Source organism: Microlunatus antarcticus (assembly GCF_014193425.1).
GTDB classification, from domain to species: domain Bacteria; phylum Actinomycetota; class Actinomycetes; order Propionibacteriales; family Propionibacteriaceae; genus Microlunatus; species Microlunatus antarcticus.
In genome coordinates this window covers 1,710,736-1,768,406 of record NZ_JACHZG010000001.1, presented here as the reverse complement: position 1 = coordinate 1,768,406, position 57,671 = coordinate 1,710,736, and the positions used below count along the sequence as shown (strand labels likewise).

The window sequence follows — 57,671 nt, the reverse complement described above, 5'->3', positions numbered from 1 at the left end:
AGGCCGACCGCACGTCGGGTCCGCATCAGCGCCGCCCCCTGCTCGAGCCAGATCTCCGCCGCGGTGTCGACCACGTCGGGCCGCACCTGGCCCCGCAGCGTGGTGCGCACGGTGGCGAGCCCCTCCTGCACCGCGCGGCACTGGCCCTCGACGAACTGCTCGGCGAACTGGGCCAGCACGAGCGGGTGGTGGCGCAGCACCGCATAGCCGCGGAAGTCGGCCGGGCAGCAGTCGAAGAGGTACGCGACGGCCGTACGGTCCCAGTCCGGGGCGCCGGGCGGACGGACGTGGTCGGGCCAGCCGGGTGGGGCGACGGAGTCGGGCATGACCCGACCTTATCGAACACCTGTTCGACCCGGCAAGAGGCCCACCTGGTCGGTACTGTCCCGGTGTGAGCGAGGACGAGCACGACGACGTGGTGTGCCAGGTCGTCCGCGGGACGATCGACGCGGCGGTGGTGCTGCGCACCGACGAGGTGGTCGCGTTCCTCGACATCCACCCGGTGTTCAAGGGGCACGTGCTGGTCTCCCCCGTCCGGCACGTCGACACCCTCCTCGAGCTCGCGGAGGACCAGATGGTCCCGCTGCTCACCGCCGCCCAGCGCGTGGCCCGGGCGATCTCGACCGCTCTCGGCGCTCAGGGCACCTTCGTCGCGGTGAACAACGTGGTCAGCCAGTCGGTGCCCCACCTGCACGTCCACGTCGTCCCGCGGACCAAGGGCGACGGGCTGCGCGGCTTCTTCTGGCCGCGCCAGCGCTACGCCGAGGGCGATCGGGACGCGTACGCGGCCTTGCTCCGCGAGGCGCTGGCGGCGCAGGACGCTCCCTGAGCCGGTCTGAGGCCCACAAACAGCACGCCCCCTGAGGCCGTCGAAGGGCCTCAGAGAGGTTGGCTCTCTCGTCAGAGGCCAACCCGTTCCGGGCCCTTCGACAAGCTCAGGGAGCGTTTCCCTTCGACAGGCTCTTGCTGCGACGCCTACTTCAGCAGCGAGCGCAGCACGTACGGCATGATCCCGCCGTTGCGGTAGTAGTCCGCCTCGCCCGGGGTGTCGATCCGGACGACCGCGTCGAACTCCACGTCCCCGGCCGTGACGTGCACCGTCTTGGGGGTGGTGCCGTCGTTGAGCGCGGTCACGCCGGTGAAGGAGAACGTCTCCTCCCCGGTCAGACCGAGCGACGCCGCGCTCTGCCCCTCCGGGAACTGCAGCGGGAGGACGCCCATGCCGATCAGGTTGGAGCGGTGGATGCGCTCGTACGACTGAGCGATCACCGCCTTGACCCCGAGGAGCGCCGTGCCCTTGGCCGCCCAGTCGCGCGAGCTGCCCGAGCCGTACTCGACGCCGGCCAGGACGACCAGCGGCGTGCCCTGCTCGAGGTAGTGCTCCGACGCGGCGTACACCGTGGTCACGGGCGCGTCGGCCTGCGTGAAGTCACGCGTCACGCCGCCCTCGGTGCCCGGCGCGAGCTGGTTGCGCAGCCGGATGTTCGCGAACGTGCCCCGGATCATGACCTCGTGGTTGCCGCGGCGCGACCCGTACGAGTTGAAGTCGCGACGCTCGACGCCGTGGGCGGTGAGGTAGTCCCCCGCCGGGCTGTCGCCCTTGATCGACCCGGCCGGCGAGATGTGGTCGGTCGTGATCGAGTCGCCGAGCATCAGGAGGACGCGGGCGCCCTCGATGTCGGTCACGGGCTGCGGCTCCGCGGGCATGCCGTCGAAGTACGGGGGCTTGCGCACGTAGGTCGAGTCGGCGTCCCACTCGAACACCGCGCCCTCCGGCGTCGGCAGCGACTGCCACTGGGCGTCGCCGGCGAACACGTCGGCGTACGACTCGGCGAACATCTCCGCCCCGATCGAGGCGCTGACGACCTCGTCGATCTCGGCCTCGGTCGGCCAGATGTCGCGCAGGTAGACCGGCTGGCCCTGCTCGTCGAAGCCCAGCGGGTCGTTCACCAGGTCCGTGTCCATCGTCCCGGCGAGCGCGTACGCGACCACCAGCGGAGGCGAGGCCAGGTAGTTCATCTTGACGTCGGGGTTGATCCGGCCCTCGAAGTTCCGGTTGCCCGAGAGGACGGACACGACGGCGAGGTCAGAGGCCTGGACCGCTGCGCTCACCTCCGGGATCAGCGGGCCCGAGTTGCCGATGCAGGTGGTGCAGCCGTAGCCGACGAGGTTGAAGCCCAGCTTGTCGAGGTAGGGCGTCAGGCCGGAGCGCTCGTAGTAGTCGGTGACGACCTTCGAGCCCGGTGCCAGCGTCGTCTTGACCCAGGGCTTGCGGGACAGACCCCGCTCGACGGCCTTCTTGGCCACCAGGGCGGCGCCGATCATCACGCTCGGGTTGGACGTGTTGGTGCACGAGGTGATGGACGCGATCGTCACGGCCCCGTGGTCGAGCTCGAACGTCTGCCCGTCGAGCGTGACCTTCGTCTTGCGGCTGGGCCGGCCGATGTCGGCCGCGACGCCCTCGCCGAACTCGTGCGGCTCGCTCTCCCCGCTCTCGCTCGAGCTCACCGGGTCGGAGGCCGGGAAGGTCTCCGCGACCGACTCGTCGTAGCCGTTCAGCTTGCCCGCGTCGACGTTCGGCGCGGCCTGGTCGGCGGTGGCCGACGGCGCGGGGACGGGCTCGTCGTCCACGTACGCGGCGAGCGCCTCGCGGAAGCCCTGCTTGGCCTGGGTCAGGATCACGCGGTCCTGCGGGCGCTTCGGGCCGGCGATGCTCGGCACGATCGTGCCGAGGTCGAGCTCGAGGTACTCGGAGAAGCGCGGCTCGTGGTCGTCGTCGTGCCAGAGACCCTGCTCCTTCGCGTATGCCTCGACGAGCGCGATCTGGTGCTCGTCGCGGCCGGTGAGGCGCAGGTAGTCGGTCGTCTTGGAGTCGATCGGGAACACGGCGATGGTCGAGCCGTACTCCGGGCTCATGTTGCCGATCGTGGCGCGGTTGGCCAGCGGGACGGCGGAGACGCCGGGCCCGTAGAACTCGACGAACTTGCCCACCACCTTGTGCTGGCGCAGCATCTCGGTGATGGTCAGCACCAGGTCGGTCGCGGTGGCGCCCTCCGGCAGGCTGCCGCTGAGCTTGAAGCCGACGACGCGCGGGATGAGCATCGACACGGGCTGGCCGAGCATGGCCGCCTCGGCCTCGATGCCGCCGACGCCCCAGCCCACGACGCCCAGGCCGTTGACCATGGTCGTGTGCGAGTCGGTGCCGACGCAGGTGTCGGGGTAGGCCTGCAGCACGCCGTTCTTGGGGCGGGTGAAGATCACGCGGGCGAGGTGCTCGATGTTGACCTGGTGGACGATGCCGGTGCCGGGCGGGACGACCTTGAAGTCGTCGAACGCGGTCTGGCCCCAGCGCAGGAACTGGTAGCGCTCGCGGTTGCGGCCGTACTCGATCTCGACGTTGCGGCTGAACGCGTCGGCCGTGCCGAAGACGTCGGCGATCACCGAGTGGTCGATGACCAGCTCGGCCGGCGCGAGCGGGTTGATCTTGGTCGCGTCGCCACCGAGCTCGGCCATGGCCTCGCGCATGGTGGCCAGGTCGACCACGCAGGGCACGCCGGTGAAGTCCTGCATGATCACCCGGGCCGGGGTGAACTGGATCTCGTCCGCCGGCTGCCCGTCGGCGTCCCAGCCGGCCAGCGTCCGGATGTGGTCGGCGGTGATGTTCGCGCCGTCCTCGGTCCGGAGCAGGTTCTCCAGCAGGATCTTCAGGCTGTACGGGAGGGTCTCGGCGCCCTCGACCGCGTCCAGCCGGAAGATCTCGTACGACTGCTCACCCACCTGCAGCGTCGCCTTCGCGCCGAAGCTGTCCACACTCATCAGGCCTCCTTGCCAACCAAAAGTATCTTGACGTCAAGATATCACGCGTGGCGTGACGCCCGCGGAGGTCAAGCGTCCCTCAACGACGTTCCGGAGGGCCGGTAAGGGTTGCCTGACCGGGTGCCCGGCGGACAACGGGAAAGATCCGACCGCTACTGAGCGGCCGGAACTTCCCCGTTCTCGGCGTCGGGCTCCAGGACCACCACGCACTCGACGTGCTGGGTCATCGGGAACAGGTCGAAGCCGCGGATGCTCGTGGGGGCGTAGCCGTGCTGCGCCGCGCCGGCGAGGTCGCGGGCCAGGGCGGCCGGGTCGCAGGCGACGTACGCGATCGCGCGCGGCCGACGCCGGACGATCTCCCGCACGACCTTCGCACCCGCCCCGGACCGCGGCGGGTCCAGCACGACGAGGTCGACGTCCTCCGGCAGCCGCGGCAGCGCGCGCTCGACGTCGTCGGCGGTGAAGCGGGCGCGGGGACCGAGGTCGGCGAGGTTCCGGCGGGCGGCGGCCACCGCGGCCCGGCCCGACTCGAGCCCCCAGACCTGGCAGCCGGCGTCCGCCAGCGCGCCGGCAAAGAGTCCGACCCCGCAGTAGAGGTCGAACGCGCGCTCCCCCGCTGCGGGGGCGAGCCCGGCGAGCACGGCGTCGACGAGGACCGATGCCGCGGCCGGGTGCACCTGCCAGAAGCCGCCGGGCGGGACCGCGTACGCCCGCTCGTGCACGGTCTCGGTGAGCCCCCCGTCCGGGTCGGCGTCGCCGGTCGTCGCGACGACCCGCCGGTCGACGACCAGCGCGGAACCGGTCGGCGTCCCGCCCGCGACGACCTCGGCGCCGGGCCTCCAGCTCTGTCCGGTGACCGTCGGCGTCCGCGGCGAGGCGATCGGGCAGCCGCCCTCGGGGATCGCGACGAGGTCGTTGGAACGGTGCACCCGCAGCGCGGCCCGTCCGTCGTCGTCCGCGTGGTAGCGCATCCGGGTGCGCCAGCCGAGCCCGTCGTCGGTGGTCGAGCCCGGCACCGGCACGGCCTCGACCTCGCCCGTCCAGGTCAGGCCGGCGAGGCGCTGCAGCTGCTCGGCGACCACGGCGGTCTTGAGCCGGCGCTGCTCGACCCGGCTCGCGTGCTGCCAGTCGCACCCGCCGCACAGCCCCGGCCCGGCGACCCGGCAGGGCGGGGCGACGCGCTCGGGCGAGGCGTCTAGCACCTCGGTGGCGTCGGCGCGCCAGAAGCGGGCGTGGCTCGTGTCGGTCAGCGTCAGCAGGACCCGTTCGCCGGGTAGCGCGTGCCGGACGAAGACCACCCGCCCGGGACCGCCGTCGCCGACGTCGAGCCGGGCGACGCAGTGGCCGCCGTGCGCGACCGGGCCGACCTCGACCGGACCCACGACCTGCCCGGCTGCTCGCACGGAGCTCACTGGAGGTAGCTGCGCCGCTGCGCCTCCGCCTCGGTCTCGCGGTGGATCCGCTTGCGGGCGAGGTCGGAGGACCGCAGCAGGAACGGCACCGACGTGACCATCACACCCGGGGTGAAGAGCAGCCGGGTCTTCAGCCGGAACGCGCTCTGGTTGTGCAGGATCTGCTCCCACCAGTGCCCCACGACGTACTCGGGGATGTAGACGGTGACGATGTCGCGCGGGTTCTCGGTGCGCAGGCTCTTCACGTAGCGCAGGATCGGCGTCGTCACCTCCCGGTACGGCGACGCGATCACCTTGAGCGGCACGGTGATCCCGGCCTCGTCCCACTGCTCCACGAGGCGCTGCGTCTCCTCCTCGTCGACCGAGACCGTGACCGCCTCCAGCGAGCTCGGCCGCGACGCCTTGGCGAACGCGATCGCCCGCATGGTCGGCTTGTGCAGCTTGCTGACCAGGACGACGCCCCGGACCCGCGCCGGGAGCATCCGGTCCTCGCCCGGCACGAGCGCTGTCTCCTCGGCCACGTGTTCGTAGTGGCGGCGGATGCCCTTCATCAGCAGGAAGATCACGGCCATCGCGATGATGGCGATGTAGGCCCCCTGGGTGAACTTGCTCAGCAGCACGATCACCAGGACCGTGCCGGTCATCGTCAGGCCCACGCCGTTGATCACGCGGGACCGCTTCATGCGCGCGCGGGCGGCCGGGTCCCGCTCCGTCTTCAGGTGCCGGGTCCAGTGGCGCAGCATCCCGGTCTGGCTCACGGTGAAGGAGACGAACACCCCGACCACGTACAGCTGGATCAGGGCGGTGACGTCAGCCTTGAAGGCCACGATCAGCACGATCGCCAGGGCCGAGAGGACGACGATGCCGTTGCTGTACGCCAGCCGGTCGCCGCGCGTGTGCAGCTGGCGCGGCAGGTAGCCGTCCTTGGCCAGGATGGAGCCGAGCACCGGGAAGCCGTTGAAGGCGGTGTTCGCGGCCAGGAACAGGATGATGAACGTCGCCGCGATGACGAAGTAGAAGCCGGGGCGGAAGTCGTTGAAGACCACGTCGGCCAACTGCGCGATGCCGGTCTTCTCGATGACGTCGACGCGCTGGCCGTTCAGCAGGTAGTGCGAGCGGCCCTCGTCGATGAGCCGCAGGCCGGTGAGGTTGGCCAGCACGATCACGCCGATGACCATCGTCACCGCGACGGTGCCGAGCAGCAGGAGCGTGGTCGCCGCGTTCTTGCTCTTCGGCTTCTGGAACGCGGGCACGCCGTTCGAGATGGCCTCGACGCCGGTCAGCGCCGCGCAGCCGGACGAGAAGGTCCGGGCCAGCAGCGCGACCATGAGGAAGCCGGAGAACTGGGCGTAGCGCGGCTCCGCCTCGATCGTGTACTGCGCGCTCTCGGCCCGCAGCGGCTCGCCGAGGACCAGGATCCGGATGAGGCCCCAGCCGATCATCACGAGCATGCCGGCCATGAAGCAGTACGTGGGGACGGCGAAGAGCCCGCCCGACTCCCTCACCCCTCGCAGGTTGAGCGCGGCCAGGACGACCACCGCGATGCTGGCCGCCAGCGCCTCGTGCCCGTCGAGGAAGTGCAGCAGCGGGACCGACTTGGCGTTCTGGACGCCGGAGGAGATCGACACCGCGACCGTGAGGACGTAGTCGACGAGCAGGGCGCTGCCGACGGTCAGGCCGGCGTTCGGCCCGAGGTTGACGGTGGCGACCTCGTAGTCGCCTCCGCCGGAGGGGTAGGCGTGCACGTTCTGGCGGTAGGAGGCGACCACGACGAGCATCACGACCGCGACGAGGATCGCGATCTTCCACGAGAAGGCGTACGCGGCGAGCCCGGCCAGCGACAGCGTGATGAGGATCTCGTCGGGGGCGTACGCGACCGAGCTGAGCGCGTCCGAGGCGAAGACCGGGAGCGCGATGCGCTTGGGGAGCAGCGTCTCGCCGAGCTGAGTGCTCGAGAGCTTGCGGCCGATGAGCAAGCGCTTGCTGAGCTCCGAGAGTCGGACCACGAGCGATGACTCTAGCCAGGAAACCCGAGAAGCACGGCTCCCCTACACTCGCCAGCGTGCACATCGTGATCATGGGCTGTGGCCGCGTGGGCTCGACCCTGGCGCGCTCGCTGGAGAAGCGGGGCCACACGGTCGCGGTGATCGACGTCGACGTGGACGCGTTCCGACGACTCGGGCCCGACTTCGGCGGCCGTACGGTCAAGGGCGTCGGCTTCGACCGCGAGGTCCTGGTCGAGGCCGGGATCGAGAGCGCGGACGGCTTCGCCGCCGTGTCCTCCGGCGACAACTCCAACATCCTGGCCGCGCGCGTCGTCCGTGAGACGTTCGCCGTCGACAACGTGGTGGCCCGCATCTACGACCCGGGACGCGCCGAGGTCTACGAGCGGCTCGGCATCCCCACGGTCGCCACCGTCCGCTGGACGGCGGACCAGGTCCTCCGCCGTCTGCTGCCCGCCGGCTCGGAGCCCCTGTGGCGCGACCCGTCGGGCTCGGTCCGCATCATCGAGGTGCACGTCGACCGTTCCTGGGTCGGCCGCACCGTCCGCGACATCGAGGACGCCACGGGCGCCCGCGTCCCCTTCCTCTTCCGGATGGGGTCGGCGCTGGTCCCCAAGGACACCACGATCTTCCAGGACGGCGACCTGGTCTACGCCGCCGTCGAGGACGCGAGCCTCGCCCGCGTCGAGGACGTCCTCGCCGCCGCCCCCCAGGAAGTGTGAGCATGCGCGTCGTCATCGCCGGAGCCGGGAACGTCGGCCGCTCCATCGCCGCCGAGCTGGTCGAGAAGGGTCACGAGATCCTGCTGATCGACCGCGACCCGCGGGCGATCAAGTCCGACACGCTCCCCCAGGCCGAGTGGCTGCTGGCCGACGCCTGCGAGCTCTCCTCGCTGGAGGAGGCCGGCATCGACACCTGCGACGTGGCCATCGCCGCGACGGGTGACGACAAGGCCAACCTCGTCATCTCGCTGCTCTGCAAGACCGAGTTCGGCGTGCCGCGGACGGTCGGCCGGGTGAACCACCCGAAGAACGAGTGGCTGTTCAACGAGGTCTGGGGCGTCGACGTCTCCGTCTCCACGCCCCGGCTGATGTCCGCGCTGGTCGAGGAGGCGGTCACGGTCGGCGACCTCGTCCGCCTCATGACCTTCCACGAGGGCGAGTCGAGCCTGGTCGAGATGACCCTGCCCACCTCGAGCCCCGTGGCCGGCACGCGCATCGGCGACCAGACCTGGCCCGGCGACGCCGTGCTCGTCGCCATCATCCGCGACGGTCGTACGCAGGCGCCCGACCCGGACGGTTCCCTCGAGGCCGGCGACGAGCTGCTGTTCGTCACCGCTCAGGTCGACGAGCGCGAGCTGGCCGACGTCCTGTCCCCCCGCGAGGGCGGGGTCGTCGACGCCTCCCTCGCCGCCCCGGCCCGGATGACCCAGGGTCTGTAGTCCTCGCGGCGACAAAGTCGCGGGCGACAAGCAAAGGCGCAGCAACGAAGAGCGGGCGATCCACGAGTCCGCTCTCTGACCGCGAGCGGTACCCCATCCCGGGTTTCGGCGACTCCGGACCGGGAAGGCGTACCGCTCGAGAGGTTGTGTCACCGCTGGCGCCAGAAGTCACGCGCCGAGCTGATGGGCGTGACCTCCGGCGCCACAAGTCGTAGGACTTCGCGAGTGTGCGCTGACGCACCTCGACCGACCGCCCCTACGTGCGGGAGCGCACACTCGCCGGTCGCCCCGCTCCGCGTTGCTGCGTCTTTTGCCTGGAGCCCCAGCCCAACGGTGGCCGGGCTCTCGACAAGCAAAGGCGCAGCAACGAGGAGCGGGCGATCCACGAGTCCGCTCTCTGACCGCGAGCGGTACCCCATCCCGGGTTTCGGTGACTCGCGACCGGGAAGGCGTACCGCTCGAGAGGTTGTGTCACCGCTGGCGCCAGAAGTCACGCGCCGAGCTGATGGGCGTGACCTCCGGCGCCACAAGTCGTAGGACTTCGCGAGTGTGCGCTGACGCACCTCGACCGACCGCCCGTACGTGCGGGAGCGCACACTCGCCGGTCGCCCCGCTCCGCGTTGCTGCGTCTTTCGCCTGGAGCCCCAGCCCAACGGTGGCCGGGCTCTCGACAAGCAAAGGGGCAGCAACGAGGAGCGGGCGATCCACGAGTCCGCTCTCTGACCGCGAGCGGTACCCCATCCCGGGTTTCGGCGACTGCGGACCGGGAAGGCGTACCGCTCGAGAGGTTGTGTGACCGCTGGCGCCAGAAGTCACGCGCCGAGCTGATGGGCGTGACCTCCGGCGCCACAAGTCGCAGGACTTCGCGAGTGTGCGCTGACGCACCTCGAGCTGACGCCCGTACGTGCGGGAGCGCGCACTCGTCGGGCACTCCGCCCCCGTTGCTGCGTCTTTTTCAGTGACCTGAGGAGGCCAGCCTCCCGATCAGCTCGGGACCGACCACTTCTGGGCGGCGCTCCAGTTGCAGGGGTAGATCTGCAGCTGGATCCGGTCGACCGGCTTGCCGCCCGGCATGTCGAGGCACATGCCCGAGGCCGTGTTCACAAGGGCGGAGGCGGAGCCGCCGCGGTACGTCCAGGCCTGGCTCGCCCGGCCGTTGCACAGCCCGATCTGGACCTTGGCGTTCTTCGTCGTCGCGCTGCCGGCGATGTCGAGGCACCGGTTGATGCCCCGGATGGTGCCGTCGCCGGGGAAGGTCCAGTTCTGGGCCCGCGAGCCGTTGCAGGTGTAGAGCTGCACGACCGTGCCCTCGGCCTGCGAGGCCGACCGGATGTCGAGGCACTTGTTGCCGAGCCCGTTGATCGTGCCGACCTTGGGCGTGACCACCCCGTAGCCGGTGAAGTCGACCGTCTGCGCACCCTGGCCGTCGTTGCCCGTGATGACGTAGCTGCCGGTGAAGGCGCCGGCCTTCGTCGGGGCGAACGTGACCGACTGCGGGATGGTGTCGCCGGGCTCGATCGGCTGGCCCTCGGACACCGGGCTCGGCACCAGGAACGGGGCCGTCGGCGGTGCCGCCTTGCTCAGCGTCAGCAGCAGGTTGCCCGTGTTGCTCAGGTCGAACGACTCGCTCACCGACTTCCCGACCTCCACGTCGCCGAAGTCGACCTGCTGCGGTGACAGGGTCAGCTTCGGCGAGCCGGTGACGCCGTTCCCGACGACGGGGATGCGGACGTTCCCGGTCGAGGACGACACCACGACCTCCGACGTCGTCGGACCGGCCGCACCCGGGGCGTACGTGACCGGGACGGACACCGAGGCGCCCGGCTGGAGCGTCGTGCCGGTGACGGGGAGGCTCGTGGAGCTGAACGTGCCGGTCGGCGCCGTGGCGCCGGTGATCGTGGTCGCCGTCGCGCCGCTGTTGGAGACGCTGACGCTGGCCGTCACGCTGCCGCGGACCGGGACGTCGCCGAAGTCGAGGCTCCCGGGGTCGGACCGCAGTCCGTCCTGGGTGCCGTAGCCCGTGAGACCGAAGGCGAAGGTGCCCGACGACGTGACGAAGGTCAGCGCTCCCGCGACCGCGCCCGAGGAGGTCGCCCGGAACGTCACGGGCACCTTGAGCGTCGCCCCCGCCGCGAGCGTCACGGGCAGGGTGACCGCACCGGTGGCGAACGGGGTGGCCGTGCTGACGCCGGTCACGGTCACCGCCTTGGTGGCCGTGACCGTGACCTGCTTGGTGACGGGCGTGCCGACGGGGACCAGGCCGAAGTCGGTCGGCGTCCCGGCGACGGCGGTGGTGGTGGGCCGGCCGAAGCCGAACACCGTGCCGGTGCGGGTGCCCACGTACACGCGGCCGCTGTCGGTCGCCGGCACGGTGAACTTCGACGCCGTCCCGATCGGCACGGAGTAGCGCAGCGTCATCGTCCCCTTGGCGGGAACGGCGTCGTACGCCTGCAGCTGCGCGTTGGCGCCGTTGGAGCCCTTGCTGTAGACGACCCAGACCAGCGCCGAGCCGGCGGTCGTGCCCGTGGAGGTGACGACGGGCGAGCCCGAGCTGAAGCCGAAGGTGGTCGCCGACGTCCCGGTGCGGGTCAGCAGCGGCTTGCCGTCGCCCGAGGCACCGAGCTTGAACGCCGAGAGCGGACCCTCGCTGGGGACGAGGTAGACGTAGCCGCCGTTGCCGCCCCAGAACGCGGGGTGGCCCCAGGTGCCCTTGTACGGGCCGCTGGTCTGCAGCACCGCGTCGGTCCCGTTCGGACCCTGGCCCATGCCGCCCAGGTTGTCCCGGTCGAGCAGGAAGACCCGCCCGTCCTTGCCCCCCTGCACGAGCAGGTGCGGGTACGAGGCCGTGCCGTAGCCGTCCGGGACGGCCATCGGGCCGCCGGAGCCGAGGTCGGTGTCGTCGGTGTCGAGGAACGTGTTGTTGACCGGGGAGAAGAAGTCGACGCCCTTGAGCGTCTTGTCCGCCTGCACCTGCAGCCGGACGACCGACTCCGAGAGGTTGTTCGGGACGGCGGAGCCCGGGCCCTTGGCCGGCGAGACACCGTTGCCGGTGGCCAGGATGATGCGCCCCGGCCCGTCGGAGACGAGGCCGCCGCCCGCGTGCCAGATCCCGGCGCCGTTCGTGCCCCCGGTCTGGGCCGCCCACATCGCGGTCTTCTTGCCGCTCGTGGCGTCGAAGCCCATGACGTAGCCCGTGAACGGGTGGACGTCGCAGTGGCTGCCGAAGCCCAGGTAGACGACGCCGTCCATGAGCAGCAGGCCGGTGCGCTGGAGCTGCGTGCGCGGGGAGAAGGTGGTGCCCGGGTCGTTGTCCGGCGAGCCGGTGATGATCGTCGGGAAGCCCGAGCGCTCGACGCCGGTCGTGATGTCGATGCCGTGCAGCTCCCAGCGCGGGTGGTCGGGGTTGGCCGTGTCGTCCACCTTGGCGGTGAAGTAGGCCGTCCCCGTCGCGGGGTCGACCACCGGGGTCGACGTGATGCCGATGTTCGGGACGAGGTCGCCGCACCCGATCGGGGCGACGGACCAGGGCGTGCCGATGTTGCGGGTCCAGCGCACGGCACCCGACACGGGGTCGAGCCCGTACGCCTTGTCGTTCTCGGTGACGGCGAGCAGCGTGTTCTTCGCCACGACGGGCTGACCGTAGACCTGTCCGTCGAGCTGGGTCGCGAACAGCTGGCCGAAGTCCTGGGCCGTCACGTCCGACGGCGTGAGCTTGGGCTGGTTGGCGTCCCAGCCGGTGCGCAGCGTGTCCACGGAGACCGTGGTGAGGTCGGCCTGCGCCGGCGAGGCGACGGCGACGAACGCCGACACCAGCCCGATCAGCAGGCTCCCGACGAGCGCGCGTGAGTAGTGAGCCTTGGCAGGCATGAGTGTTCCCCGATCCCCCGAGCTCCGGTACCCCCTACCGGACGCTGCGGGACCATGGTGCCTGAGAAACTCCTACCTCGTTGCCAGTTCAAGAAAAGCGGCGGCGCACCGGGGAGACCCCGGTGCGCCGCCGTCAGGTCGAGCGGTGCAGGCGACTCAGCCGTCCAGCGACCAGCGCTGGGCGTCGGAGCCGTTGCAGTTGTAGATCCAGAGCTGGACCTTGTTCTTCGCCTTGCCGTCCGGCACGTCGAGGCAGCGGCCCGACTTGGTGTTGACCAACGAGCTGTCGTCGCCGACCTTCCAGTCCTGCGCGGCGCTGCCGTTGCAGCCCCACAGCTGGACCTTGGCCTTGTTCTTGGTCGAACCGCCCTTGACGTCCAGGCACTTGCCGAGGGACTTCAGCGTGCTGCCGTCCTGCACCCAGGTCTGCGAGTCGGTCTGGTTGCAGGTGTACAGCTGGACCGCCGTCCCGTTCTTCGTCTTGCCCTTGCGGACGTCGACGCACTTGCCCAGGCCGGTGATGGCGTGGGTGACGGGCTTCGTGACCGCGGTGCCGTGGACCGAGATCAGGTGCGCCCCCTGGCCGTCGTTCCCCGTGATCGAGTAGGTGCCGTCGAACGCACCGGTCTTGGTCGGGGTGAACGTGACCGACTGGTGGATGACGTCACCCGGCTCGATCTGCTGCCCCTCGGACACCGGGTCCGGCACCAGGAACGGCGCCGTCGGCGGTGCCGCCTTGGTGAGCGTCAGCAGCAGGTTGCCGGTGTTGGTGATGTCGAAGTTCTTCGTCACCGACTTCCCCACCTGCACCGAGCCGAACTGCAGCGTGCCGGGCGTGATGGTCAGCTGCGCGTTGCCCTTGATCGAGGTGCCCGTGATCGGGACGGTGACGTCGCCGGTCGAGGACTTGACCACCAGCGTGGTGCTGAACTTGCCCGCCGCCGTCGGCTCGAAGGAGATCGGCACCGACACGGAGTTGCCCGCGCCCAGCTTGGTGCCCGCGTCGGGCAGCGAGTCCGTGCTGAACGGGCCCTTCGGCCCGGTCGCGGCGTTGATCGTCGTGGTGGTGGACCCGCTGTTGGTGATGCTGGCGTCGAGCGTCACCTTGCCGCCGACCGGCACCTCGCCGAAGTCCAGCGTCGAGGGGTCGGACAGCAGCCCGTCCTCGGTTCCGGCACCGTGCAGGTCGAAGGCGAACGTTCCCGTCGTGGTCACGAACGAGATGGCGCCCGACTCCGACACGGGGCTCGTGGGCTTGTACGTCACGGGCACGGTGAGCGTGGCGCCGGCCTTCAGGGTCACGGGCAGCTTGACCTTGGCCGCGGTGAACGGGGCGTCGGTCCTGATCTTGGTGAGCTTGACCGTGCGCTTGGCCGTGACGGTGACCTGCTTGGTCACGGTCTTCTTGACCGCGACCATGCCGAAGTCGGTCGGCGTGCTGGCCAGGGCGATGGTGGTCGGCCGCCCGAACCCGTAGACCGACCCGGACCGGTTCGCGACGTACACGCGGCCGTTGTTGGTGGCGGGCACGGAGAACTTGGTGGCCGTCCCGATCGGCGCCGAGTAGCGCAACGTCATCTTGCCCTTGTTCGGCACGGCGTCGTAGGCCCGCAGCTGACCGCCGTCGCCGGCCGGGCCCTTGCTGTAGACGACCCAGACCAGCGCCGAGCCCGAGTTCTTGCCGTTCGAGGTGACCATCGGCGACCCGGAGGTGTAGCCGAAGTTCGAGGAGGTCGTCCCGGTCCGGCTGAGGGCCGGCTTGCCCGAGCCCGAGACGCCGATCTTGAAGGCCGAGAGCGGGCCGCGGTTGGTCGTCATGTAGACGTAGCCGCCGTCGCCCCCCCAGAACGCCGGGTAGCCCCAGACGCCCTTGTACGGGCCGCCGGTCTGCAGCACGTCGTCCTTCTTGCCGGCCTTCTGGCCGCTGCCGCCCAGGTCGTCGCGGTCGAGCAGGAACACGCGCCCGTCCTTGCCGACCTCGACGAGCAGGTGGGGGTGGTCCTTGGTGCCGTAGCCGTCCGGGATGGCCATCGGCCCGCCCGAGCCCAGGTCGGTGTCGTCGGTGTCGAGGTTGCTGTTGTTCACCGGCGAGAAGAAGTCGGTGGCCTTGAGCGTGCCGTTCGCCTGCACCTCCACGCGCACGACCGACTCCGCCAGCTGACCCGGCGGCTTGTTCCCGGCACGCGGCGACGGCGAGACGCCGTTGCCGGTGGCGAAGATGATCTGGCCCTTGCCGTCGGAGACGAGGCCGCCGCCCGACTGCCAGATGCCGGCGCCCGCCTTCGAGCTCCCGGTCTCGGTCGCGAACATCGCCGTCTGCTTGCCGGTCGTGGCGTTCACGCCGATGACGTAGCCGACGTACGGCCCGTGGTCGCAGTGGCTCGCGAAGCCCGCGTACACCACCCCGTCCAGGAGCAGCAGCCCGGGCCGCTGCATGGCGGTCTTGGGGTTGAAGTCGATGTCGTCGTCGTTGTCCGCGGAGCCCTTGATCGTGGTCGGGAAGCCCGCCCGCTCCTTGCCGCTGGTGACGTCGATCGCGTGCATGTACCAGTGCGGGTTGTCGCCGTTCTTGCCGTCGTCGACCTTCGCGGTGAAGTACGCCGTGCCCGTGTCCTGGTCGACCACCGGGGTGGCGGTGATGCCGATGTCCGGGACCAGGTCGCCGCAGCCGATGTTCGAGGCTGCCCACTCGGGCCCGACGTCACGGGTCCATTTGATGGCCCCTGTGACCGGGTCGAGGCCGTACGCCTTGTCCTGCTCCGTGACCGCGAGCAGGACGCCCTTGGCCAGGATCGGCTGGGCGTAGATCTGCCCGTCGAGCTTGGTCGCGAAGAGCTGGCCGAAGTCGGGAGCCGAGGCGTCGGACGGGGCCAGGCCGGACTCGTTCTGGTCCCAGCCCGTCCTGAAGTTGTTGACCGACACGGTCGTGACGTCGGCACCGGCCGTGCTCGCCGGGACCAGGCTGGCAGAGACCAGTCCGGCGATCGCCAGCGCGGCGACGGTGCGGAGGGGGCGGGGGAAAGGAATCAAGGCAAAGCTCCGTTCACGGCCGGGCCTGGTGGCCAGCGGCGCGCATTCATGCTGCCTCACGGCTGAGCCAGATCTGAGAAGATCGCGCGGACCAGACCGTGACCTTCGCCACTTCTGTCACATCTGTCACGCAGAAGCGGAACTCTTCCGGACGAGCGCCTAGGCGGTCGATCCCCGGGACAGCCCGGGGCCCTCCTCGACCGACGGGACGGCCGGCGAGCCCGCGCCCTCGATGGGCGTGCGGCCCCGGGAGAGCAGCAGACCGATGACGAACAGGGCCGCGAGCAGGAGCGGCCAGCCCAGCGCGACCTTGGCCACGGCCAGCCAGACGACCTTCCCGGAGAGGAAGAGCGGGAGCTGGACGACGAAGCGGAGCACGTACGGCACGGCGAGCACCAGCGTGAGGCGCGAGCTCATCCGCACGAGCGCGCGGTCCTTGATCCACCCGGTCGGGTCCTCGAGCGCGGCCCCCACGACGAAGCCGATGAGCGGCCGGCGGATCGCGACGGTGAGCAGCGAGACGACGGCCAGCGCGCCGTTGTAGAGGATGCCGGGCAGGAACACGTCCTCGGCCCGACCGGTCCGGGTGGCGATGATCGCGGCGATCGCGGTCGGCACGACGGCCTGGGCGACGAACTTCAGCGAGGACCGCTGCACGAGCCGGACGACGGCCAGCACCAGCGCGGTGCCGAGGGCGACGCCGAGCGACAGGTAGAGGTTCCGCGAGCTGACCCAGGCGACGGTGAAGCCGACGAACGGCAGCGCCGCCTCGACCATCCCCCGCACGCCCCCGAGGGTCCGGCTGAGCTCGTGCCGGACCAGCTCCTCGACGTAGCGGAACTGCGGTCGCTCCGCCGCGGCGGGCGTCACGTCGGCGGCGTCGGCCGCCGCGGCCCGAGGGGCCTCGGTCACGAAGCGGTCGGCGTCGGGAGCAGCTCGTACCGCGGGTTGTAGACCAGCCGGCGACCCTCGTGGCAGCTGATCCGACCCTGGATCTTGAGCGTGCGGCCCGCGTCGATGCCCGGGATCTGCCGCCGGCCGAGCCAGACCAGGGTCACGCCGCCCGAGCCGTCGCGCAGCTCGACCTCGAGCGCCGGGTGACCGGCGCGGGGGCTCAGCGTGATCGCGGAGACCGTCCCGGTGAGGCACACCTGCTCGCGGTCCTGGCAGGTGCCGATGGGGACGGCGCCCTCCTGACGGACGTTGCGCTGCAGGTCCTCGGACTCGAGCTCGGCGTTGGACGTCGCCAGACGTCGCAGCGCCCGCTGCAGCACGTTCTCCTTACCCATGAAGCATCCTCCGCACGGGGTCGTCGATCGCTCCAGCATCCCACCGTCCGCCAACCCGTGGTGCCGGCAGCCGAAGTCGGGCGGGCATCACTCGGCGGGCTGCAGGTCCGCGGGCATGGACATCGGCAGCAGGTCGCCGGGCGCCATGGCCTCGTCGCCCCGGCGGACGACGACCTCGCGGAACGCGGCCAGCACGGCAGCCACGGCCGGGTCGTCCTCGTCGCTCTCGATGGCGGCCTGGCCGTAGACGATGCCGCGCAGGAGCCAGCGCGGCCCCTCGGCCACCCACATGCGCGAGGGCTGGTAGCCCTGCTCGCCGTCGGGCGTGGTCACGGGGAGCAGCCGGCGCAGCTCGACGCCGAACGGTCCGGCGGCCAGCTCGGCCGACCCGCCCACCTCGGCCGCGGCCTCGGAGATCTCGTCGCGCAGCTCGGCCCACAGGCCTCCGCTGCGGGGAGCGGCGTACGCGCTCAGCTCCAGCGCGGAGCTGCCGACGACCTCGGGCTGCGCGCCGTTCGTCGCGGGCGCCGTCACCGGCAGCACGAGCATCGCCGAGACGATGTCCTGGGTCTCGTTGACCTGCAGCCGCAGCTCCGAGCCGGGCACCGGGGTCACGATGATGCTGCCGAGGTCGATGCGCGGCTGGTCGTCGCTGAGGTCGTCGTCCGTGCCGGCCAGCTCGGCGACCTCGAAGGGGCCGTCGGTCCGCCACTCGGTCGCGTCCAGCGCCTCCGTGTCGAGGCCGTCCGCGACCGACGTCTCCGTCGCGTCGTCGTCGCTGGGCTCGGGGGCGTCGCCGTCGACCGCGTCCTCGCGCTCGACCTCGTCCTCGGTGGTCTCCGCCTCGACGGACTCCACCTCGGTCTCGTCCTCGCCCGACCGGGCCTTCTTCTTGCGCCCGAAGATCACGCGACCACTCCTCGTCCCACGGCGTACGGCTGGGTGGTCCGGCGGACCGCCTCGTTGTCGCCGACGACCTTAGCCTGGATCCGCCCGCGTCCCGCCGCCCGCGCGAGCCCGGTCGGCTCAGCCCCCGGTGGAGCCGTGGCCGCCGGTGCCCCGGGCGGATCCGGGCAGCACGTCCGTCACCACGAACCGCGCGTGCGAGACCCGCTGGACCACGAGCTGGGCGATGCGGTCGCCGCGCGCGATGGAGACCGGCACCCGGGCGTCGGTGTTGAGCAGGTTGACGCAGACCTCGCCGCGGTAGCCGGCGTCGACCGTGCCGGGCGCGTTGACGACCGTCAGGCCGTGCCGGTGGGCGAGGCCCGAGCGGGGGTGGACGAAGCCCGCGTGGCCTTCGGGCAGCGCGAGCGCGACGCCCGTCCGGACCAGACGCCGCTCCCCCGGGCCGAGCACGAGGTCCTCGGCGCTGTGCAGGTCGGCCCCGGCGTCGTCGGGGTGCGCGTACGCGGGGACGGGCAGGTCCGGGTCGAGCCGCACCAGCGCGACCTCGACCTCGACCCCGATGTCGTCAGCCACGGCGCGAGCCCTGCGGCTTCGCGTCGGGATCGGGCACCCAGCCCAGCGCCGCGGCGAGCGCACCGGGCCGACGGGTGGCCACGAGCCAGTACGGGACGGGGTCGGCCGGGTCGTCGAGGGCGATCTCCACCGTGGTCGACACCCAGGGGCGCAGCACGAGGTGGGCGCGGGCGTCGGCGCCGGTCTCGGTCCGGGTACGGGTGGCGGCGACGTCCAGCGGGACGACCGCGCCGACCCAGTCGCGCCCGATCACGGCCCGGCCGACGCGGAGCTCGGTCTCGTCGACCTCGATGACGTACGAGGCGGCCAGGAAGCCCAGCCCGACGAACACGAACGCGGGCAGGCCGACGGCCAGGGCGAACCCGCGGCCGAGGTAGAAGCCGAAGGCGACGGCGAGCGTCGCCGCGAACAGCACGGCCAGCACCCACCAGCTCGGCGGGACCCGGACCCGCTCGCGGAAACGCACCGCTTCACCGTACCGGCCCGAAAACACGCGTCACCGCCCTCCGCGAGGGAGGACGGTGACGTGACGTGCGGGGCAGCCCGGCGTTGCCCAGGGGGCGCGACCGGGCGCGAGCAGGAAGAACTATCCGGCGCAGTCGAAGCAGTAGGCGTCGCCGTTCTTGCGCTCCTCGGCGATCTGGCTGCGGTGCCGGACCAGGAAGCACCCGGCACACGTGAACTCGTCGGACTGGCGCGGGAGGACCCGCACCGTCAGCTCCTCGTGGGACAGGTCGGCACCGGGCAGCTCGAAGGCCTCGGCCGCCTCTGTCTCGTCCTCGTCGACCTTGCCGGAGTTCTTGTCGTTCCGGCGGGTCTTCAGCTCCTCGATGCTGTCTTCGTTGAGCTCTTCCTCGGTCTTGCGCGGGGCGTCGTAGTCGGTCGCCATCAGGTCCTCTTGTCACCTTTCACAGGCATCACGTGCCCAGCTGCTGCAGCGCTGCGGCGGATGGGCAGCGCATGTGTACCACATGCGGCGCACCCGGCGGGCTGTCTTCACGACGCTGGCCCGGCCGTTGCTGCCGCGGACCCTCCAACGGATACCGGGGCAGAAAATTCCCGGAGGAGGGGGATGCGCTCAGGCGGGCTGCGGAACCTGCTGGCAGAGCGCCCTGCGCGTGGGGTCGCGCAGGTTGGTGCAGCAGTCCGGCTGGCAGTCGTACCAGCCCACCGCCCCGCCCTCGACGACCGGCCGCTCCGGCTCCTCGCCGCGGGCCGCGGCCGCGCGCTCGAGCACCAGGTCGACCAGCGCGCCCACGAAGGCGGGGTGCGTGCCGGCCGTCGCGGCCCGGGCGAGCGGCAGCCCGAGCTCGCGCGCGGTCTCCACCGCCTCGGTGTCGAGGTCGTAGATGACCTCCATGTGGTCGGACACGAAGCCGATGGGGACGAGCACGACCGCGCCGACGCCGGCCTGCTTCAGCTCGGCCAGGTGGTCGTTGACGTCGGGCTCCAGCCACGGCTGGCTGGGCGGGCCGGAGCGGGAGCAGAAGGCGAGGTCGAAGGCGTACGAGCGGCCCCGTCGCTGCTCGACGCCGCGGGTGACCGCCGCCGCCACGGCGAGGTGCCAGTCGACGTAGCCGCCGTCGGCGCTGCGCGGGGTTGGCCCGGAGGTGGTCGCCATCGCGGTCGGGATGGAGTGGGTCATGAAGACGAGGCGGGCGTCGTCGGCCAGGTCGCCGAGCTCGTTGAGCGCGGCGTCGGTCGCGTCGACCGAGGCGGCGACGAAGCCCGGGTGGTCGGAGTAGTGCCGGATCTTGTCGACCGTGACGCCGGCGGCGGCGTGCGGGTCGAACGCGTCGAAGAGGTTCTCCCGGTACTGCCGGCACGACGAGTACGACGGGTACGCGCTGGTCAGCACGGCGACCACGCGGCGGTGCCCGCCGGCGGCCAGGCGCTCGACCTCGGGACCCAGGAACGGGTCCCAGTTGCGGTTGCCCCAGTAGAGCGGCAGGTCGATCTCGCGGGCGTCGAGCTCGGCCCGCAGCGCGGCGAGCAGCTCGCGGCACTGGTCGTTGATCGGGCTGCGGCCGCCGAAGTCGTCGTAGTGGTGGGCCACGTCGGCGAGGCGCTCGCGCGGGATCCCGCGGCCGCGGGTCACGTTCTCGAGGAAGGGCATGACGTCGGCGGGCTGCTCGGGACCACCGAACGAGACCAGCAGCAGCGCGTCGTACGGGGCGGTGGCCGGGGATGCGGCAGGGTCGGGCACGCGCCGATCCTGCCACGCGGCTGGTTGTCGGGACGGCGTCCTATCGTGGCGGGCCGGACGAGGTGGAAGGGGGTCGGCGGGTGCATCGGGAGTCACGGTTCGCGGCGTACGCGACGGTCCTCGGCGACCCCGCGGCGCGGGCGTTCAGCCTCACCGGGTTCGTGGCCCGCCTGCCCCAGTCGATGACGGGCATCGGCATCGTGCTGCTCGTCTCGCTGACCAGCGGCTCGTTCGGCCGGGCCGGCATCGTGGCCGCCGCCGTCACGGTCGCCGGCGCCGTCGCCGCACCCCTGTGGGGGCGCGTCATGGACCGCGCCGGTCAGGCGCGGGTCCTCGTGGGGACCGCGCTGGGCTACGCCGCCGGCGTCTCGCTGGTGGTGGTCTCGGTGGACCGTCGCTGGCCGCTGGCCCTGACGCTCGCCGGCGCACTGGTCGCCGGGTTGTGCTTCACCCCGACCGGGAGCTCGGTGCGGGCCCGCTGGACCCACCGGCTGCGCGACTCGCCGCTGCTCGACACCGCCTTCGCCATCGAGGCCGTCATCGACGAGCTCACCTTCGTCGTGGGGCCCGTGCTGGTGACGTTCCTGGCGACCACGGTCGACCCCGCTGCCGGCCTCGTGGTCTGCGCGGTCGTCGGGGTGCTGGGGTCGCTCCTCCTGGCCGTCCAGCGGTCGACGGAGCCGCCGCGGCGGCCCCGGCTGCACGCGGCCGACCACACGACCCGGCTGCCGGTCCGCCTGCTCGTCATGGTGGTGCTCGCGTCCTGGGCCTGCGGCGGCGTCTTCGGCAGCATGGAGGTCGTCGTGGTCGCGTTCGCCCGCGAGCGCGACGTCCTCGGCGCCTCCGGCCTGCTCCTCATGTGCTGGGCCGCCGGCTCCCTCGTGGCCGGCTTCCTCGCCGGCCTGGTCGCCTGGCGTCGCGCTCCGCTCGTCCGCTACCGGATCGGCGCCGCCGTGCTGGCCGTCACGCTGCTCCCGATGCCCTTCGTCGGCCCGGCCTGGCTGCTCGCCGTGCTGCTGACGGTCAGCGGCTTCGCCATCGCCCCCACCCTGATCGCCTCGGTCAGTGTCGTCCAGACGTCCGTGCCGCCCGTACGGCTCACCGAGGCCCTGGGATGGACCGGCACCGGCATGTCGGCCGGCGTCGCCACCGGGGCCGCGCTGGGCGGCATGTCGGTCGACAACATGGCCTCGATGGGCGGCTTCTTCCTGGTCGCGACCTTCGGCGTCCTGCTGGTCGTCGGCGCCCTGCTCATCCGGACGCGGGCACCGGTCGCCCCGGAGCTGCTGGAGAGCGCGTCCTACCCGGCGACGTAGCGGCGCAGGGCGGCCGAGGCGTCCTCCGGCACGAAGCCCGTGGCCTCCAGCCGTGCGAGGTCGAGGGCGCTGTGGCGGGGCCGGGGCGCGAGCTGCTTCCCCGCCCCGTAGGCCTCGGTCGACACCGGCGTCACGTCCTCGGGGTCCCGCCCGCGGAGCACGAACACGGCGCGGGCGATGTCGGCCCACGTCTGCACGGGCCCGGCGTTCGTGACGTTGTACGTCCCCGAGGGGGCGTTCGTGTCCAGCAGGTGCCGGACCGCCCGGACCAGCTCGGAGGTGAAGGTCAGGCGCCCGTGCTGGTCGTCGACGACCGACGGCGAGACGCCGCGGTCGGCGAGGCCGGCCATCGTGGTGACGAAGTTGCGCCCCTCGCCCACCACCCAGCTCGTCCGCAGCAGCAGGTGACGCGGCAGCGTCGCCACGAGCCCGTCGCCCGCGGCCTTGGTCTGGCCGTAGACGCCGAGCGGCGACAGCGGCTCGTCCTCGGGGTGGAGCTCCCGGGTGCCGTCGAAGACGTAGTCGGAGCTGACGTGCACGAGCGTCGCGCGGCTCCGGCGGACCTTCTCGACGAGCGCGGCGAGACCGGTCACGTTCGTCGCCCACGCCGAGGTCCGGCCGTCGGGCGTCTCGGCCGCGTCGACGGCGGTGTACGCCGCCGCGTTGACGACGACCCCGTACGGCGCGAGGTCGAAGGCGGCCACCGAGGCCGGGTCCGCGAGGTCGAGGACGTCGCGGCCCACGGCCACGGCCCCCGGGAACGCGGCCGTCAGCGCCCGGCCGAGCTGGCCGTGGGCGCCGACGACCAGCATCGGCCGCGGCGGCATGGGCGTCACCTGGGCCAGGCGCGGGTGGTGCCGGTCGGCGTCGGACAGCTCGGCGTCGGCCAGCGGGATCGGCCACGCGATGTCGACCGTCTCGTCGGCCAGGTTGAGGAACGTGTACGAGTCCTTCGCCGCCGCGCTCCAGTGGTCGTTCACCAGGTACGAGTACGCCGTCGCGTCCTCCAGCGTCTGGAACGCGTTGCCCACGCCGCGCGGCACGAAGACGGCCCGGTCGGGACCGACCTCGAGGGTCACGGCGACGCCGAAGGTCGGGCCGGGACGCAGGTCGACCCAGGCCCCGAAGACCCGCCCGCTGGCCACGGTGACGTACTTGTCCCAGGGCTCGGCGTGGATGCCACGGGTGACGCCGGTGGCCGTGTTGAACGAGACGTTGTTCTGCACCGGACCGAAGTCGGGCAGGCCGTCGGCCACCATCTTCGTCCGCTGCCAGCTCTCCTTGAACCACCCGCGGTTGTCGCCGCGCACGGCGAGCTCGACCACGAGCAGCCCGGGGATCTCCGTCGCCGAGACGGTGCCCGTGGGCAGCCCCGGCGCGTCGGCCGGGCTCACTGGCCCTGCGCCGCGTACTGCGCCTCCGTGCGGGCCTTCTGCGGCCGCCACCAGGCCTCGTTCTCCCGGTACCAGCCGACGGTGGCCTCCAGGCCGGCGGTGAAGTCGCCGTACGTCGGCGACCAGCCCAGCTCGGTCCGCAGCCGGGTGGAGTCGATGGCGTAGCGCAGGTCGTGCCCGGCCCGGTCGGTGACCAGGTCGTACGCGTCCGTCGGCTGCCCCATCAGGCCGAGGATCGTCTCCACGACCTGGCGGTTGTCCCGCTCGCCGTCCGCGCCGACGAGGTAGGTCTCGCCGATCACGCCGGCGTCCAGGATGGTGAGCACCGCCGAGCTGTGGTCGTCGGCGTGGATCCAGTCGCGCACGTTCGTGCCCGCGCCGTAGAGCTTGGGGCGGGTGCCGTCGAGGACGTTCGTGATCTGGCGCGGGATGAACTTCTCCACGTGCTGGTAGGGCCCGTAGTTGTTCGAGCAGTTGCTGATCGTCGCCCGCACGCCGAACGAGCGGACCCAGGCGCGCACCAGGAGGTCGGAGCCGGCCTTGGTCGCGGAGTAGGGGCTCGACGGGTTGTACGGCGTGCGCTCGGTGAAGCGCTCCGGGTCGTCGAGCTCGAGGTCGCCGTACACCTCGTCGGTCGAGATGTGGTGGTAGCGCGTGCCGTGCTTCCGGACCGCCTCGAGCAGCGTGTAGGTGCCCATGATGTTGGTCGTCAGGAACGGCGAGGGGTCGCGGAGCGAGTTGTCGTTGTGCGACTCGGCCGCGAAGTGCACCACCGCGTCGGCCCCGGCCACCAGCGGGTCGACGGTCGCGGCGTCACGGATGTCCCCCACCACCAGCGAGAACCGCTCGGGCGGGAGCCCGTCGAGGGACGCCCGGTTCCCGGCGTAGGTGAGGAGGTCGAGGACGGTCACCGAGTGATCGGTGCGGTCGAGGACGTGGCGGACGAAGTTCGAGCCGATGAACCCCGCCCCGCCGGTGACGAGCAGTGCAGACACGGACGCATCTTAGGGAGACCGGGTGACACGGGCGTGACGCGTCAGAAGTTTGCTCCTGGCGCGGAGACCGTGGAGGCGTGCCACCATGCTCGGCATGCGCGGCATCATCCTGGCCGGGGGGTCGGGCACCCGGCTGCACCCCGTGACCCTGGGCATCAGCAAGCAGCTCGTCCCCGTCTACGACAAGCCGATGATCTACTACCCGCTCTCGACGTTGATCTTCGCCGGGATCCGCGACGTGCTGGTCATCACGACGCCGCACGACCGGCCGGGCTTCGAGCGACTCCTGGGTGACGGCTCGCTCTTCGGGATCTCGATCTCGTACGCCACCCAGGTCACGCCCGACGGGCTGGCGCAGGCCTTCGTGATCGGCGCCGACTTCATCGGCGAGGAGAAGGTCGCGCTCGTGCTCGGCGACAACATCTTCTACGGCGCCGGGCTGGGCACCCAGCTGCAGCGGTTCGTCGACGTCGACGGCGGCGCGGTGTTCGCCTACTGGGTGGCCGAGCCGTCGGCGTACGGGGTGGTCGAGTTCGACGCGGACGGGCGCGCGGTCTCGCTGGAGGAGAAGCCGGTCAAGCCGCGGTCGCACTACGCGGTCCCCGGGCTCTACTTCTACGACAACGACGTGGTCGAGATCGCCCGCGGGCTGAAGCCGTCGCCGCGCGGCGAGTACGAGATCACCGACGTCAACCGCACCTACCTCGACGCGGGCCGGCTGAGCGTGGGGATCCTGCCCCGCGGCACCGCGTGGCTCGACACCGGCACGTTCGACTCGCTGAACGACGCCGGCAACTTCGTGCGCACCCTGGAGTCGCGGCAGGGCCTCAAGGTCGGCTCGCCCGAGGAGGCGGCCTGGCGGCAGGGGTTCCTGAGCGACGCCGAGCTCGCCGACCGCGCGAACGCCCTGGCCAAGTCCGGCTACGGGATGTACCTGCTCGACCTGCTCGAGCGCACCCAGGAACCGCTCGGCGCGCACGGCTGAGCGGAACGTCTGACGCTGGACCGCCGCGCGGCTAACGTTCTCCGCGTCCCCTCCCCAGACAGGTTGGTTGTCCCATGCTGCGCAGGACCCTGCTTCCCGCCCTCGCCCTCGCCGCCCTGGCCCTGAGCGGCTGCGGCGCCTCCGGCGACTCCTCCGCCGCGCCCGCCTCCTCGGCCCCCGCGGCCAGTGCGCCGGCGAGCAGCGCCGCGGCCCCGTCGTCGGCCGCGAGCACGCCGGAGGCCTTCCCCAGCGCGACCTCGGCCGCGGCCGAGGTCAAGGACCCCTGCAAGGTGCTGAGCGCCAGCGACGTCTCGAAGACGACCGGGGTGAAGGTGAAGAAGGGCACGACGTCGACCGTCGCGACGTCCAAGCTCTGCTCCTGGCTGCCCGAGGACGGCACCACCAGCGACGCGGCCGTCTTCACCGCCCAGGAGGGGCCGCTGCCCGGTCCGCTGAGCCAGGTCGAGGGCCAGCTGAAGACGCAGTTCAACGGCAAGGTCACCACCATCAAGGTGGCGGGCGCCGACGACGCGCGCTACGTCACGGGCAAGAAGGACAAGCTCAACGTGATCGACGTCCTGGCCAAGAAGGACGACGTGTTCTTCCAGGTCCTGGTGGCGTCGCCGCGCGACGCCGACCAGCACAAGGACGCCACCATCGAGCTCGCCGAGGCGCTGCTGAAGGGCTGAGCCCCGCTCAGCGGCGGCCGCGCCGGGCCTGGAGGTAGTCGCTCACCACGTACTCCCCCAGCCGACCGATGTCGGGGGTGAACACCCGCCCGCCGGCCCGCCGCGCGATCGCGTCGACGAACCGGGCCAGGCCGGGGTCGTCGCCGAGCATGAAGGTGTTGAGCGTCGCGCCGTAGCGGGCGAGCTCGTCGACCTGCGCGACGGTGGCCCGGATCGTCTCGGGCGTGCTCGGCCACTGGAACCGCGCCCCGCCGTCGCCGGTGAGGTGCGCGGTCGGCTCGCCGTCGGTCACGATCAGCACGACCGGCTCCGCGTCGGGGTGGCGGCGCAGGTGGCGGGTGGCCAGCAGCAGCGCGTGCTGCAGGTTGGTGCCCTGGACGTAGTCCGGCTCCGCCTCGGCGAGCTGGACGGCCGACAGCGTGCGCGCGTAGCGGTTGAAGCCGATGACCTGCAGCGCGTCCTGGCGGAACTTGGTCTCGATCAGGTGGCTGAGCGCGAGGGCCGTCTGCTTCATCGGCCCCCAGCGCCCGTCCTGGACCATCGAGTACGAGAGGTCGACGCAGAGCGCCACCGCGGCGGTCGTCCGCCGCTCGGTCTCGGTGACCTCGAAGTCCTCGACGTCGAGCAGCATCCCGCCGCCCGAGCCGCGTCCGTTTCCTGAGCCTGTCGAAGGGTTGAGCGCCCGTCGGCGCAGCGCGTTCGACACCGTACGGCTGGCGTCGATGGGCAGCTCGTCGCCGAACACCCAGGGCCGGGTCAGCCCGGTCGGCTCGTCCGCGGCGCCGGTGCGGTGGTCGGCGTGGTCGCCGTTCCCGCTCGCGGCGAGCTGGTCGAACACCCGCTTGAGCGCGGTCTGGCCGAGCCGGCGGACGGCGCGCGGCGTCAGGCGCATCCCGTCGTCGCCGCGGCTCAGGTAGCCCTGCTCCTCGAGCTCGCGCTCCAGGTCGCGCAGGGCCTGGAAGTCGCGCACCGCCTCGTGGCCGAGCCGCTGCTCCAGCAGGTCGACGTCCACGTCGTCCAGCGTCGAGCCGTAGCCGGACTGCGACAGCTGCGCCTCGAGCGCCTCGAGGTCGGCGATCTCGGCGACCGCCTCGACGGCGTCGGAGTAGCCGAGGCTCTCCCCGCCCGGGCGCATCCCGGCGTCCGAGCCGCGGTCGAGACCGGGGCGCAGCGAGCGCAGGTTGTCGCCGAGCTGCGCCATCTCCGACGCGAGGTCGGCGTCGGCCAGGGCGTCGGACATCAGCTGGCCGAGCTGCTCGCGCTGCTCGGGGCTGAGCGAGTTCATCATCCGCTGGGCGGCGGCCTGGCGCCGGGCGAGCGCGTCGATGAGCTCCTCGACGTTCTCGGGCTCCTCGGGGAAGAACTCGCCGTGCTTGTCCATGAAGTCACGGAACGCGTCGGTCGTGTCCTCGCTGCGGGCGTGCTGGGCCAGCAGCTGGTTGAGGTCGGCCAGCATGTCCTTGACCCGGGCCATGGCCTCCGGGTCCGGGCTCTCGAGGGCCTGCTTCATCCCTGCGAACTGGGCGTCCAGCACCTCGCGCTGGAGCATCTGCTTGATCTGCTCGTACGTCTGCTTCGCCTCGGGCGACTGCCAGTCGTAGCTGTCGAGGCCGCGGACAGCGCCGGCCACGTCGTCGGGCAGGGTGTCGAGCTCCATCTCGGCGAAGCGGGCGTCGTCGCCCTCGTCCTCGGCCAGCGCCTCCCGCTCGGCCGCGAGCGCCTGGTCGAGCGCCGCGCGGACCTGGTCCAGCGTCCCGCCCAGGTCGCCACGCTTGCGGGCCGCGTTCCGGAGGCGGCGGATCTTGTCCGCCAGCCGGTCCAGGCCGCCCCGCCCGTCGAGGCCCTCGCGCAGCAGCTCGCGCAGCGAGTCGCGCACGTTCCCGGCCGAGAGGACGTCCGCCCCGATCTTGTCGATCGCCGCGCGGACGTCGTACGGCGCCGCCAGCGGGTCGGGCCCACCCCGCCACGGCCCGTACCGGAACCGCCCGTGCGGGTCGCGCGGCTCGTACCGCTCAGCGCTCATGGCCCGAACCTAGTCCGCCGTTCCAGGGGCCTCGGTTCCTCCAACGAGAGGTAGGTCGCACCGCTGGAAAGCGACCAGATCGCAGCGCGACCTACCCCTCGTCGGACTGGGCTGTGGATGACCGGCTCCGACGGCTCCAAGCGGGGTCAGGATCGCGTGTGGGCAGGTTCTTCGACGAGGTGGGCTCGACGGTGCGGCCGCTCGAGACGGTGGTGCTCGACGGGTACGGCGTCGCCAAGCACGAGCTGGCGACGCCCCGGTGGCAACGGACGAGCCGCGGGCTCTACGTCCCCGGCGATGCGCCCGAGAGCGTCGCGCAGCGCATCGTCTCGGCAGCGGCCGCGATGCCCGACGACGGAGCGATCGGCGGTTGGGCGGCTGCTTACGTGGGCGGAGCCGACCTAGACGGTCGCGACCGGCGGCGGCGGGACCTCCCGGTCGACGTCCTGCTACCCCCGGGTCTGCACCGGCAGCAGGTGCCGGGGATCGCCTACCGCCGTGCAGCTCTGGCTCCCGGGGAGGTGTGGACGATCGGCGGCCTGCGGCTGACGTCGCCGCTGCGTACGGCCGTCGACCTCGCCTGCTGGGCACCCTCGCTGACCGAGGCCGTGGTGCTCCTCGACCTGATGCTGCGCGCCGGGCTCAGCCCCGAGTCGCTCGCGGCGGCATCCCCGAAGGACCGGCGCGGCGCAGTTCAAGCGCGTCGAGCCATCGCCCTCGCCCGACCGGGTTCCCTCAGCCCGGGCGAGACCCGCCTCCGGCTGCTCTACGTGCAGGACGTCGGAAGCCCAGACCCGCTGCTGAACCCGTCGCTCCTCGACCTCGACGGCCGGTTCGTGGCGATGCCCGACCTGTTCGACGAGGAGGCCGGGCTCGCTCTGGAGTACGACGGCGCGAGCTGGTCGGGCGAGCGTCCGATGGGCCACCGGGACGTCGACCAGCACCGCTCGGACAACGTCCGCGAGGAGGTCATGGAGCGGCGCAACATCATCGTCGTCCGGGCCGACGCCCAGGACCTCGGGACCTACCGGCGGCGGACGGCCGCCCGCATCCAGGCGGCCCGTCAAGACGGACTGAGCCGTGATCGACGGCGGGACCGCTGGATCGTGCGCCGCGAGAGGTAGGTCGCGCTGCCGAGAACGCCGTTTCGGACGGCGCGACCTACCTCTCGTGCAGACGTGAGGCGCTCAGCCGGCGACGACCTCGAGGATCGCCGTGCCCCACTTCTCGAGCTTGTTCGCGCCGACCCCGGAGACGGACCCGAGTGCGCCGAGCGAGGTCGGTGCGGTCGAGGCGATCTGACGCAGCGTCGCGTCGTGGAAGATCACGTACGGGGGCATGCCGGCCTCCTTGGCGGTCACGGAGCGCCAGGCGCGCAGGCGTTCGAACACCGCCTCGCCGGGGGCGTCGAGGGCGACCGTCTCCGCGGCCGACGACTTCTTCCTCGACGAGCTGCGGGCGGCCTTGGGTGCCTCCCGGCGCAGCGCGACGGTGCGCTCGCCCTTCAGCACGGCGGCCGAGGACTCGGTGAGCATCAGCGTGCCGTAGCCGTCGGCGACTGCGAGCAGCTGCTGGGCCAGCAGCTGACGCACCACCCCGCGCCACTCGTCCGCCCCCAGCTCGGTCCCGATCCCGAACACCGTCAGGTCGGTGTGCCCCAGCTGCGTGACCCGGTCGGTCGTCTGCCCGAGCAGGATGTCGATGACGTGCCCGGCGCCGTAGCGCTGCCGCCGGTCCGCGAGCCGCCACACCGCCGACAGCAGCTTCTGGGCGGGCACCGTGCCGTCCCACGTCTGCGGCGGGCTGGTGCAGGTGTCGCAGTTGCCGCACGGCTCGGCCTGCTGCCCGAAGTAGGCCAGGAGCTGGACGCGCCGGCACTCGACGGTCTCGCACAGCGCGAGCATCGCGTCGAGGTGCGCGGAGAGACGGCGGCGGTGGGCGGCGTCGCCGTCGGAGGAGTCGATGAACTTGCGCTGGGAGACGACGTCGGCGAGCCCGTACGCGAGCCACGCGGTGGCGGGGGCCCCGTCGCGCCCGGCCCGGCCGGTCTCCTGGTAGTAGCCCTCGACCGACTTAGGCAGGTCGAGGTGCGCCACGAAGCGCACGTCGGGCTTGTCGATCCCCATCCCGAAGGCGATGGTCGCGACCATCACCAGCCCCGGCTCCCGCAGGAAGCGGGCCTGGTTCGTCGCCCGCACGTCGGCGTCCAGGCCCGCGTGGTACGGCAGGGCCGGGATGCCCTCCTTCTCCAGGAACGCGGCGGTCTGCTCGACCGACTTGCGCGAGAGGCAGTAGACGATGCCGGCGTCGCCCGCGTGCTCGGCCCGCAGCAGGGTCAGCAGCTGCGCCCGCGGGGTGTCCTTCGCGACGATCCGGTACTCGATGTTGGGCCGGTCGAAGCTGGCGACGAACTGGGCCGCGTCGTCGAGGCGGAGCCGGGTGACGATCTCGGCCGCCGTGGCGGCGGTGGCCGTCGCGGTGAGCGCGATGCGGGGGACGTCGGGCCAGTGGTCGTGCAGCATGGCCAGGGCGAGGTAGTCGGGTCGGAAGTCGTGGCCCCACGAGGAGACGCAGTGCGCCTCGTCGATGGCGAAGAGGGCGATCCGACCGCGTTCGAGGAGCCGGACCGTGTCGGGGACGTTGAGCCGTTCGGGGGCCAGGTAGAGCAGGTCGAGCTCACCGGCGAGGTAGGCGGCCTCGACCTCGCGGCGCTGGTCGAGGCGCTGCGAGGAGTTCAGGAACGCGGCGCGGACCCCGAGGGCCGCGAGCGCGTCGACCTGGTCCTGCATGAGGGCGATCAGCGGCGACACGACGACGCCCGTGCCCTCGCGAACCAGGGCCGGGACCTGGTAGCAGAGCGACTTGCCCGCCCCGGTCGGCATCAGCACGAGAGCGTCCCCGCCGCCGACGACCGTCTCGATGATCTCCGCCTGCTGGCCGCGGAAGGCGTCGTAGCCGAACACGGTCTGCAGCACCTCCAGCGGGGTGCTGACCGTGCTGGTGGTGGAGGACAGGGTGACGACTCGTTCCCGGGGACGTGGTGGGCGAGCGCGGACGCTCAGGCGGCGCCGTACACCGTACGGCCGTCGACGGTCTCCTTCTCGATGCGACGCGTCAGGTGGAGTCCCTCGAGGACGAACTCGACGGCCGCGGCGACCTGGCCGCGGGAGGCGGCGTCGCCGTAGCCGAGGCGGTCGAGGACCTTCGCCAGCCCGGGAACGGTCCCGAGCTGGGACAGCACGTCGGCGGCGGGCACGAGGTCACCGGTCTCGACGACCGCGCCCTCGGCGAAGACGGACGTGAAGCCGGACAGGTCCAGCCCCGAGAGCCGCTCCCGGAACGTGGCCGCGACGGCGAGGCGGAGCAGGTGGTCTAGGACGGCGCGCTCGCGGCCCTCCTCCCCCATCTCGAACTCGATCTTGCCCAGCAGCGTCGGCAGGACCGGACCGAGGTCGCAGACCCGGGCGACCGCGCCGGCGTCGTTCGAGTCACCCGTACGGGCGGCGCGGCGCAGCGCGGAGGCGGCGACGCCCTCGGCCGCGGCGATGGCGAAGCGGGCCGACACCCCGGACCGCTGGTCGACCGAGCTGGACTCGCGCAGCAGGTGGACGAACCGGGCGAGCACCTCGAGCAGGTGGTCGCCGACCTCGGCCACGAGGCCGGCCTCCTGACGGAGCAGCGTGACCTCGTCGGAGACCTCGGAGAGGTAGTGCGTGCGGATCTCGGCGCCGAAGCGGTCCTTCAGCGGCGTGATGATCCGGCCGCGGTTGGTGTAGTCCTCGGGGTTGGCCGTCGCCACCAGGAACACGTCCAGCGGCAGCCGCAGCGAGTAGCCGCGGACCTGGATGTCGCGCTCCTCGAGCACGTTGAAGAGCGCGACCTGGATGCGTTCGGCGAGGTCGGGCAGCTCGTTCAGCCCGAACAGCCCGCGGTTGGCCCGCGGGACCAGCCCGTAGTGGACCGTCTCCGGGTCGCCGAGCGTCCGGCCCTGCGCGACCTTCACCGGGTCCACGTCGCCGATCAGGTCACCGACGGAGGTGTCCGGGGTCGCGAGCTTCTCGGTGTAGCGGTCGTCGCGGTGGCGCCAGGCGACGGCCAGGTCGTCGCCCTGCGCGGCCAGCAGCCCCTGGCAGCGGACGCAGACGGGGGCGTACGGGTCGTCGTGGATCTCGCAGCCCGCGACCTCGGGGGTCCACTCGTCGAGCAGCGTGACGAGCGTGCGCATGATGCGGGTCTTGCCCTGGCCGCGCTCGCCCAGCAGGACGATGTCGTGGCCGGCGAGCAGGGCGGACTCCAGCTCGGGCAGCACCGTGTCCTCGAAGCCGACGATGCCCGGGAACGCGTCCTCCCCCGCGCGGAGCCGGAGGAGCAGGTTCTCCCGGAGCTCGTCGGCGACGCCGCGGCTCACGTGGCCGGAGGCGCGCAGCTCGCCCAGGGTGGTCGCGGCCGGGTGCGAGGTGGGCGATGACGCAGTCATGACCAGCAACGTACGACCGGACCCAAGCCCCGTGGCGGGCGTACGGGCAGAGCCCACGGAGAGCGCGCGCCGGGTCCTGACCGCCGGACGTCCGCGCGGACGGTAGGTTGGGCGCCGAAGTCCGACTGGAGGGAACCACCGCGAGCGATGCGCACCGCGCGACTGGTGGGACCGACTGCCGACGGCACGTCGGTCGTCCTGGTGACCGAGGACGGCGAAGAGATCACCGTCGCCCTCGATCCCGCCGACCCGGACACCCCCTCCGTCCTCCGACCGGCCCAGGGCGGGGACCGACCGACCGAGGTCGACACCCCTGCTCCACCGGCCGTCGTACGACGCCCGCCCCGACGTCGGGAGACGCCCATGGACACCCCCCTCAGCCCTCGCGACATCCAGACCCGGATCCGGGCCGGTGAGTCGTTGGAGGACGTGGTCGCCGGTTCCGGGATGGACGCCGAGCGCATCGAGCGTTTCGCCGCGCCCGTGCTGGCCGAGCGCGAGCACCTGGCGCTGACCGCCCTGGGCTCGTCGGTCCGTCGCCGCGGGGAGGCCTCGGGCCACCGCCCGCTGCGCTCCGTGGTCGCCGAACGGCTGCAGGCCCAGGGGGTCGACGGCGACGACGTCAGCTGGGACGCCTGGAAGGTCGGCGACTCGCAGTGGCTGCTCAGCGCCGACTACGAGCTGCAGGGCGAGCCGCGGCGCGCCGAGTTCCGCTTCGACGCGCAGGGCCGCTTCTCCGTGGCCGAGGACGACGAGGCCCGCTGGCTCGCCGGCGAGGCTCCCTCCCCCGTGACGGCGTCGGACGACCGCGACGACGAGCTCGCCCTGGTGCGGGCGACCCGTGAGCTCTCCGGCGACGAGGACGTGGAGCGCTCGGCCGCCGGGTCCGCCGCGGACGACGACGAGGAGGGCGCGACCGCGGCCGAGACGCAGGAGATGGTCCGGGCGATCGCCGAGGAGCTGGGCGCCGTGCTGCAGGCCGCCCCGCCGGCCGAGCTCAGCGCCGAGGAGCTGGCCGAGCTCGTGGCCGACGACCCCGAGAGCGACGACCACGAGACCGACGGGTCCGAGGGCGGCGGTCCGGAGGACGGGTCGGATGACGACGCCTTCGCGGGTCGGAACGAGCCGACGCTGATCGCCCGGCGCGACGAGGCCGCGGAACCCACGATCGCGGTCGTCCGCCACCTGACCCGTCTCACGGTCGAGGTCGACGAGGTCGAGGTCGACTCGGTCCCGGGTGCGCAGGACGCGGACGGCGACGTCGACGCGGACGAGGCGCGTTCCGCGCTGGACACCCTCTACGACATGCTCGGCGGCTACGCCGAGGAGTCGCCCCGGGTCTACCCCGGGCTCTCCGACGCCACGGCGGTGCCCGTGGTCGACGAGCACGAGTTCGAGCCGGCCGCCGACGTCCTCGTCCCGGCCGAGCCCGAGCCCGGCTCGCCGGAACAAGAGGACGAGGACGCCGCCGACGAGGTCGCGCCGGGCGAGCGTCCCGAGCTCGTGGCGCCCGAGGCCGAGGCGACGACCGACCCGGAGCCGGAGGCACCCGCCGACGACGACGTCCCCGAACCGCTGATCCCGAGCCCCGGCGCCTCGCGCAAGCCGGGCCGGCGCAAGCGGGCGTCGGTACCGAGCTGGGACGAGATCATGTTCGGCGGACCGAAGCCCGGCTGACCCGCGGCCTGAGGCCGGCGGGGGCGGCGCCCACCACCCCCGCCGACCCGTCTGCCAGAGTCGTCGGCATGTCCGACGCCACGTCCGTGACAGTGCAGGGCCCACGCGTGCTCCTCATGACGGCGACCGTCGTCCCGGAGCCCAACGTCTCCAGCCGACTCGCCGTGCTGGACCCGGCGGACCGCCGCCGGCAGTACGAGGAGGCGCTCCGCTCGTACGCGGACCGTGCCGACGGCGACCTCGACGGCATCGTGCTCGCCGAGAACAGCGGCGCCGACCTGTCCGGCTTCGCAGCGGCCGTGCCGTCCTCGCTGCCGCTCGAGCTGCTGAGCATCCCGGCCGCGCCGAGCGCCCCCGGCACCCGCCGCGGCTACCTCGAGATGGCGCTGGTGGCCGACGCGTTCGCCTCGTCCTGGCTGCTCGCCGAGCCGGGCGCGGTGGGGGTCAAGGTGACCGGCCGCTACCGGGTGGAGAACCTCGGCGCCGTCGTCCGGTCCATGGACCCCGAGCAGGACCTCGGCTTCAACCTGCGCCGCTACCCCAAGCCCTGGGCGGACATGTGGGTCTTCTTCGCCAACCAGAAGGGCATCGCCGCGCTGCGGCCGCACCTGCCGGCGGTGAACGAGGTGGAGCCGGGCGGGTCGGCCGAGCTCTCCATGTTCCGGATCGTCAACGAGCTCCACGACCAGGGGGTGGCGGTGCAGCGCCGCTTCGGCGTCGAGCCGCGCCTGTCGGGGACCCGCGGGGTCGACAACGCCCGCTACGAGAGCCCGGTCCAGCGCGCCAAGTGGGCGACCCGCCACGCCGCCCGCCGCCTCGCCCCGTACCTCTGGATCTGACGCCCCACCTTCCCCGTACCCCGGTCCCACGACCACTGGTCACTTCCACCGGGTCGTCAGCTCCAGAACAGGCCGCAGGCGACCACTGGTCGCTCCCGTCTGGTCCGACCCGGGTCCGGGGTGACCAGTGGTCAGTTGACCGCTGGGTCCGGCCGGGTCGGCTAGCGGGAGGGCTCGAAGGGGAGGGTCTCGGCCAGGCCGGCCTGGGCGACCACGCGGGTGGTGCGCGCGCGGTGGTGGCGGCGGCAGAGGACCTCGTACGCCACCGCGCGGTCGTCGGCGGAGGTGCCGAGGTCGGCCGTGTCGCCGACGACGACCTGGTCGCCCTCGACGACCATCAGGCCGTCCACCGTCCGCGCGTTGTGGGTGGCGCGGCGTCCGCACCAGCAGAGGGCCTCGACCTGCAGGACCTCCATCGAGTCGCAGAGCTCGACGAGGCGGCGCGACCCCGGGAACAGGTGGGTCTGGAAGTCGGTGAGGATCCCGACGGCGAAGACGTCGATGTCGAGCTCGTCGACGAGCCGGGCGAGGTCGTCGACCTGGGCCGGGGTGTAGAACTGCGTCTCGTCGCAGATCACGTAGTCGATCCGCGCGCCCGCGCTCAGCTGCTCGACGACGTACGTCCAGAAGCCGAAGGCCGGGTGCACCTCGACGGCCGGGCGCCGCAGGCCCAGGCGCGAGGAGATGATCGCCTCCCCGGCCCGGTCCCGGCTCGTGAACAGCCGCCCGCGCCGCCCGCCGCCGGCGTGCGTGTGGTCGATCTGGAGCGCGAGGGTCGACTTGCCGCAGTCCATCGGACCGGTGAAGTAGCGGAACGACGCCATCGGAGATGGGGCGCTCAGCGGGAGGCCCGCACGCGGGCGGCCTCGCGGACGGCGGACACGTTGACCCGGCCCTGCCGCGAGCCGGCGAGCTTGGCGGCGATGTGGTCACGGACGGTGACCGGCCCGTACGCCTGGTCGGCGTCGCCGCCCCAGCCGCTGGCGTCGAGGTGGGACGGCAGCGTCGCGACGACGGCGTCGACGTTGCCGTCGTGGAAGTACGCGGCCGAGCGGCGCCGCAGGATCCGACCGTCGACCACGGGTGGCTTGACCCGGTGCAGGGTGGAGGACCACCGGTCGTTGGTCAGGCGTGCGGTCAGGTCGCCCAGGTTGACGAGCAGGGCCCCGTCGACGGGGCTGACGTCGTGCCAGCCGCCCTCGCGGTCGAGCACCTGCAGCCCGGCGACCTGGTCGGCCCAGAGGACCGTCACCAGGCCGAAGTCGGTGTGCTCGCCCATGCCCGTCAGCTCGCCGTCGAGGGTGATCTCGCCGGGCGGCAGCGCGTAGTTGTTCATCCGCAGCACGTCGATCGAGTGGTCGGTGAGCGCCTCGAAGTGGTCGGCGGGCAGGGCCAGCGCGGCGGCGAAGACCCGCAGCAGGGTCCGGGCGACCCGGCCGGCCTCGACGAAGTACGCCTCGACGCGCTCGCGGAACCCGGGGACGTCGGGCCAGACGTTCAGCCCGTAGTCGGCCTCGTCCAGCCCCAGGCCCAGGAACGAACGCGCCTCCACGCCCACGTTGAAGGCCTCGAAGAAGTCGTTCATCCGGTTGGCCGACTCGACCCCGAGGCTCAGGCTCAGCGACTCGCTCTTCGGCGCCGAGTAGCCCCGGTTGGCGGGGACCTTGAGCGCGAGCTTGTCCGCGAGCGGGAGGCCGAAGAAGTCGTCCATCGCCCCGGCCAGCCCCGCGACGGCCGCGTCGGGCACGCCGTGGCCCAGCACCTGGACGAAGCCGACCGCGCGGCAGGCGTCGTCGAGCTCGGCGGCGACCCGCGCGCGGGCCTCGTCGTCGTACGCCCCCGGGTCCACCCAGGGCGCGAGGTCGACGACCGGCACCGCGAACGACCCGGCCCCCGTAGGCGGCGCGCTCACGACCGTCCGCCCGACCCGGCGGTGGCCACGACCAGCGGCACCCGCATCTCGACGGGGGTCAGCGACGCGTGCATGCCCACCAGCTCCATCTCCTGCGGGAACGTCCGCGTCATGAAGGCCCAGTCCCCCGTCGGCGCGGCGACGACGTCGCCGTAGCGTTCGCGCACCTCGTCGCGCACGGGCCCGAACCAGCCCTCGTCGATCGCCTCGTCGCGGGTCCGCACCCAGGCTCGGCTCCCGAGGCGGTCGCGCCAGCGGCGGGCGACCGATGCCGGGGCGTCGACGTCCACGTACAGGTGCCGGAACCGGGCCTCCCCGGCGACGACGCTCACGCCCGCGGCGAGCTCGGGCTCGTCCTCGATGACCAGGCGACGGTCGGCGGGCACGTCGACCATGCCGTGGTCGCCCGTGACGACCAGCACGACGTCGCTCGGCAGCGCCTCCCGCAGCCGGGCGAGCACGTCGTCGATGCGGGCGAGCTGGTCGGCCCACGCGGCGGAGCCGCAGCCCTGGCCGTGCCCGACGTGGTCGAGCTCGCGCTCGTAGGCGTACACGAGCGTGCGCTGGCCCCGGCTGGCTGCGTCGGCCACGAGGTCGATCCGCAGCTGCGTGTCCTTCTCGCTGGGGAAGGGCACGAAGCGCGGGCCGCGCAGCGCGGCCTGGGTGAGCCCGGTCCGGGCGAACCGCTGGAGGGCGACCGAGCTGACGCCCACACCTGCGGCCGCCGCCCGCTCGAACATCGTCGGGTTCGGCTGGTAGGCCTCCGGCAGGAGGTCGGACTCCCAGCTCAGCGCGTTGAGGATCTCGCCCGTCGAGGGCACCCGGGACGTGATGCCCACGAGGCCGTGCTGGCCGGGCGGGAGGCCGGTGCCGAGGGAGGTCAGGCTCGTGACCGTCGTCGCCGGGACCCCGGACGTCAGCGGGTGGTCGCCGAGGCGGGCGGACAGCCAGGGTGCGCGGTCGGCGGCCCGGACGACCAGGTCGTGGCCGAGCCCGTCGACCAGGAGCACGACGTAGCGCTGCGCGTCGGGCAGGCCGAGCACGTCCGCGTCGCACCCCGGGACCCCGAGGTGGTGCCCCACCGAGGGCAGCAGGTCCGCGAGGGTGGAACGTCCGTACGCGGGCAGCAGCGGAGCCGGCGGCCCCGGGGCCACCCTCACACCGCCGCTGCGCGCTGCAGCGTCGTGGAGAAGCGCACCAGCCGGGCGACCCGGTCCGGCCCGTCCGCGGCGGAGCTCATGCGGACGGTGAGGTCGTCGCCGGCGAACGTGCCGGTGTAGCCGTGGTCGGCCTCGCACTGCGGGTCCTCGCAGCCGGCCGGCTCGAGGTCGACCCGCCGGACGCCGTCCCAGCCCACGGTCAGCCAGGTCTCCCCCACGTCGTCGGAGCCGGCGCGGTAGCGCTCGGGCTGCGTGACGACCCGGGTCAGCACGACCGAGTTGATCTTGGACAGCGGCACCGACTCGGTCGAGGAGGCGGCGTACGTCCCGGTCGCCGGCGCCTCGGCCGGCTGGTCGTCGGTGTGGCCGACCACCAGCCGCGTCGGCGTGAGCGCGAGCACCGTGACGTGCCGGTGGATCTCGTCGTGGTCGAAGGTCGGCTCGTGGTGCACGACGAAGTCGAGCAGGTCCTCGTCGGCGACGGCGAGGACGATGCCCTCCTCCACCAGCTCCGGGAAGTAGCCGGTCGCGTCGATGTCAGCACGCATGTCCCTGCGTGTGGAGCCCAGCCTCATGCGGCCCACCCTATTCGCCCGACGCGGTCCGCCGTCCCACTCCTACGGCTGCAGCGCCCGCCGCTGCGCGACGAGGGGGCAGAGGAACGGGTCGCGCCCCTTGAGCCCGACCGTGTTCAGGTAGACGACGACCTGCCGGTAGCTCTGCAGGAGCGTCGTCTGCGTGTACGGGACCCCTTCCGCCGCGCAGTGTGCGGCGACCAGCGGGGCGAGCCGGCGCAGGTGCGGACGGGCCATGGACGGGAAGAGGTGGTGCTCGACCTGGTGGTTCAGCCCGCCCATCAGGACCGACACCCAGCGGCCGCCGCTGATGTTGCGGCTGGTCAGCACCTGGCGCCGCAGGAAGTCGAGCTTGAGCCGCGGCGAGACCAGGGGCATGCCGATGTGGTTCGGGGCGAACGTGGCGCCCATGTAGAGCCCGAAGACCCCGAGCTCGACGCCCAGGAACGCGGCGGCCTTGGGCAGCGGCAGGACGACGAGGACGAGGGCGAGCAGCCCGCCCAGGCGCACGAGGAGGAAGGCCGCCTCGACCCAGCGGCGCTGGACCGGCGTACGGCTCGTCACGCGCTTGACCGCCTCCACGTGCAGGGACAGGCCCTCCAGGAGCAGCAGCGGGAAGAAGTACCAGCCCTGGTGGGCGACCAGCCAGCGCAGCACCGGGCTCTGGTGCCGGTTCGCCTGCGTCGGCGTGATGGCCACCGCCCCCAGCGCGATGTCGGGGTCGTAGCCGTCCTTGTTCGGGTTGGCGTGGTGCCGGGTGTGCTTGCTCTGCCACCAGCCGTAGCTGATCCCCACGAACAGGTCGGCCACGACGAGGCTGGCCCAGTCGTTCCAGCGCCCGGAGACGAAGATCTGGCGGTGCGCGGCGTCGTGGCCCAGGAACGCCACCTGCGTGACGAGCACGGCGAGCACGACCGCCGACGCCAGCTGCCACCAGGTGTCCCCGAGGTGGACGAAGCCCACGGCCCAGGCGGCGAGGAGCACGGTGGCACCGACCAGCTTGGTCCAGTAGTAGCCGTAGCGGCGGCGCATCAGACCGAGCTCGTGCACCTGGCGCGTCAGCGCGGTGAAGCTGCTGGTCGTCCGGGCGGCTCGGTCGCCGGCGCGGGACGACGAGGGGGCAGGGGGGATGGCGAGGGAGGTCACAGGGGCCTGTCGGAGCGACATACCTGGAGAGGAGCCGAGCGACGCGGACCGCGGTCGGACGGGGGCCCTGCCTCAGGACGACTGCGAGAGCAGTCCGGCGAGGCTATAGGAGCGCAGCAAGAACGCCCGGTGCGACGCGAGCGCCTCAGACCGTGAAGCCGGCGAGGACGTGGTCGGCGGCGCCGGGGAGCGTGCCGAGGCGCCCGGCCAGCCGGTCGAGGTAGCGCCGCGCCTCGTCGAAGGACAGACCCCGCTCGAGCAGGATCCCGATCGCGTAGTTCACCGTGGTGTGGTCGGCCAGGCCGTGGACACCGGGCGTCAGCACCTCGACGGACCTGCCCGCAAGCCGGACGCCGCCGGTCCCGAGGCCTGCCCCGAGCAGGTCGGCGAGCCGGTCGAAGGCGCCCTGCTCGCGGGCGAAGAAGGTGGCGACGGCCGACGCACCCCGCGCGACCGGCAGGTCGAAGCCGAGGCTGGCGCCCACCTGCCCCGGCGTCGGCGGGCCGTCGGCGACCGTGATCGAGACCTGGGGGAGCTCGAGGGTCTCGACGACCACGAGCGTGTAGCCGAGGGTCGAGGGGACCATCCGTCGGAGGTCGCGCAGCAGCATCTCGACCGCCACCCGGGTGAAGCTGCGGGTCCCCAGGTGGACGCCCCAGTCACCGAGGTCGGCGAGCAGCGCGGCGGCGAGCCGGGCCGGGGCCGAGGACGACGACGGCGGACGCGGGGTCACGGGGAAGGCCTGTCGGAGCGGTGCGCCCGGGGTGGGACCGATCGGCGTCGGGCCACGGTGCTGCGTACGGCGGCCACGCCTCGGGAGGACTGCGGGAGCAGTCCCAGAAGGCTAGGCGGACCGGCCAAGGCCTCGGCGCCCGTAGCCCCGCTCCTCAGTCGCCGACGCCCGTGAGCAGGTGGTCCGCCGCCGCCTCGAGCGTCTGGAAGTGGTCCGCCAGCCGGTGCAGGTAGCGCTGGGACTCCTCGTAGGACAGCCCCCGGGCGAGCAGGATCCCGATGGCGTAGTTGATCCTCGTGTGGTCGGCGAGCCCGTCGACGCCCGGCTCGACGTCGGTCGCGGGCGCGCCGTCGAGACGGACCCGGTCGGGGCCGCAGGCCGGGCTGCCCGCGAGGAGCACCGCGAGCTCGTCGAACGCCTGCTGCTCGGCGGCGTAGAACGTCGCGGTGGCGGACGTGCCCTGCACCACCGGCAGGGCGAAGGTGATGGTGCTGCCGACCTGCGCCGGCAGGAGCTTCTCGTCGGCCACCGTGATCGTGACGCGCGCCAGGTCGGCGGCGTCGCCCAGCGCGAGGGTGTAGCCGAGGGCCGACGGCACCGACCGGCGGAGGTCGCGCAGCAGCATCTCGACCGACACCCGGGTGAAGCTCCGCGCGTGGAGCTGCACGCTCCAGTCCGCGAGGTCGGCGAGCAGCACGGCCGAGAACCGGGCCTGCGCCGCGTCCGGCGCACGGGCCGTCACGGCCGGGCCCCGCGGCGCGATGACCGGACGGTGGTGCGACGTGCAACGGCGTCCACGGCTGCCTTCCTCGGGCGGGATCTCGTCGCAGGAGCGTCAGGACGCTCCCCCGAGCCCGCGGCGTGGGCAAGCACGCAGCGTCAGCCTGCTATTTCCACCGCGATCCGTCAAATACCGCCGCGCCGACTGCATCCCCGCCGCCCCCCGGCAGCGAAGGGAGGCAGCCGTACGGGCCCGGCCGCTCAGCCGTGAGGTGCCGCCCGGGCCCTCCGGACGGCCTCGTCGACGAGCGTGCGGGCGACCTCGACGAGCTTGACGTGCTCGTGCTGGCTCAGCCGCGTCAGCCGGGCGAGCGCCTCGTCCTCGTCGATGCCCGACCGGCTCATCACGATCCCCACCGCGCGCTCCACGACCATCCGCTCGTCGAGCGCGCTCTGGAGCCGTTCGGCGAGGCGCCGGGCGTCCTCGAGGACCCGGGCGTTCTGCACCGTGACCGCGGCCGGGACGGCGAAGAGCTCGCCCAGCGCCGCGGCGCGCTCGTCGAAGACGTGCTTGGCGTGGGCGTAGATGTTCATGGCCCCGACGACCTCGTCGCTGGCGATGAGCGGGAGCGACAGCGCGCTGTGCACGCCCATGCGCGCGATGCGCCCGCCGAAGCGGGGCCAGCGGGTGTCGCCGCCGAGCGAGCCCGACATCACGGTGACCCCGTCGCGCGCCGCGCTGATGCAGGGGCCCTCGCCGATGCCGTACTGCACCGCGTCGACCTCGGCGACGAACTCCGCCGTCATGACGATCGTGTCCGCGCGGTGGTGCTCGATGAGGGTGAGCCCGGCCCCGTCGGCACCGGGGATGGCCTGCACCGCGTACCGGGCGACACGCGTGAGCATCTCCTCGAGCGGCAGGGCTCCGGCGGAGAGCACCGAGAGCCCGCGCAGACTCGCGGCCAGGTCGTCGTCCTCCGCCTCGCGCTGGTCGCTCGAGCGCGACTCCGGGTTCAGCTCCTCAGACGTCATGGTCGTCCCCTCCTTCTGGGCCGGGACGCGAGCGGCCGGCACTCTCTGGTCTGCGTCGGGCGGCCCGGTGCTCGTCGAGCAGCCTTACCGCCCACTCGTACGTGCTGGAGCCGTGGTCGGCGGCCCCGACGCGGAGCGTCTCGTGGGCCGCGACCGGGTCGTGGCCCGCGGAGATCAGCAGACCGGCTGCGCGTTGGACCGTCGCCAGCTCGTCGAGGCCCTCGACGCCCGAGGTGATGCCGCTCGGCGGCAGGTGCCGGTCCAGCTCCACCGCCGGTGACCCGGCGTCGTTCCCGCCCCGCGCGACCACGTAGCCCAGGTCGGCGGCCAGGTCGACCAGCGAGCCGGGCACGCCGCTCCACAGAACCAGGGCCCCGCCCGCCTCGAAGGCCCGCGAGACCGGGGCGAGCGCCAGCCGGAGCGACGTGACAGCCGCGCCGTCGGTCCACCCGGGGAGCAGGGACGTCACCTGGACGGGGAGGCCGCTGTGGACGAGGGTCAGCCGGAGCCCCAGAAAGCTCGGCACGGCCCCGTGCAGCGTCGTCACCAGGGCGTCGAGGTCGGAGACGAGGCCGTCCCCGTCGCGTGCGTCCCCCAGGGCGACCAGCGCGAGCTGGTCGACCAGCTGAGCAGACAGCTCCACGACGACTCCGGCGGCGGATCCGTCCACCAGATTGGTCACCTGCCCGAGCTGAGGTGCTGACAGGGTGCCGACGGCCTTACGGACCAGCGTGCGGCCGTCGTTGGCCCCGAGGATACGCCAACGCTCACCGATCGCTGGCGTTGCCCTCGGCCCCACGCCGGACGGCGTCGGCGAGGAGGGCCCGCGCGAGCACCCCGAGCGGCGCGCCGCGCTCGTGCGCCAGCACGTCGAGCATGGCACGGGCCTCGTCGACGTCGATGCCCTCGCGCGCCATCAGCACCCCCACCGCCTGCTCGATCGACGCCCGCGTCTCCAGCGAGGCCAGCAGCTCCTCCGCGAGACGCCGCGTCTGCTCCACCACCTGCGCGTGCTGGACCGCGACCGCAGCCGGGGCCGCGAACGCCTCGCCGAGCTCGGCGGCGCGAGCGTCGAAGGCGTCGTGGGCCCGCGCGTACACGTTCATGGCGCCCAGCACGTCAACACCGAGCCGCAGCGGCAGCGACACCACGCTGTGCACGCCGAGGGCCGCCACCCGACCACCGAAGGCACCCCAGCGCGGCTCGTCCTCGAGCGAGCCGGACATCACCGTGCGGCCCTCGCGGGCCGCCATGATGCAGGGCCCGTCCCCCAGCCCGTACTGCACGTCGTCGACGTCGGAGACGAAGGCGGCGGTCGCCACGATGGTGTCGGCCCGGTCGTCCTCGATCAGGGTGAGCCCCGCCCCGTCGGCGCCCGGGATCGCGTTCACGGCGTAGCCGGCGACCCGGGTGAGGAGCTCACGCAGCGGCATGGTGTGCGAGCCCAGGGAGGACAGGGCGCTGACGCTGTCGGCGAGCCTGCTGTCCTCGCCCGCCAGCTCGTCCACGGACCGGTCCTCGCCCGAGGGCCCTCTACCTGCCGTCATCAGCTCATCCTCGGGGGGTCGGGATCGATCGGACGCGACCAGTCTGCCCCACCGCGCGGTGAACCGCTGCACCCCGAAGGGGGTCGGTCACAGCGTCCGGGCCAGCGGGTCTCGGCGGTCGGCCGTGGGCGCGATGTGGATGCGCGCACCCAGCACGGCGAGCGACCCCGTCGACGCGATGACCGGGCTGAGGCTGACCGAGGCCAGCTGCGGGTGCTCGTCGGCGAGCTGCGCGACGCGGTGCAGCAGGTCCTCCACCCGGCCGATGTCGACGCCCGGGCTGTCGTTGCGCCCGAACAGCACCGGTGCGGTCCGGAGGTCGCGGACCATCGCCCCGGCGTCCACGTCGGTCAGCGGCGGCACGCGGTAGACCGTGTCGCCGAGGAGCTGCGAGGCGACGCCCTCCAGACCGAGCGAGACGATCGGGCCGAACGCGGCGTCCTCGCGGCTCGTCACCACCAGCGCGACGCCGGGCGGCGCCATCACCTGCACGACGGGCTCCGCCCCGCTGAGGGCGTCGTCGGTCCCGAGGCCGAGGGCGACGAGCAGCTCGTACAGGTCGTCCCAGGCCTGCGCCATGTCCTCGGGGTCGTCGATGTTGCGGTAGACGCCGGCGTGGTCGGGCCGTCCCCCCACGCTCAACGACGTCGCCTTGAGCACGACGTCCCAGCCGAGGGAGTCGGCCACCCGGCAGGCCTCGTCCAGGCTGGTGACGTAGTAGCGGCGCACGAGCTCGATCCCGTACGCGGCCAGCAGCTCGGTCGCCTCGTCCCCGGTGAGCTCGCGGCCCTGCGGTGTGCCCCGCAGCACCTGGTTGATGAGGCGGCGGGCGCGGTCCCGGTCGAGCTCCAGCATCGGCACCGCACCCGGGTCGCGGTCGCGCCACCGGGCGTGGGCCGTCACGGCCGCCAGCGCCCGGACGGCGTCGACCCCGGAGTCGAAGCGCGGCAGCGCCCCGCGCTCGTCGGGGCCCATCGAGGTCAGCGGCTCGTTGAAGTCGAGGAACACCCCGACCAGGGGCTTCGACGCGTGCCGGGCGACGCCGTCGAGCGCGGCGATGACGTGGTCGACGCCCTCGGAGTAGACGTTCACCGCGGCGCACAGGACCGAGTCGCAGGTCTCCTCCGCGAGCGCCTGCTGCGCGGCGGCGCTGAACGCGGCGGGCGACGACTGCGCGGGCAGGACGACCGCGGGCTGCTCGACCAGCAGGCCCGCGGCGGCCGCGCTCGTCGTGAGCTGGGCGGCCAGGGTCGTGGAGTTCGCGATCACCCGGACACGCTCCCCGGCCGGCAGCGGCTGCCGCGCCGCGATCTTGGCGATGTCGAACATCGCGTTCCGGCGGTGGGTGACCATGATCCCGGCCTGACGGAAGAGCGCGTCGATCGCCTCGTCCGGGGCGTGCCCGAGCCCGCCCCGCACCCCGAGGTGCTCGGAGCGGTGCGTCCGGCCGGGCGCGAAGGCCACGACGGGCTTGCGGCGGGCGAGGCGACGGCTGATCCGGGAGAACTTGCGCGGGTTGCCGATGGAGTCGAGCGACATCAGGCAGACCCGGGTGTCGTCGTCGTCCTCCCAGTACTGCAGGACGTCGTTGGCGGTGACGTCGGCGTAGTCGCCGGTCGACACGAAGGAGCTCAGCCCGATGTCGTGGCGCAGCGTCGCGTTCAGCAGGCTGACACCGGTCGCCGCGGACTGGCAGAACAGCCCCACCGCGCCGGTCCGCGGCATCGGGCCCGGCGTCGCGTTCATCTCCGCGCCCAGCCGCGTGTTGATCAGGCCGAGCGCGTCGGGGCCGAGCGCACGCACCCCGTACGCCCGGGCGAGCTGGACGAGCAGCCGGTTCTCCTGCGGCCCGAAGTCCGAGCCGGTGAGCACGACGAGCCCGTGGGCGCCCTTGTGCGCCGTGTCGATGACGACCGAGCCCAGGTCGGCGATCCCGATGGAGACGACGGCGAGGTCGAGGTTCCCGGGCACCTCGCCGATCGAGGGGGCGTTCGCGACCCCGGGGACGTCGGAGCCGTCGGAGGTGACCGCCAGCACCTCGCCGCGGAACCCGCCGCGCAGCATCGAGTCGACGACCCCGCGCACGCGGTCGCCCTTGCCGTAGACGACGACCCGCTCCGGGCTCAGCAGACGGCGTACGGAGGCGGACTCCGCCCGGTGCTCGCGACGTTCCATGACGCCCACAGAGGTGTCGGTCGGCAGGATCGGGAACTCGACGACCAGCACGCCGTCCTCCACGCCCTTGCGCACGCGGTAGCCGGCGTCGGCGAAGACCTGGGCCATCCGCCGGTTCTCGGGCAGGACCTCGGCCACGAAGCCGGTGATGCCCCGTTCCCGGGCGGCCTCGGCCAGGTGCTCGAGCAGGAGCTGCGCGACGCCGCGGCCCTGGTGGGCGTCCTCGACGAGGAAGGCGATCTCCGCCTTGCCCGACCTCGAGCCCTCCTCCAGCCGGTCCCAGCGCCCGACGCCGATCATCTCGCCGCCCAGCGTCAGGATCAGCGCCACCCGGTCGACGTAGTCCACCTCGGTGAAGCGCTTGACGTCACGCCGGCTCAGCCGCGGGTAGGGGGCGAAGAACCGCAGGTACTTCGACTCCGGCGACACCCGGTCGTAGAAGGCGACGAGCAGAGCGGCGTCCGACGGCCGGATCGGGCGCAGGCGCGCCGTGCCGCCGTCCGCGAGCAGGACGTCGGCCTCCCACCCCCGCGGGTAGCCGGGCGGGTCCTCGTCCAGCTCCACAGAAGCGGTTCCGACGGGCACCCGCTCAGGTTATCCAGCCCAGGTGACAAGTCGGTGACGTACCGCCGGCACGGCCACTGTCCGTCCGGGACCCCCGCCTAGATTGGGTCATCTCATGACCCAGCTCCGTGCCCTCGTCGCCGACTACCTGATCACCCAGCTGACCGTCCTGGTCGACGCCCCGACCCACATCCGGGCCGGTGAGGACGTCACGCACCCGACCCGGGTCGCGGCCCGGCGCCTGCGCAGCACCCTCCGGGTGTTCCCCGAGCTCTTCGAGGTGCCCAAGGCGGGCCGGCTCGACGAGGAGCTGCAGTGGTGGGCGGGCGTCCTCGGCGAGGTCCGCGACCTCGACGTGCAGTCCGGGCGGCTCGGTGCCGCGCTCGACGCGGTCCCCGACGACCTCGCGATGGGCCCGCTCCGTACGCAGCTCGCCGAGCTCGTGTCGGTCCGTCGGGGCGAGGCGGTCGCCCGCCGGCTCGAGGCGATGGACTCGCCGCGCTACCGGGCGCTGGACGCGCTGCTGCGGGCCTGGCGCGCGGACCCGCCGTTCACCGCCGCGGCCGACGTCAGCGCCAAGAAGGCGTCGGGCTACGTCGAGCGGGCCGACCGGAAGACGCAGAAGCGTCTGTCGAGCGCGTCCAGGGCCTACCGCCGCGGGGCTCCCGACGCGGACGAGCTCATGCACCGGGCCCGCAAGGCCGGCAAGCGCCACCGCTACGCCGTCGAGCTGGCCGCGCCGGTCCTCGGCACGAAGGCCGACCGGATCATGGCGTCGCGCAAGGAGTTCCAGGAGCTCCTGGGCGAGCACCAGGACAGCGTGGTGGCCGCGGGCCTGCTGCGCGAGCTCGGGGCGCTCGCCGGCGCCGACGGCCAGAACGGCTTCACCTGGGGCCTGCTGCACGCCCGCGAGCAGGCGGTCGCGCAGCAGGTCGTCCGCGACCTGCGCCGCTACCTGTAGACCAGCTGGTTCGCGGAACGCAGCACCAGCGGCTCGAGGAACGCCTCCGGCGCGACGCCCGCGGCCGACCGCACGGTGATCGTCGCGGACTCGCCCGGCAGCAGGGTGAGGAGCATGGCGTCGACACGGGCGTCCGGTGCCGCCCGGTCGGCCAGGAGCGCCAGGTCCTTGACCAGCGACCGGGCGGTGACCGTGACCTCGTAGCCGTCGTCGACGGCCCACGCCCGCGCGCTCAGGTCCTGCCCCGGAAGGGCCGCGTCCCGGTCCTCCGCGAACCACCACCAGCCCCGCCGGCCGTCGACCTCGGCCAGCAGCACCTCGGCCGCCCGGTCGCCGGCGGTGGCGACGTCGGCCGGGACCGGCAGGGTCACCGCGCTGCGGGGGGCGACGTCGTACGCCAGCTCGACGTCGGCGAGCGCGGTGCCGTCGAAGCCGAGCCGACGCACCCGGGCCGAGCCCGACCACCCGACGGCGCTGTCGTTGACCAGCACGACGGCCAGACCCGCGTCGCGCGGCTGCACGGTCACCAGCCGGTCGGCGAAGGCGTTCCGCAGGGCGTACCAGGAGGGCTTGCGGCGCCCGTCGCCGTCGACGACCGCCCACGAGGTGACGGGCCAGCAGTCGTTGAGCTGCCACCAGATCGCCCCGGAGCACGTCGGCGTCCACGAGCGCAGGTGCTCCACGCCGAGCGAGACGGCGCGGGCCTGGTTGAGCGACATCGCCCAGTGCCAGTCGTCGAACGTGCGCGGCTCGGGCAGGTGCGGCTCCAGGCCGCGGCTCAGCTTGAGGTCGCCGCCGACCGCCTTCTGGTGGGCCTGCATCCCCGGTGAGTCCGAGGCCAGCGGCTCGTCGTGCAGGGCCCGGGTGAGCGTGGCCCACGTCGGGGGCGCCTGCCACCCGAACTCGGCGACGAACCGGGGCACGGAGTCGCGGTAGTGCGTGTAGTCGACGCCGTTCCACACGTCCCAGAGGTGGGTTGGCCCGTGCGCCGGGTCGTTGGGGTAGACGGCGGGGTCCATCCCGTACGGGCTGCCCGGGCAGTAGGGCCGAGTCCCGTCGAGCTCGGCGACGATGCTCGGCAGCAGCTCGGTGTAGTAGCCCCACCCCCAGGTCCGGCCCTCGAGCTGCTCGGCCCAGCCCCAGTCCGCATGGCCCCAGATGTTCTCGTTGTTGCCGTTCCAGAGGACCAGGCTCGGGTGCGGCGTCAGCCGGGTGACGGCCTCGCGCGCCTCCGCCTCGACCTCGGAGCGCAGCGGCTCCTCTTCCGCGTACGCCGCGCAGGCGAAGAGGAAGTCCTGCCAGACCATCAGCCCGAGCCGGTCGCAGGCGTCGTAGAAGTCGTCGCTCTCGTAGAGCCCGCCGCCCCAGACGCGGACCAGGTTGGCGCCGACGTCGACGGCCTCGGTCAGCCGGGTGGCGTAGCGCTCGGCCGTGACCCGCGTGGGGAAGCAGTCGTCGGGGATCCAGTTCAGCCCGCGCGCGAAGACCGGGACGCCGTTGACGACCAGGCGGAACGGCGTGCCCTCGGCGTCCGAGGTGGTGTCGAGCACCACGGTGCGGAAGCCCACGTCGCCCGACCACGCGTCGATGGTCGTGCTGGCGTCGGCCAGGGTCACGGCGACGGGGTACAGCGGCTGGTCGCCGTGGCCGACGGGCCACCACAGCGCGACGTCGTCGACCTCGAGCTCGACCGTCGCGCTGCTGTCACCCGCGGCCAGCACGACCTCGGCGGCCCGGCCGGCGACCTCGGCCGTGACGGTCAGCGGCCCGGACGACCCGGGGGCGCGCTCGACGTCGACGTGGGCGTGGAGCAGGCCGGTGGTCCCCTCGGCACTGGTGCGCACGTCGACCAGCGGGCGGACGGAGGCGACGCGGGCGGTGCTCCACGCCTCCAGGGCGATCGGACGCCAGATCCCCGACGTCGTCAGGCTCGGGCCCCAGTCCCAGCCGTAGCTGCAGGCCATCTTGCGGATCGCGTTGAAGGGCGCCCGGTACGCGCCCGGCCGCGGGCCGAGCTCCTGGCTGGCCCGCTCGGCGGCGGGCGCCGGGGCGGCGAAGGTGACGGCCAGCGAGTGCTCCCCCACCGTCAGGTCGTCGGTGACGGCGATCCGGTACGAGCGGTGCATGTTCGCCGTGCGGGCGACCACGCGGCCGTCGAGCTCCACCGTGGCGAGGGTGTCGAGCCCGGCGGCGACGAGCTCCACGACGTCGTGCGCCGCGGCCGCGTCGTCAGCGGACCAGGTGAAGGTCGTCTCGTAGCGCCAGTCGACGTCGCCGATCCAGGTCAGCAGCGCCTCGTTCTCGTCGAGGTACGGGTCGGGCACCAGCCCCGCCGCGAGCAGGTCGGTGTGCACGCAGCCGGGCACGGTGGCCGGGACCACCACGCCCTCCAGCGCGGGAGCCACCGGGCCCGCGGTCGCTCGTACGGTCCAGCCCTGGTCGAGGAGTCGTCGCACGACCCCGAGTCTTCCTCCCCCGCTCTGGGCAGAGACCGAGGCCCCCTGAGCTCGCCGAGGGCGCCCGCTCGAGCAACGCTCCCTGAGCCTGTCGAAGGGCCCGGAACGGGTTGGCATCTGCCTCGCCCGAGGACGCCGACCTCTTCGAGGCCCTTCGACAGGCTCAGGGAGCGTTACGCGCGACGCCCTTCGGCAGACGCGAGGGGCGTCGATCGTCAGACCCTTCGAGGAGCTCAGGGAGCGCGCTCCCCCAGCACGCCCCCTGAGCTCGTCGAGGGGCCCGAAGCGGGTCGGCGTCCTTGCTCCGGGGACAGCAGAGGGCCTCCACGCCCACGTTTGGAGGCCCTCGACCGATCGTCGCCTACGTGCTCAGGTGAGCTGCAGGATGACGATGACCAGGATGATGATCACCAGGATGCCGATGATCGTTCCGATGAGTCCGCGGTTCATGATCTTCTCCTTCGGTTGGGCGTGACGGGTGGTGCTGGGACCTAGAGCGCGGTGCGGGTGCGCGAGCGGCCGGTCAGGGCCGAGGCGATGACGACCAGGACCGCGGCGACCACGATCGCGACGATCCAGCGGGTCCAGTCGATGCCGGAGCTGCCGTTCCCGCCGAACGCGGTGTAGACGTACCAGCCGATGATCACTCCGCCGATGCCGCAGACGATGGTGAGCCAGAGCGGGATGTTGTCCCGGTTGCCCGGGGCCACGAACTTGCCCAGCAGACCGATGACGATGCCGGCCACGATGACGCCGATGATCTCCACGACTTCCTCCTTGTTGCGATGAGTTGCCGTTGTTGATGCGGCCAGAGCCGGAGATGTTCCGGTCTCTTCGTCTTCTATTCAGCCAGCCCGGACAGCGCTTTGGTACATCCCTAAGGATGTACGACTAGGGTGGCGTCATGACCGAGACCCGCCCCATCACCGTCGCGCTGGTCGACGACTACGACGTGGTGGTGATCGGCGTCGCGAACATCCTGGGGCAGTACCCGGACCGGGTGGTGATCGCGGAGATCGACACCAACCAGCCGCTGTCGGACGACGTCGACGTCGTGCTCTACGACTCCTTCGCCCAGCCCGAGTCCGACCGGGACGAGATCAAGGTCCTCGTCGACAACCCGCGCGCACGCCGGGTCGTCGTCTACACCTGGAACTTCCACCCCGACCTGATCGAGGACGCGAAGAAGCAGGGCGTCCACGGCTACCTGTCCAAGTCGCTGCCCGCGTCCGAGCTCGTCGCCGCGCTGGAGGCCGTGCACGCCGGCGAGGTCGTCGTCACCGAGCCGCCGCCACGCGCCCGGCCGGCGAGCGGCTCCGACTGGCCGGGTCGCAGCAAGGGCCTGAGCGACCGCGAGTCCGAGGTCCTGGCGCTGATCACCCAGGGCAAGAGCAACCTCGAGATCGCCTCGCTCTGCTACCTCAGCATCAACACCGTCAAGTCGTACGTCCGCTCCGTCTACCGCAAGATCGGCGTCGAGAGCCGGACGCAGGCGGTGCTCTGGGGCGTGGAGAACGGGTTCAAGCCCGACCACCGGCGCATCGACCACTGGCGGGGCGGCCCGTAGCGCCGGGCAGCCCGTGAGGGCTGACGCGGAGCCTCACGCGTCGGCCAGCACGACCACCTGGTCGGCCGCCGTGAGCGTGAGCGGGCGCTGGCGGTCCGGGTTGAGCGTGAGCCCGTACGACGGGGCGCTCCCGACGTCGGTGGCGAGCCGGTAGCCGATGGCGGTCTCGCCCCGGCGCCGGGCGGCCTCGAGCACGGTGGCGAAGTTGGCCGTGGCGCCCGGGCGGAGGTAGACGTCGGCCGGCTTGAGGTGGATCTCGGAGCCCTCGGGGCTGAACAGCGCACCGAAGACCTCGCCGAGCCGACGGTCCTCGCTCAGCTGGGTCAGCAGCAGGCTGATCAGCTTGGTGCTCACCACGAAGTCGTCGGCCTGGGTGACCTCGGCGACCTCGCGGTTGGCGTCGTCGTTCATCTCGGTGACGATCGAGTAGGACTCGCCGAGCCGGTTCTCCATGTCGCGCAGGTGCAGCAGCGTCACGAGCGTGCGGGCGTCCGCCTCCTGCTCGTCGACGCTGTCGTCGGACAGCACCATCAGGTGCTGGAAGGAGCCGACGTCGAGCTTCTCGAGCTGGGGCCGGTCGTTGAGGTCGCAGCGCTGGTAGCTGATGTCGGTGTTCACCAGCAGCGGCTCGAGCGCCGGGGTCGGGTCGTCCCACCCGGTGGCGACGACGAGCCGCGAGCCAGGCTCGCAGAAGCTGTCGAGCAGCCGGACGATGGTGGCGGCGCGCTGGTTCCACCCCAGCACCAGGGTCTGGATCGGCGGTGGCAGGACCGGGTCGCTCGCGGTGATCGCCGTCTCCACCACGGGCGTCGACGCGGTCGCCAGCCGGATCAGGACGTCGTCCTCGGCGAGCACGATCAGCTCGTCCCCGGCCGCGACGACCGTGTCGGCCGGAGGGTTCACCCGGACGACCCCGACCGCCGACCGGAGACCGATCGGGCAGCCCAGCTCGTACGCGTCCAGCGCCTCGCCGTAGGTGCGGCCGACCAGCGACGGCTCGGGCCGGAGGTAGAGCTCGTTGCCGCCGAAGTCCAGCAGGTCGGTGCACACGGTGCACAGCCCGCGCTGCCGGTGGGACTGGACCAGGAGGCGGATGCCGATGTCGGCCGCGTCGATCACCTGTGCGGCCGGGCCGCCGGCGAGCAGGGCGGCGGCGAGGTTGTGCGACTTCGACACGGCGGCGACCACGGGCGGCGGCTCGCCGTCCCAGCGCCGGGCCCCGAGCGAGAGCAGGATCTTGATCACGTGGGTGTCCGGGTCGGGCACGGGCGGCGTGATCACGACGATCGACCGGGCGGTGTCCGGGCTGACGAGGCTGACGTCGGCCGCCTTCAGCGGGTTGCCCCGGCGGCAGACCACCCGGGTGTTCGCGGTCGGGCCCAGCCGCTCCCGGATCATCTCCTCCATCTCGATCCGGTCGAGGTCGGCCAGGATCGCGACGCACGGCCTCCGGCGGCTCTCGTTGGCCTGGACCAGCTCGGACAGCACGACGAACACCTGGTCGGACCAGCCGAGCAGCACCGTGTGGTCGTTCTCGATGATCCGGGAACGTCCCCGCTGCAGGTGGGTGATCTTCGCGTCGAGGCCCGCGGTGAGGACGCTGATCAGGGCGCTGAAGATGAAGATGCCGCCGATCGTGACCACGAACATCAAGAACAGGTAGAGCCGGCTGCCCGACTCGCCGCCGATCGTGCCTGGGTCCATGGCGCCCAGCAGGCTGCGCCAGAGCACGCCCGGCAGGCTGCCGTTCTCCCGGACGTCGGCGGGGGTCACCAGCCAGGCCACGGCCGACACGACGACCACCAGCGCGGCCGAGCCGAGCGCCAGCAGCCCCACCAGGGCGGGGGTGCCGCGCGACATCAGGTTGTCGAAGGCGTACCGAGCGCGGTCTCGGGTGCGGACAGGGGTCATGACAGGCTCTTCCCGAACGGGCCCCGAGCACTGAGGAGTCTCTCAGAGATGAACTGGATGCGAAGGCCTGCGCGAAGATCAGCAAAGCCGCGTACGCGGCCTCGACGAGGAGGACCCGATGACGCTGGCCATGGACCCCGAGACCGCCGCCGCCCTGGCGGCGCTGTTCGCCGGGCAGCCCGAGGCCCCGCTGCCGGCCGTCGGTGACGTCGCCGCGCGCCGCGCGCGGTCGGAGGAGAACTATCCCCGCCTCTTCGCCGGGGTGCCGCAGGCCGTCGGCGTCACCCGCACCGACCGCACGCTGACCGTCGCCGACGGGACCGAGATCCTCCTGCGCTGGTACGTCCCGCAGGACCGGAGCGACGGGGCGGCGGTGCTCTACCTCCACGGCGGCGGGATGATCATGGGCAGCGTCGAGCTCAACGACGCCGGCATCGCCTCCTTCGCCGAGCTCAGCGGCGTGCCCATGCTCGCCGTCGACTACCGCCTCGCGCCGGAGTTCCCGCACCCGGTCCCGGTCGAGGACTGCTACGCCGCCCTCGTCTGGCTGGCCGCCCACGCGGACGAGCTGGGCGTGGACCCGGCGCGGGTCGCCGTGATGGGTGACAGCGCAGGAGGCGGCCTGGCCGCCGGGGTGGCGCTGCTCGCCCGCGACCGGTCCGGCCCGGCGCTCGCCCGGCAGATCCTGGTCTACCCGATGCTCGACGACCGCAACCTCGAGCCCGACCCGCGCTTCTCGGGCCTGATCACCTGGAGCTACGTCGACAACGTCACCGGGTGGCAGGCCCTGCTGTCGGGGAACGCCAGCGGCGACGACGTGTCCCCGTACGCGGCCCCGGCCCGCGCAACCGACCTCCGCGGGCTGCCGCCGACCTACCTCGACGTCGGCGACCTCGACATCTTCCTCGACGAGGACCTCGCGTACGCCGCCCGGCTGGCCGCCGCCGGCGTGCCGGTCGAGCTGCACGTGCACCCCGGCGCACCGCACGGCTTCGAGCTCTACGCACCCGGCAGCGCCCTCGCGCAGCGCGTGCGGGCCGACCGCGTCCGCGCCCTCCGCTCGCTCTGACGGAGAGGGCGGCACCGTCGGGACGCTGAACGGCCTCACGCCGGCCACCGGGCACGTGCGTGCGCGCGTGGTTGTGTGGAGGCATGGACTTCCGCTACCTCGGCAACTCGGGCCTCAAGATCTCCGAGGTCACCTACGGCAACTGGCTGACGCACGGCTCGCAGGTCGAGAACGAGCAGGCGCAGGCCTGCGTCCGCGCCGCCCTCGACGTCGGCATCACGACCTTCGACACCGCCGACGTCTACGCCAACACCAAGGCGGAGACCGTGCTGGGCGAGGCGCTGAAGGGCGAGCGGCGCGAGTCGCTGGAGATCTTCACCAAGGTCTTCGGACCGATCGGGCCGAAGGGGCACAACGACCTCGGCCTGTCGCGCAAGCACGTCATGGAGGCCGCGCACGGTTCGCTGAGCCGGCTGCAGACCGACTACATCGACCTCTACCAGGCGCACCGCTTCGACGTGGAGACGCCGCTCGAGGAGACGATGCAGGCCTTCGCCGACCTCGTCCGCGCGGGCAAGGTGCTCTACGTCGGTGTGAGCGAGTGGACCGCCGAGCAGCTCCGCGCCGGCGCGGCGTTGGCTCGTGACCTCGGGTTCCAGCTGATCTCCAACCAGCCGCAGTACTCGATGCTGTGGCGCGTGATCGAGGGCGAGGTCGTGCCCACGTCGAAGGAGCTCGGCATCTCGCAGGTCGTCTGGTCGCCGATCGCCCAGGGCGTCCTCACCGGCAAGTACAAGCCGGGCGAGCAGCCCCCGGCCGGCTCGCGCGCCACGGACGAGAAGGGCGGCGCGAACATGATCGCCCGCTGGATGCGCGACGACGTGCTCGAGCGGGTCCAGCAGCTCAGGCCGCTCGCGGACGAGGCCGGGCTGTCGATGGCCGCCCTCGCCGTGGCGTGGACGCTGCAGAACGAGAACGTCGCGACCGCGATCATCGGCGCCTCGCGGCCCGAGCAGGTCGCGGACAACGCCGCGGCGGCCGGGGTCACCCTCGACGCCGACCTGCTGGCCAAGATCGACGAGATCCTCGACCCGGTGATCGAGCGCGACCCGGCCAGGACGGCGGAGAGCTCGCCCAAGACCCGCGAAGCCTGACGGGCGGCACCGGTGAAGATCGTCGTCACCGGCGGCAACGGCCGCGCCGGGCAGTGGGTCGTCCGTGACCTGGCCGCCGCCGGGCACGACGTCGTCAACCTCGACCTCGCGCCCCGGTCCGACCTGGAGCTGCCCGGCGAGTTCTGCCGGGTGGACCTGACCGACGCGGGCCAGGTGTACGACGTCCTGGCCCAGTACCGCCCGGACGGCGTCGCGCACCTGGCCGCCAACCCGTCGCCGAGCGGGAACGCGCGGATCAGCGTGTTCGACAACAACGTGGTCAGCGCCCACAACGTCCTGCAGGCGGCCGGGGACCTCGGCATCGGGCGCGTCGTCTACGCCTCGAGCGAGATGGCGACCGGGCTCCTCACCGACGGCGTCGTGCCGGACCGGATCCCCTTCGACGAGGGCGAGCGCCGGCCGTCGCCCAACGCGTACGCGCTGAGCAAGTACATCAGCGAGGTGATCGTCGACTCCCTCGTCCTCGCCCACCCGGGCACGGCGTGGGTCGGCCTGCGGATCAACAACGTGATCGACCCCGACGGCTACGGCCGGTTCCGCGACGAGTGGGCGGACCCGTCCCTGAGCAGCGCGAACTTCTGGAGCTACATCGACGCCCGCGACGTCGGCACGGCCTACCGCGCCGCGCTCGAGGGCGACAGCACCGGGCACGAGGTGTGCCTGATCGCCGCCGCCGACACCCGGGCGAAGCGCGGCCTGCGCGACCTCATGGCCGAGTACTACGACGGGTACGACCGCTTCGCCGACGACTACCAGGACCCAGCCTCGGCCTTCGGCTGCGGCAAGATCAAGACCCTGTTCGGCTGGACGCCCACCTACTCGTGGCGCGACGTGCTCGGCACCGACTGACCGCTCGGCGCCCGCCCTACGGCAGGACGCCGCCCAGCTCGTCCTCGACGTGCACGCGGATGATCTCGTCGAACGAGGTCTCGGCCACGAAGCCGAGCCGTTCCGCCCGGGACGCGTCCAGCGCCTCCGCCCACGTCTGGACGATCCCCATGATCACGGGGTCCGGCTCGCGCCGGATCAAGTGGACGGCACGCTCCCCCGCCACCCGCCGCAGCGCCTCGATCTGCTCGCCGACCGTCGCGCTCAGCCCCGGCATCGACAGCGTGCGACGCGGCCCCACCAGGGCCGTGTCGAGCGTGGCCGCGCGGACCAGGAACGCGACCGCCGATCGTGGTGACGCGTGCCAGTGGCGCACCGTCTCGGGCACGGGCAGCACTGCTTCCCGCCCGGCCAGCGGCTCCCGCAGGATGCTCGAGAAGAACGAGGAGGCCGCCTGGTTCGGTGCACCGGGCCGGATGCAGATCGTCGGCAGCCGGATCCCGACCCCGTCGAGGAACCCGCGGCGCGTCCAGTCGGCCAGCAGCAGCTCCCCGATCGCCTTCTGGGTGCCGTAGCTGGTCAGCGGGGCCTGGTGGAGGTCCTCGCCGATCGGGTTCGGCAGCGGCGCCCCGTACACGGCGATCGACGAGGTGAAGACCACGCGCGGGTGGTAGCCGTCCTCGACGTGCGCCGTACGGATGGCGTCGAGCAGGGCGCGGGTGCCGTCGAGGTTCACCCGGTAGCCGAGGTCGAGGTCCGCCTCCGCCTGGCCGGAGACCACGGCGGCCAGGTGGAACACGACGTCCGGCCGGGCCTCGATCAGTCGCTCGACCACGCCCGGCTCGGCCAGGTCGGCGGCCACGACGTCGACGACGCCCGCGTAGCCCTCGGGCCGGGGCGGCAGGACGACGTCGGCGAGCGTCAGCCGCTCGACCGGCCGCTCGCCCAGCCGCCCGTCCGCGACCAGCCGGGCCGTGAGCTTGCGGCCCACCATGCCGGCGGCGCCGGTGATCAGGACGTGCACCCCGACCCCCTCAGCGCCGCCGGGTCGCGGCGCAGTCAGGCACCCAGACCGTCGATCGCCGCGACCTCCTCGGCGCTCAGCTCGATCCGCGCGCCGGCGCCGTTGGCCTCGATGCGCTCGCGCCGGACCGACTTGGGGATCACGACGTAGTCGTGCGCCACGTGCCACGCCACGATCACCTGCGCGGCGGTCGCGTCGTGGGCCTCCGCGATCCGGAGCAGCGTCGGGTCGTCGA

48 protein-coding genes (2 of these 48 only partly in view) are annotated in these 57,671 nt (G+C 72.6%); 14 read left to right on the top strand and 34 right to left on the bottom strand.

The annotated features are described in order from the left end of the window. Positions 1 to 326: the 5' portion of a hypothetical protein gene (locus tag FHX39_RS08135; protein WP_183337592.1), read on the bottom strand. The gene continues 46 nt to the left of window position 1, outside the view; 326 of the gene's 372 nt are visible here — the first part of the coding sequence; it begins with the start codon at positions 324 to 326; its stop codon lies beyond the left edge, outside the window. Between the two features lie 65 nt (positions 327 to 391). Here FHX39_RS08135 and FHX39_RS08130 point away from each other — a divergent pair, with 65 nt between their 5' ends. After that, positions 392 to 829 carry an HIT family protein gene (locus FHX39_RS08130; RefSeq protein ID WP_183337591.1) on the top strand — a complete coding sequence of 146 codons (438 nt, stop codon included), beginning with the start codon at positions 392 to 394 and terminating at the stop codon, positions 827 to 829. 146 nt (positions 830 to 975) lie between these two features. Here FHX39_RS08130 and acnA read toward each other — a convergent pair whose 3' ends face one another. The 3 genes from acnA to FHX39_RS08115 all read right to left on the bottom strand — a co-directional run bounded on the left by acnA (position 976) and on the right by FHX39_RS08115 (position 7,234). Then, entirely contained in the window at positions 976 to 3,816 is a 2,841-nt protein-coding gene (gene acnA / locus FHX39_RS08125) for an aconitate hydratase (RefSeq protein WP_183337590.1), read from the bottom strand. Between the two features lie 152 nt (positions 3,817 to 3,968). Beyond that, the gene (locus FHX39_RS08120; RefSeq protein WP_183337589.1) at positions 3,969 to 5,228 is read right to left on the bottom strand and encodes a class I SAM-dependent RNA methyltransferase; all 1,260 of its coding nucleotides are present in this window, start codon (positions 5,226 to 5,228) and stop codon (positions 3,969 to 3,971) included. Continuing rightward, complete coding sequence (locus FHX39_RS08115) at positions 5,225 to 7,234, bottom strand: APC family permease (protein WP_183337588.1); 2,010 nt, start codon at positions 7,232 to 7,234, stop codon at positions 5,225 to 5,227. The genes FHX39_RS08120 and FHX39_RS08115 overlap by 4 nt, the downstream gene beginning before the upstream one ends. A gap of 71 nt (positions 7,235 to 7,305) precedes the next feature. On the opposite strand from FHX39_RS08115, the gene FHX39_RS08110 reads away from it, so the two are divergent. Together FHX39_RS08110 and FHX39_RS08105 are read left to right on the top strand one after the other, a co-directional pair. Next, positions 7,306 to 7,953 carry a potassium channel family protein gene (locus FHX39_RS08110; RefSeq protein ID WP_232530992.1) on the top strand — a complete coding sequence of 216 codons (648 nt, stop codon included), beginning with the start codon at positions 7,306 to 7,308 and terminating at the stop codon, positions 7,951 to 7,953. Positions 7,954 to 7,955: 2 nt separating this feature from the next. Beyond that, a complete protein-coding gene (locus FHX39_RS08105) occupies positions 7,956 to 8,672 on the top strand; it encodes a potassium channel family protein (RefSeq protein ID WP_183337586.1) in 717 nt (238 codons plus the stop codon). A 984-nt stretch (positions 8,673 to 9,656) separates the two neighbouring features. Here the strand turns inward: FHX39_RS08105 and FHX39_RS08100 are convergent. The 9 genes from FHX39_RS08100 to FHX39_RS08060 form a co-directional block, all read right to left on the bottom strand. Continuing rightward, a complete protein-coding gene (locus tag FHX39_RS08100; protein ID WP_183337585.1) occupies positions 9,657 to 12,539 on the bottom strand; it encodes a choice-of-anchor D domain-containing protein in 2,883 nt (960 codons plus the stop codon). 156 nt (positions 12,540 to 12,695) lie between these two features. Then, complete coding sequence (locus FHX39_RS08095; RefSeq protein WP_183337584.1) at positions 12,696 to 15,569, bottom strand: choice-of-anchor D domain-containing protein; 2,874 nt, start codon at positions 15,567 to 15,569, stop codon at positions 12,696 to 12,698. 159 nt (positions 15,570 to 15,728) lie between these two features. Continuing rightward, a complete protein-coding gene (locus FHX39_RS08090) occupies positions 15,729 to 16,481 on the bottom strand; it encodes a DUF3159 domain-containing protein (protein WP_332836730.1) in 753 nt (250 codons plus the stop codon). Next, on the bottom strand, positions 16,478 to 16,858 hold the full coding sequence (locus FHX39_RS08085) for an OB-fold nucleic acid binding domain-containing protein (RefSeq protein WP_183337583.1): 381 nt from the start codon (positions 16,856 to 16,858) through the stop codon (positions 16,478 to 16,480). The genes FHX39_RS08090 and FHX39_RS08085 overlap by 4 nt, the downstream gene beginning before the upstream one ends. 87 nt (positions 16,859 to 16,945) lie before the next feature. Further along, positions 16,946 to 17,767 carry a DUF3710 domain-containing protein gene (locus tag FHX39_RS08080; RefSeq protein WP_183337582.1) on the bottom strand — a complete coding sequence of 274 codons (822 nt, stop codon included), beginning with the start codon at positions 17,765 to 17,767 and terminating at the stop codon, positions 16,946 to 16,948. Between the two features lie 117 nt (positions 17,768 to 17,884). After that, positions 17,885 to 18,328 (bottom strand): dUTP diphosphatase, encoded by a 444-nt coding sequence (gene dut / locus FHX39_RS08075; protein WP_456299348.1) that lies wholly within the window; start codon positions 18,326 to 18,328, stop codon positions 17,885 to 17,887. Between the two features lie 4 nt (positions 18,329 to 18,332). Further along, positions 18,333 to 18,806, bottom strand: a complete 474-nt coding sequence (locus FHX39_RS08070) for a DUF3093 domain-containing protein (protein ID WP_183337581.1) — start codon at positions 18,804 to 18,806, stop codon at positions 18,333 to 18,335. Positions 18,807 to 18,926: 120 nt separating this feature from the next. Further along, on the bottom strand, positions 18,927 to 19,229 hold the full coding sequence (locus FHX39_RS08065) for a DUF4193 domain-containing protein (protein ID WP_091073652.1): 303 nt from the start codon (positions 19,227 to 19,229) through the stop codon (positions 18,927 to 18,929). Between the two features lie 189 nt (positions 19,230 to 19,418). Further along, positions 19,419 to 20,546: a ferrochelatase gene (locus FHX39_RS08060; RefSeq protein WP_183337580.1), complete on the bottom strand. Its 1,128-nt coding sequence runs from the start codon at positions 20,544 to 20,546 to the stop codon at positions 19,419 to 19,421. An 80-nt stretch (positions 20,547 to 20,626) separates the two neighbouring features. Here FHX39_RS08060 and FHX39_RS08055 point away from each other — a divergent pair, with 80 nt between their 5' ends. Beyond that, positions 20,627 to 21,862, top strand: a complete 1,236-nt coding sequence (locus FHX39_RS08055) for an MFS transporter (protein ID WP_183337579.1) — start codon at positions 20,627 to 20,629, stop codon at positions 21,860 to 21,862. Here the strand turns inward: FHX39_RS08055 and FHX39_RS08050 are convergent. Beyond that, entirely contained in the window at positions 21,847 to 23,256 is a 1,410-nt protein-coding gene (locus FHX39_RS08050; RefSeq protein ID WP_408631484.1) for a sugar nucleotide-binding protein, read from the bottom strand. The two genes, FHX39_RS08055 and FHX39_RS08050, sit on opposite strands and share 16 nt — an antisense overlap. Then, complete coding sequence (gene rfbB / locus FHX39_RS08045) at positions 23,253 to 24,251, bottom strand: dTDP-glucose 4,6-dehydratase (RefSeq protein WP_183337578.1); 999 nt, start codon at positions 24,249 to 24,251, stop codon at positions 23,253 to 23,255. Before rfbB ends, FHX39_RS08050 begins: the two co-directional genes overlap by 4 nt. Before the next feature lie 94 nt (positions 24,252 to 24,345). Between rfbB and rfbA the strand changes: the two genes are divergently transcribed. Both rfbA and FHX39_RS08035 read left to right on the top strand, forming a co-directional pair. Further along, a complete protein-coding gene (rfbA, locus tag FHX39_RS08040) occupies positions 24,346 to 25,236 on the top strand; it encodes a glucose-1-phosphate thymidylyltransferase RfbA (RefSeq protein WP_183337577.1) in 891 nt (296 codons plus the stop codon). Positions 25,237 to 25,310: 74 nt separating this feature from the next. Then, positions 25,311 to 25,925 (top strand): DUF3558 family protein, encoded by a 615-nt coding sequence (locus tag FHX39_RS08035; RefSeq protein WP_183337576.1) that lies wholly within the window; start codon positions 25,311 to 25,313, stop codon positions 25,923 to 25,925. A 7-nt stretch (positions 25,926 to 25,932) separates the two neighbouring features. On the opposite strand, the gene FHX39_RS08030 is transcribed toward FHX39_RS08035, so the two are convergent. After that, a complete protein-coding gene (locus tag FHX39_RS08030; protein WP_183337575.1) occupies positions 25,933 to 27,948 on the bottom strand; it encodes a vWA domain-containing protein in 2,016 nt (671 codons plus the stop codon). Positions 27,949 to 28,106: 158 nt separating this feature from the next. Here FHX39_RS08030 and FHX39_RS08025 point away from each other — a divergent pair, with 158 nt between their 5' ends. Beyond that, positions 28,107 to 29,072: a hypothetical protein gene (locus FHX39_RS08025; RefSeq protein WP_183337574.1), complete on the top strand. Its 966-nt coding sequence runs from the start codon at positions 28,107 to 28,109 to the stop codon at positions 29,070 to 29,072. A gap of 63 nt (positions 29,073 to 29,135) precedes the next feature. Here FHX39_RS08025 and recQ read toward each other — a convergent pair whose 3' ends face one another. Then, on the bottom strand, positions 29,136 to 30,923 hold the full coding sequence (gene recQ, locus FHX39_RS08020; protein WP_332836728.1) for a DNA helicase RecQ: 1,788 nt from the start codon (positions 30,921 to 30,923) through the stop codon (positions 29,136 to 29,138). Between the two features lie 83 nt (positions 30,924 to 31,006). Then, positions 31,007 to 32,425: a sigma 54-interacting transcriptional regulator gene (locus FHX39_RS08015; protein WP_183337573.1), complete on the bottom strand. Its 1,419-nt coding sequence runs from the start codon at positions 32,423 to 32,425 to the stop codon at positions 31,007 to 31,009. Positions 32,426 to 32,572: 147 nt separating this feature from the next. On the opposite strand from FHX39_RS08015, the gene sepH reads away from it, so the two are divergent. Together sepH and FHX39_RS08005 are read left to right on the top strand one after the other, a co-directional pair. Then, positions 32,573 to 34,102 (top strand): septation protein SepH, encoded by a 1,530-nt coding sequence (gene sepH / locus FHX39_RS08010; RefSeq protein ID WP_232530598.1) that lies wholly within the window; start codon positions 32,573 to 32,575, stop codon positions 34,100 to 34,102. 68 nt (positions 34,103 to 34,170) lie between these two features. Further along, positions 34,171 to 34,941, top strand: a complete 771-nt coding sequence (locus FHX39_RS08005; protein ID WP_183337571.1) for a hypothetical protein — start codon at positions 34,171 to 34,173, stop codon at positions 34,939 to 34,941. A 161-nt stretch (positions 34,942 to 35,102) separates the two neighbouring features. Here FHX39_RS08005 and FHX39_RS08000 read toward each other — a convergent pair whose 3' ends face one another. From FHX39_RS08000 to FHX39_RS07950, 11 genes are all read right to left on the bottom strand, one after another. Beyond that, positions 35,103 to 35,765, bottom strand: coding sequence for a thymidine kinase (locus FHX39_RS08000; protein WP_183337570.1), 663 nt, complete (start codon positions 35,763 to 35,765; stop codon positions 35,103 to 35,105). A gap of 14 nt (positions 35,766 to 35,779) precedes the next feature. After that, entirely contained in the window at positions 35,780 to 36,853 is a 1,074-nt protein-coding gene (locus tag FHX39_RS22065; RefSeq protein ID WP_183337569.1) for an isopenicillin N synthase family dioxygenase, read from the bottom strand. Then, positions 36,850 to 38,007, bottom strand: coding sequence for an alkaline phosphatase family protein (locus tag FHX39_RS07990; RefSeq protein ID WP_183337568.1), 1,158 nt, complete (start codon positions 38,005 to 38,007; stop codon positions 36,850 to 36,852). The genes FHX39_RS22065 and FHX39_RS07990 overlap by 4 nt, the downstream gene beginning before the upstream one ends. Before the next feature lie 2 nt (positions 38,008 to 38,009). After that, positions 38,010 to 38,561: a DUF5998 family protein gene (locus FHX39_RS07985; RefSeq protein WP_232530597.1), complete on the bottom strand. Its 552-nt coding sequence runs from the start codon at positions 38,559 to 38,561 to the stop codon at positions 38,010 to 38,012. Positions 38,562 to 38,630: 69 nt separating this feature from the next. Next, positions 38,631 to 39,734, bottom strand: a complete 1,104-nt coding sequence (locus FHX39_RS07980; RefSeq protein WP_332836727.1) for a fatty acid desaturase family protein — start codon at positions 39,732 to 39,734, stop codon at positions 38,631 to 38,633. A gap of 145 nt (positions 39,735 to 39,879) precedes the next feature. Continuing rightward, positions 39,880 to 40,467 (bottom strand): hypothetical protein, encoded by a 588-nt coding sequence (locus tag FHX39_RS07975; RefSeq protein ID WP_183337565.1) that lies wholly within the window; start codon positions 40,465 to 40,467, stop codon positions 39,880 to 39,882. A gap of 154 nt (positions 40,468 to 40,621) precedes the next feature. Next, a complete protein-coding gene (locus FHX39_RS07970) occupies positions 40,622 to 41,209 on the bottom strand; it encodes a hypothetical protein (RefSeq protein ID WP_183337564.1) in 588 nt (195 codons plus the stop codon). Positions 41,210 to 41,448: 239 nt separating this feature from the next. Beyond that, complete coding sequence (locus tag FHX39_RS07965; RefSeq protein ID WP_183337563.1) at positions 41,449 to 42,219, bottom strand: GAF and ANTAR domain-containing protein; 771 nt, start codon at positions 42,217 to 42,219, stop codon at positions 41,449 to 41,451. Beyond that, entirely contained in the window at positions 42,209 to 42,901 is a 693-nt protein-coding gene (locus FHX39_RS07960; protein ID WP_183337562.1) for a hypothetical protein, read from the bottom strand. The genes FHX39_RS07965 and FHX39_RS07960 overlap by 11 nt, the downstream gene beginning before the upstream one ends. An 85-nt stretch (positions 42,902 to 42,986) precedes the next feature. Continuing rightward, entirely contained in the window at positions 42,987 to 43,766 is a 780-nt protein-coding gene (locus tag FHX39_RS07955) for a GAF and ANTAR domain-containing protein (RefSeq protein WP_183337561.1), read from the bottom strand. Positions 43,767 to 43,853: 87 nt separating this feature from the next. Beyond that, positions 43,854 to 46,526, bottom strand: a complete 2,673-nt coding sequence (locus tag FHX39_RS07950) for a GNAT family N-acetyltransferase (protein WP_332836726.1) — start codon at positions 46,524 to 46,526, stop codon at positions 43,854 to 43,856. A gap of 94 nt (positions 46,527 to 46,620) precedes the next feature. On the opposite strand from FHX39_RS07950, the gene FHX39_RS07945 reads away from it, so the two are divergent. Then, on the top strand, positions 46,621 to 47,466 hold the full coding sequence (locus FHX39_RS07945; protein ID WP_183337560.1) for a CHAD domain-containing protein: 846 nt from the start codon (positions 46,621 to 46,623) through the stop codon (positions 47,464 to 47,466). On the opposite strand, the gene FHX39_RS07940 is transcribed toward FHX39_RS07945, so the two are convergent. After that, a complete protein-coding gene (locus tag FHX39_RS07940; protein ID WP_198423299.1) occupies positions 47,457 to 49,922 on the bottom strand; it encodes a glycoside hydrolase family 2 protein in 2,466 nt (821 codons plus the stop codon). The two genes, FHX39_RS07945 and FHX39_RS07940, sit on opposite strands and share 10 nt — an antisense overlap. Positions 49,923 to 50,413: 491 nt before the next feature. Beyond that, the gene (locus FHX39_RS07935) at positions 50,414 to 50,689 is read right to left on the bottom strand and encodes a GlsB/YeaQ/YmgE family stress response membrane protein (RefSeq protein WP_183337558.1); all 276 of its coding nucleotides are present in this window, start codon (positions 50,687 to 50,689) and stop codon (positions 50,414 to 50,416) included. Positions 50,690 to 50,826: 137 nt separating this feature from the next. Between FHX39_RS07935 and FHX39_RS07930 the strand changes: the two genes are divergently transcribed. Then, positions 50,827 to 51,489 carry a LuxR C-terminal-related transcriptional regulator gene (locus FHX39_RS07930; protein ID WP_183337557.1) on the top strand — a complete coding sequence of 221 codons (663 nt, stop codon included), beginning with the start codon at positions 50,827 to 50,829 and terminating at the stop codon, positions 51,487 to 51,489. Positions 51,490 to 51,522: 33 nt separating this feature from the next. Here FHX39_RS07930 and FHX39_RS07925 read toward each other — a convergent pair whose 3' ends face one another. Then, positions 51,523 to 53,400: a CASTOR/POLLUX-related putative ion channel gene (locus FHX39_RS07925; protein ID WP_183337556.1), complete on the bottom strand. Its 1,878-nt coding sequence runs from the start codon at positions 53,398 to 53,400 to the stop codon at positions 51,523 to 51,525. Positions 53,401 to 53,518: 118 nt separating this feature from the next. On the opposite strand from FHX39_RS07925, the gene FHX39_RS07920 reads away from it, so the two are divergent. The 3 genes from FHX39_RS07920 to FHX39_RS07910 all read left to right on the top strand — a co-directional run bounded on the left by FHX39_RS07920 (position 53,519) and on the right by FHX39_RS07910 (position 56,433). Beyond that, entirely contained in the window at positions 53,519 to 54,469 is a 951-nt protein-coding gene (locus FHX39_RS07920; RefSeq protein WP_183337555.1) for an alpha/beta hydrolase, read from the top strand. An 83-nt stretch (positions 54,470 to 54,552) separates the two neighbouring features. Next, positions 54,553 to 55,563 (top strand): aldo/keto reductase family protein, encoded by a 1,011-nt coding sequence (locus FHX39_RS07915; RefSeq protein ID WP_183337554.1) that lies wholly within the window; start codon positions 54,553 to 54,555, stop codon positions 55,561 to 55,563. Positions 55,564 to 55,575: 12 nt separating this feature from the next. Beyond that, a complete protein-coding gene (locus FHX39_RS07910; RefSeq protein ID WP_183337553.1) occupies positions 55,576 to 56,433 on the top strand; it encodes an NAD-dependent epimerase/dehydratase family protein in 858 nt (285 codons plus the stop codon). 16 nt (positions 56,434 to 56,449) lie between these two features. Here the strand turns inward: FHX39_RS07910 and denD are convergent, their stop codons facing one another. Together denD and FHX39_RS07900 are read right to left on the bottom strand one after the other, a co-directional pair. Beyond that, positions 56,450 to 57,436: a D-erythronate dehydrogenase gene (gene denD / locus FHX39_RS07905; protein ID WP_183337552.1), complete on the bottom strand. Its 987-nt coding sequence runs from the start codon at positions 57,434 to 57,436 to the stop codon at positions 56,450 to 56,452. Positions 57,437 to 57,471: 35 nt separating this feature from the next. Continuing rightward, positions 57,472 to 57,671: the end of an aldo/keto reductase gene (locus FHX39_RS07900; protein WP_183337551.1), read on the bottom strand. It continues 586 nt past the right edge of the window; the window shows 200 of its 786 coding nt (coding positions 587-786); its start codon lies beyond the right edge, outside the window — the gene reads right to left on this strand; it ends in the stop codon at positions 57,472 to 57,474.

Excerpts from the sequence above, each read along its gene's own strand:
- FHX39_RS08005 (WP_183337571.1), top strand. The coding sequence starts at position 34,171 with ATGTCCGACGCCACGTCCGTGACAGTGCAGGGCCCACGCGTGCTCCTC.
- FHX39_RS08015 (WP_183337573.1), bottom strand. The coding sequence starts at position 32,425 with ATGACTGCGTCATCGCCCACCTCGCACCCGGCCGCGACCACCCTGGGC.
- FHX39_RS08105 (WP_183337586.1), top strand. The coding sequence starts at position 7,956 with ATGCGCGTCGTCATCGCCGGAGCCGGGAACGTCGGCCGCTCCATCGCC.
- FHX39_RS07915 (WP_183337554.1), top strand. The coding sequence starts at position 54,553 with ATGGACTTCCGCTACCTCGGCAACTCGGGCCTCAAGATCTCCGAGGTC.
- FHX39_RS07955 (WP_183337561.1), bottom strand. The coding sequence starts at position 43,766 with ATGACGGCAGGTAGAGGGCCCTCGGGCGAGGACCGGTCCGTGGACGAG.
- FHX39_RS07925 (WP_183337556.1), bottom strand. The coding sequence starts at position 53,400 with ATGACCCCTGTCCGCACCCGAGACCGCGCTCGGTACGCCTTCGACAAC.
- FHX39_RS07920 (WP_183337555.1), top strand. The coding sequence starts at position 53,519 with ATGACGCTGGCCATGGACCCCGAGACCGCCGCCGCCCTGGCGGCGCTG.
- rfbA (WP_183337577.1), top strand. The coding sequence starts at position 24,346 with ATGCGCGGCATCATCCTGGCCGGGGGGTCGGGCACCCGGCTGCACCCC.
- FHX39_RS08065 (WP_091073652.1), bottom strand. The coding sequence starts at position 19,229 with ATGGCGACCGACTACGACGCCCCGCGCAAGACCGAGGAAGAGCTCAAC.
- FHX39_RS08030 (WP_183337575.1), bottom strand. The coding sequence starts at position 27,948 with ATGAGCGCTGAGCGGTACGAGCCGCGCGACCCGCACGGGCGGTTCCGG.
- FHX39_RS07965 (WP_183337563.1), bottom strand. The coding sequence starts at position 42,219 with ATGACGTCTGAGGAGCTGAACCCGGAGTCGCGCTCGAGCGACCAGCGC.
- FHX39_RS08100 (WP_183337585.1), bottom strand. The coding sequence starts at position 12,539 with ATGCCTGCCAAGGCTCACTACTCACGCGCGCTCGTCGGGAGCCTGCTG.
- FHX39_RS07945 (WP_183337560.1), top strand. The coding sequence starts at position 46,621 with ATGACCCAGCTCCGTGCCCTCGTCGCCGACTACCTGATCACCCAGCTG.
- sepH (WP_232530598.1), top strand. The coding sequence starts at position 32,573 with ATGCGCACCGCGCGACTGGTGGGACCGACTGCCGACGGCACGTCGGTC.
- FHX39_RS08110 (WP_232530992.1), top strand. The coding sequence starts at position 7,306 with ATGGGCTGTGGCCGCGTGGGCTCGACCCTGGCGCGCTCGCTGGAGAAG.
- acnA (WP_183337590.1), bottom strand. The coding sequence starts at position 3,816 with ATGAGTGTGGACAGCTTCGGCGCGAAGGCGACGCTGCAGGTGGGTGAG.
- FHX39_RS07985 (WP_232530597.1), bottom strand. The coding sequence starts at position 38,561 with ATGCGTGCTGACATCGACGCGACCGGCTACTTCCCGGAGCTGGTGGAG.
- FHX39_RS08035 (WP_183337576.1), top strand. The coding sequence starts at position 25,311 with ATGCTGCGCAGGACCCTGCTTCCCGCCCTCGCCCTCGCCGCCCTGGCC.
- FHX39_RS08000 (WP_183337570.1), bottom strand. The coding sequence starts at position 35,765 with ATGGCGTCGTTCCGCTACTTCACCGGTCCGATGGACTGCGGCAAGTCG.
- FHX39_RS07930 (WP_183337557.1), top strand. The coding sequence starts at position 50,827 with ATGACCGAGACCCGCCCCATCACCGTCGCGCTGGTCGACGACTACGAC.
- FHX39_RS08085 (WP_183337583.1), bottom strand. The coding sequence starts at position 16,858 with ATGGGTAAGGAGAACGTGCTGCAGCGGGCGCTGCGACGTCTGGCGACG.